The organism is Bradyrhizobium liaoningense, assembly GCF_018130825.1.
Taxonomy (GTDB): domain Bacteria; phylum Pseudomonadota; class Alphaproteobacteria; order Rhizobiales; family Xanthobacteraceae; genus Bradyrhizobium; species Bradyrhizobium liaoningense_B.
Map to the genome: position 1 here is coordinate 167,836 of NZ_JAFCJS010000006.1, position 56,299 is coordinate 224,134.

A 56,299-nucleotide genomic window follows, 5' to 3' on the forward strand; every position below is an offset into this window, starting at 1 on the left:
GACGGTCAGCGCAATCCCGTTCATGTAGCCGTACCGTATCGGCTTGGAGAGGAGCTCGGTCACGAACCCCAACCGCGCGATGCCCGCCACAATGAGCACAGCTCCTGAAACGAGCGCCATCATGGCGGCAAGCATTGCGGCACGGGCCGGATCACCGCCGGACAACGGAACAATGACGCCGAGGATGACGGCTGCCAGCGCCGAGTCTGGGCCGAGCACGATGATGCGGCTCGGACCGAACACCGCGTAGGCCAGGAGAGGGACGATGGTTGCGTAGAGGCCGTGGATGCCAGGCAGGCCCGACGCCACGGCATAGGCGATTCCGACCGGGACCAGCATGGTCGCCAGCACGAGACCCGCGAAAACATCGTGCCGAAGCCAATCAGCTTCGTAGTGGCGAAGTGTATCGATGCCGGGCACCCAACGCGTCCAACCGCTCACCGCGCTCACTCCAAAGGCCGGTCGTCATGCGGACCGTCACGGCGAAAGTCTAGAACGTCATCATCGACAGCCTTTGCAAATGACCGGCCCTTGACGCAAATCAACGTTGTCGATGCTTCCACTCTTCGGCGACGCAGCAATATTTCGGACGCGCATCAAGAACCTGCGCTCCTAGAACTGATACCGCCGCAAGCCGCCATCCACCGGGATCACCGTGCCCGTGATGTACCGCGCCACCGGTGAGGCCAGGAACACCGCGAGCGCGGCGAGGTCCTCCGGCTCGCCCCAATAGCCGACCGGGATCTCTTCCTCGGCGAAGCGCTCGCGATAGTCAGGCGGATAGTTGCGGCGGATCTGCTCGCTCATGATGCGGCCGGGCGGGATGCAGTTGATGGTGATGCCGTGCTCGCCGATCTCGCGCGACAGGCCCTTGGCCCAGGCGTGGACGGCGGCCTTGGCGGCGAAGGCGGCGTTGAGGCCTTCGGGCTCGGACTTGCCGGTGATGTTGACGATGCGGCCCCATTTGCGCTCGATCATCTGCGGCAGCAGCGCATGCGCGATGCGGCGGTAGCTGGTGAAGTTCAGCGCGATCGCCTCGTCCCATTTGCTGTCGGGGGCATCGACGGGCAGGGGACGGCTGCCGCCGGCATTGTTGACGAGGATGTCGACATGGCCGAGCTCCTTCACTGCGAAGGCGGCGATCCTCTCGGCTGCATCCTTGGCCATCACGTCCTGCTCGAGCGGTGTGATCAATCCGGAGCCGACTTCCTTCGCCAGCTCGGCCAGCAGGTCGGTGCGCCGCGCCACGCCGACGACGCGCACACCTTCGGCAGCCAAGCCTTTGGCGATGGCGCGGCCGATGCCGATGCTCGCGCCTGTCACGACAGCGGTTTTCGATGTGAGCCCGAGGTCCATGGTTACACGCTCTCTTATTTGCTTTTGCTCTTGCTTGTTGCTGCTCGTTTCCTGCCCGTCCCGCGGGCCATGCGAATTGCCTGAGCGGGACGAGCAGTGGTAACCAAGAGCCACGTTGAAGGAAACACGAAAAAGAAAAGGCTGGAACGATGGTCTGGGATCCGCAGCAATATCTGAAATTCTCCGGCCACCGGCTCCGGCCCGCCGTCGACCTCCTGATGCGGATTCCCGATTTTGCCCCGCGTGCGATCGCCGATCTCGGGGCCGGCGCCGGCAACGTCACCAAGCTGATCAAGGAGCGCTGGCCGGAGGCGGCAGTCACCGGCGTCGAGGGCTCGGCCGAGATGGTTGCCGCCGGCCGCAAGGCCGCGCCTCACGTGGAATGGTCGCATGAGGACCTCGGCCATTGGCGTCCGGCGCAGCAATATGACTTGATCTATTCCAATGCCGCACTGCACTGGCTGCCCAATCATGCGGCACTCTTCCCGTCGGTGATGGAGAAGGTGAAGCCCGGCGGCATGCTCGCGGTGCAGATGCCGCGCAATTTTCTCGCGCCCTCGCATGTGCTGATCGGCGAGACCGCGCTTGATGGTCCCTGGCGCTCCAAGGTCGAGCATCTCGTCACCCCGCCGCCGGTCGAGGGGCCGGCCTTCTATCACGATCTTCTCGCGCCGATGTCGGCCAATATCGACATCTGGGAGACCGAATATCTTCAGGTGCTGGAAGGCGAGAACCCCGTGAAGGAATGGACCAAGGGCACCTGGCTGACGCGCTATCTCGACATTCTCGAGGGCGAGGAGAAGGCCGCTTTCGAAGCGGCCTATGGGACGCGTGTCGCGAAGGCGTATCCGAAGAATGCTGCGGGGCAGACGCTGTTCCCGTTCCGGCGTCTGTTCATCGTTGCCCAGCGCAGAGGCTGATGGCATTGCCGCAATGCGACATAAGCGCTCGCTGCCGGGGACGGCAGCGGATGCCGGGTTGCGTCACGAGCAGTCGTCAAGATAGCTTGGCTGCGTCAAATTGGGCTTAGGTCTAGTTGTTCGGGTGGCGGATTGCTGCCACTACTGACAATGCCAAACCGGGCTGCAAAACAAAAAAGACCCGGTTTTAGAGGTTGTTGGGAGGTTCTTCATGCGCAAGCTGCTCCTTGCGGTTGCCGCCGCGGCCATTCTCGTGGCCCCCGCCACCGCACAGGCCCAGAGCCCTATCGTCATCAAGTTCAGCCACGTCGTCGCCAATGACACGCCGAAGGGCAAGGGCGCGCTGAAGTTCAAGGAACTCGCCGAGAAGTACACCGACGGCAAGGTCAAGGTCGAGGTCTACCCCAACTCCACGCTCTACAAGGACAAGGAGGAGATCGAGGCGCTCCAGCTCGGCTCGGTGCATATGCTCGCGCCATCGACCGCGAAATTCGCGCCGCTCGGGATCAAGGAATTCGAGGCGCTCGACCTGCCCTGGCTGTTCAAGGACGATGTGACCTATTCCAATGCGATGAAGGGCACGATCGGCAAGTGGCTGTTCCAGAAGCTCGAGGCCAAGGGCATCACCGGGCTCGCTTATTGGGACAACGGCTTCCACATGGTCTCTGCCAATCGTCCGCTGACGAAGCCGACGGATTTCCAGGGTCTCAAGTTCCGCATCTCGGGATCGAAGGTTGCGGATCAGTATTTCCGCCTGGTGGGCTCGATCCCGCAGATCATGGCGTTCTCCGAAGTCTACCAGGCGCTGCAGACCGGCGTGGTCGACGGCTGCGAGAACACGGCGTCGAACTATCTGACGCAGAAATTCTACGAGGTGCAGAAGGACATCACGGTGTCCTATCACGCCCATCTGCAATATGCCGTCATCGTCAACTCGAAATTCTGGTCGGGCCTGCCGCCTGATATCCGCACCCAGCTCGACAAGGCGATGAACGAGGCGACCGACTACACCAACTCGATCGCGCGCCAGGAGAACGAGGACGCGCTGGCCGAGATCAAGAAGATGGGCAAGACCAATCTGCATTACCTCACCGACGCCGATCGCAAAGCGTGGCAGGAGGCGATGCAGCCGACCTACAAATGGGCGAAGGGCCGGGTCGGGCAGGAAGTGCTCGACCTCGTCGCCAAGGAACTCGACGTCAAGATGAACTGACGGCCGCGCCCTGCTGAGAACAACACCAACGGTCGGGGGTGATCGCACTCCCGGCCGTTTCGCTCTTGAATGGACGAACCAATACCGGGGGGACCAAGTTGCTGCGTGTGCTGAATCGTTTTCTCGATCATCTCGAGGAATGGCTGATCGCGACGATGATCGCGGCTGCGACGTCGCTCATCTTCGTCGCGGTGCTGCACCGTTACGGCGCGGGACTGTCGATCGATATCGCCAAATGGGCGGAAGCCCGACAACTGGCCTTCCTCGCCGTGCCCGCGCGCGCCGCGTTCACCTGGCTTGCCTCGCTCGATCTGTCCTGGGCGCAGGAACTCTGCATCTACATGTTCATCTGGATGGCGAAGTTCGGCGCGGCCTATGGCGTGCGGACCGGCATCCATGTCGGCGTCGACGTGCTCGTCAACATCCTTCCCGGCGGATCGCGCCGGCGCGTCATCACCTTCGGCCTGCTGTGCGGCGCGCTGTTCACCGCCATCGTCGCTTATTTCGGCGCCGCCTTCGTCGGCCAGATGTGGCAGACCGGCCAGCAGTCCAACGACCTCGAAGCCCCGATGTGGATGGTGTATCTCACGATCCCGCTCGGCTCCGGCCTGATGTGCTTCCGCTTCCTGCAGGTCGCCTGGGCGTTCTACCGCACCGGCGAGCTGCCACATCACGACATGGCCGGTGTCGAAGGCGTCGAGGCTGATCCGGTTCATCCGGCGCCGGTCACGCGCAGCCAGGTCGTCCGCGACGAGCGCAGCCCGCTCGGCTGGATCCTGATGCTGCTGCCGGTCCTGATCGTCGCCGTTTGCTTCGCGCATGCGGGCCACGTGATCACGCTGCCGCAAGGCCTCCGCGTCGCCATCGTGTTCGCCCTCCTGCTCTCGTTGATGCTCACGGGCATGCCGATCTCGATCGCGCTCGGTCTCACCGTGCTCAGCTTCATGTTCACGCTGACCGACGTGCGCACGGAATCGGTGGCGCTGAAGCTGTTCACCGGCATCGAGAATTTCGAGATCATGGCGATCCCGTTCTTCATCCTCGCCGGAAACTTCCTGACCCATGGCGGCGTGGCGCGGCGGATGATCGCGTTCGCGACCGCGCTGGTCGGTCATTGGTACGGCGGTCTCGCCCTGTCGGGCGTGGTGGCCTGCGCGCTGTTCGCCGCGATATCCGGCTCGTCGCCGGCCACCGTGGTGGCGATCGGCTCGGTGATCCTGCCCGCCATGGTGGCGCAAGGGTTTCCGAAACGGTTCGGCGCCGGCGTGATCACGACGTCGGGCTCGCTCGGCATTCTCATTCCGCCGTCGATTCCGATGGTGCTCTACGCCGTCTCGACGAACAGCTCGGTCGGCAAGCTGTTCATCGCCGGCATCGTGCCGGGGCTTGCGCTGGCCACGCTGCTCGGCATGACGACGTTCTATCGCGCCTGGCGCAACGACTATCCGCGGATGCCCAAGGCGACCTTGATGGAGCGCCTCGACGCCTTCCGCAAGTCGATCTGGGGCATCCTGCTGATCGTGATCGTGATCGGCGGCATCTACAGCGGCCTGTTCACGCCGACCGAGGCCGCCGCCGTCAGCGCGGTCTACGCCTTCATCGTCGCGGTGTTCATCTACAAGGATCTGAAGCTGCGCGACGTGCCGCGGGTGCTGCTGTCGTCGGCGAACCTCTCGGCGATGCTGCTCTACATCATCACCAACGCCGTGCTGTTCTCGTTCCTGATGACCTACGAGAATGTGCCGCAGGCGCTGGCGCAATGGATGATCGACCAGGGCCTGGGCTGGATCGGCTTCCTGCTGGTCGTCAACCTCTTGCTGCTGCTGGCCGGCAACGTGATGGAGCCATCCTCGATCATCCTGATCATGGCGCCGATCCTGTTTCCGGTCGCAATCAAGCTCGGCATCGACCCCATTCATTTCGGGATCCTGATGACGGTCAACATGGAGGTCGGATTGTGCCATCCGCCCGTCGGCCTCAACCTCTATGTCGCCTCCGGCATCGCCAAGATGGGAATCACCGAGCTCACGGTCGCGGTGTGGCCGTGGCTGCTGACGATGCTGGGATTCCTCGTGGTGGTGACGTATTGGCCGGGCCTGTCGTTGTGGCTGCCGCGGCTGCTGGGGATGTAGCGGCGAACTCTGAAACCCTCTCCCCTTGCGGGAGAGGGTGGATCGCCGCATAGCGGCGAGACGGGTGAGGGGTTCTCTCCGCTCGCTCAACTCTCGTCTAGTTCGCGGAGACATACCCCTCATCCGGCGCTTCGCGCCACCTTCTCCCGCAAGGGGAGAAGGGAAGAGGGCGCCGTTGCTTCTGTCCTTCCGCCAGCGATAGCAATCGACCGCGAGATGCGGTTAGATGATCGCGCCAGGCCGGGAGGAAGCAGAAAATGACAGGCGCATCCAGCAACGAACCCAAGGACGCAACGCCGTCGGTCATTGCGCAGCATGATGCGATGCTGAACGCGCTGCCGTTTTCCGACACGCGGGATTTCGACGATGCCGCGCGCGGATTCCTCGGCACGATCGACAACGCGGAGATCTCCACGTCGCAAGGCCGGACGGTCTGGAGCCTGAAGCCTTACGGCTTCCTGTCCACTGAGCAGGCGCCGCCCACGGTCAACCCCAGCCTGTGGCGGCAGGCGCGGCTCAACATGCATCATGGGCTGTTCGAGGTGGTGCCCGGCGTCTACCAGGTGCGCGGGCTCGACATCGCCAACATGACGCTGATCGAGGGCGACAGTGGCGTCATCGTCGTGGACACGCTGACGTCGATCGAGGGCGCGCGCGCCGCGCTCAATCTCTACTTCAGGCATCGCGGCTTCAAGCCGGTCGCGGCCGTGATCTTCACGCATACCCACACCGATCATTGGGGCGGCGCGCGCGGCGTGCTGGAAGAGGATGCGCTCGCGACCGGACGCGTGCCGATCATCGCGCCGAACCTGTTCATGGAGCACGCGGTCTCCGAGAACATCATCGCAGGCCCGGCGATGCTGCGCCGGGCGCAGTATCAGTTCGGGCCGTTCCTCGCCAAGGGGGCGCGGGGGCAGGTCGACAACGGACTCGGCAAGTCGATGGCGGCAGGCGGCGTTGCGCTGCTGCGACCGACCGATCTGATCATGGCGACCGGCGACAAGCGCGTGATCGACGGCGTCGAATTCGAATTCCAGATGGCGCCGAACAGCGAAGCGCCGGCGGAGATGCACTTCTTCATCCCGCGCTACAGGGTCTTGAACTTAGCTGAGAACTGCACGCACAATTTCCACAATTTGCTGCCGTTCCGCGGCGCCGATGTGCGCGATGCGCTGGCGTGGTCCAAATATCTGGGCGAGGCGCTGCAATTGTGGGACGGCAAGGTGGAGGCGATGTGCGGCCAGCACCACTGGCCGGTGTGGGGAGCTGAGCGCATCGGCACGATGATCCGCCAGCAACGCGATCTCTACAAGTTCGCGCACGACCAGACCATTCGGCTGATGAACCATGGCCTCAACGCCGCCGAGATCGCCGAGACGATCCAGCTGCCGAAGAGCCTGGAGGGCGCCTGGCACGGCCGCGGCTATTACGGCCACATCCGCCACAATGTGAAGGCGATCTACCAGAAATATCTCGGCTGGTACGACGCCAATCCGGTCAATCTCGATCCGCTGCCGCCGGTGGCGTCGGGCAAGAAGTATGTCGAGTATATGGGCGGCGCGGACGCCATCCTCGCGCGGGCACGGGCGGATTTTGACAAGGGCGAATTCCGCTTCGTCGCGCAGGCGCTCGGCCATCTCGTCTTCGCCGAGCCGGACAATGCGGCGGCGCGTCACCTGCTGGCCGATACGCTGGAGCAGCTCGGCTATGCCGCCGAGAGCTCGACCTGGCGCAACGCCTATCTGTTCGGCGCGCAGGAATTGCGCCAGGGCATGCCGAAGACGCCGCCACGGCCGCCGATGCCGCGCGAGACGCTGGCGGCACTGCGTACCTCGCAGCTCTGGGACGTGCTCGGCATCCGCCTCAACGGCCCCAAGGCGGAAGGAAAGCACATCGTGCTGAACTGGAGCTTTTCCGACACCGGTGAGACCTTCGTGCTCAATCTGGAGAATTGCGCGCTGACCTATGCCGAGGGTGTGCAGGCGGAACGCGCGGATGCCAGCTTCACGCTGGCGCGCGCGACGCTCGATGAAGTCATCGCGAAGCTGACGAGCTTTCCGGAGGCGGTCGCTGCCGGCAAGGTCAAGCTGGCGGGCAATCCGATGAAGCTCGCCGAACTGATGGGATTGATGGACGAATTTCCGAGGATGTTCGAGATCGTCGAGCCGAAGCGGGCGGGGGTGGGGTAGGGACCACACATTCAGTGTCGTCCCGGCCTGCGCCGGGACGACGACTGAGATTGTAGCTGCCTTACTCCGCGCTGCTCACCAGCTTGATCCGCGGTGCTTGCTCCTCGGTCAGGCTGCGATAGGCGGCGAGGTAGTCCAGCGCCATCCGCCGCGCCGTGAAGCGCGTCTCGAACTGCTTGCGGATCGCGGCGCGGCTCAGTTGCGGAAGCCGCTTGACGACGCCGGCGGCGCTGATGACGTCCTCGACGACGAAACCGGTCAGGCCCTCGTCGATGATTTCAGGCACCGAGCCGCGATTGAAGGCGATCACCGGCGTTCCGCAGGCCATGGCCTCGATCATCACGAGGCCGAACGGCTCCGGCCAATCGATCGGCAGTAGAAGCGCAAGCGCGCCGCTCAGGAAGTCCGACTTTTCGTGATCGCTGATCTCGCCGATGAACTCCACCAGCGGATTGTTCTCGATCATCGGCTTGATCAGCTCGTCATAATAGTCCTGGTCGGCACGATCGACCTTGGCCGCGATCTTTAGCGGGATGCCGCAATGGGTCGCGATCTTGATGGCGCGGTCGACGCCCTTCTCCGGCGCGATGCGGCCGAGCACGGCGAGGTATTCCTGTTTCACCGGCTTCGGCGTCAGCAGGTTCTCCGGCAGGCCGTGGTGGATCGTCGTCACCCAGTTCGCCTGCGGCACCGGCCGCCGCTGCGCGTTCGAGATCGAGATGACAGGCATCTTGGAGAAGGTGTGGAAGACGGGCTGATGCTCCGGCAGGTCGAGCCGGCCGTGCAGCGTGGTCACGAACGGTGTCGGCTGGCGGTGAAACAGCGACCACGGATAGTAATCGAGATGGAAGTGGAGGAAGTCGAACTCCTCGTCGTCACATTTCTGCCGCACGCGCTCCAGGAGCACCATGTGCAGGGCGTTGGGGTCTCGTACGGAACCGTCGAGGCGAAGCGCCCGCGGCCATAATGCATCGAGCTTTGCAGATGTCTGCGAGTCGCCGCTGGCAAACAGCGTCACGTCATGTCCCAGGGCTACCAACTCTTCCGTCAACCAATGCACCACCCGCTCAGTGCCGCCATACAGCTTGGGTGGAACAGCCTCCGTCAACGGAGCTACCTGCGCGATGCGCATCTCACCTTCTCCTCTGCGATCATGGATGTTGAAACCCCCGCCTGTACGGCACCGGCAATGCCAGCGAAGGGAACGTTCCCGCACTTGCGAAGTTCCTTCTCCCGAACGTTACTTATTCGACACGTTGGGCGTTGGTCGCGATGATGCCATGACATCTTCGCAGATCGTCCGCATCCGCATGTCGTGATCACAAGCCCGGGAACCGGGACGAAGCGGTCGATGTTCAAGTCGATCAGTACAAATTGAAAAACCAAAAACGACGGGGCGATAGCCATATGGATCAGCTTTCTGGATACGCGCGCAGGCCATTTGCCTTTGTCTTGCGCTATCTCAGGCGTCGCCTCGCCTCACATCTCGTGATTCTGACCGCGGTCGTGGCGGCCGTTGCCTGCTCCGTGGGCACGCAGTACGGCGTCAAATCCCTGGTCGACAGTCTGTCGGCGGGAACTTCGCATGGCGGCAGTGTATGGCTGGCATTCCTTCTGCTCATGTCACTAATCGCGGCCGACAACTTCCTATGGCGGATCGCGAGCTGGACCGCGAGCTTTACCTTCGTTCGCGTCACCGGCGATCTCAGGCGCGACATCTTTCGCCATCTGACCGGGCACGCGCCCAGCTATTTCTCCGATCGCATGCCCGGCATGCTGACGAGCCGCATCACCGCGACCTCGAACGCGGTGTTCACGGTCGAGAACATGTTCGTCTGGAACGTCCTGCCGCCGTGCATTGCCACAATTGCGGCAATCATGCTGATCGGAACCGTCAGTCCCTACATGGCGCTCGGCCTGATCGTGATCGCCGGCGGCATGGTGATCGCGATGTTCCATCTGGCCGCCGCCGGCAAGCCGCTGCACGACGACTTCGCCGACAAGGCGGCTGTCGTCGACGGCGAGATGATCGACGTCATCAGCAACATGCCGCTGGTCCGCGCCTTCTGCGGCATCAGCCATGAGCATGAGCGGTTCGATGCCACCGTCAATCGCGAGCTCACCGCGCGCGGCCGCAGCCTGCGCTATCTCGAGAAGCTGCGGCTGACCCATGCCGGCGTGACCGTTGTCCTGACCGTGGCGCTGATGGCCTGGGCCATCACGCTCTGGCAGCAGGGCGAGGCGACCACCGGCGACGTCGTGCTGGTCTGCACGCTCGGCCTCTCCATCCTCAATGCGACGCGCGATCTGGCGGTGGCGTTGGTCGACGTCACCCAGCACGTCGCGCGGCTGACGGAGGCGATTGCGACGCTTCTGGTTCCGCACGAATTGCGCGACCATCCCGAGGCCGGACCCCTGGTCAAGAGCGGCGCCGCGATCGCGTTCAACAACGTCACCTTCGGCTATCCCGGCGGTGAGAAGATATTCGAGCGCTTCAGCCTGCGGCTGCAGCCCGGCCAGCGCGTCGGCCTGGTCGGCCACTCCGGCGGCGGCAAGTCGACGCTGTTCACGCTGCTTCAGCGCTTCTACGATGTCGACGAGGGTAGCGTCACCATCGACGGTCAGGACATTTCCAAGGTGACCCAGCTGAGCCTGCGCGAGGCGATCTCGGTGGTGCCGCAGGATATTTCCTTGTTTCATCGCTCGATCCGCGAGAATATCCGGTATGGGCGGCCGAACGCGACCGACGACGAGGTGCTGCGCGCGGCGATCGCGGCGCGCTGCGACTTCGTCGAGAGCCTGCCCGAGGGCCTCGACACCATGGTCGGCGACCGCGGTGTGAAGATGTCCGGCGGCCAGCGTCAGCGCATCGCAATCGCGCGCGCCTTCCTGAAGGACGCGCCGATCCTGCTGCTCGACGAGGCCACGGCCGCGCTCGACAGCGAGTCCGAGGAGGCGATCCGCGAGGCGTTGACACGCCTGATGCGCGGCCGCACCGTGGTTGCGATTGCGCATCGCCTCGCGACCCTGCGCAATTTCGATCGCGTGGTGGTGCTGAAGGCCGGCAGGATCATCGAGGACGGCGCGCCCGACCGCTTGATGCAGGGCCACGGTCCCTACCGTGAGCTGGTGACGCAGGAGATGAGCCGGCTCGCGAAAGTCGCCGCGTAAGCCCGACGGTCGCGTTCGCGTTGGTTGCGTCTCGAAACAAGCGCAGGGGAGCAGCTCATGGCATCCGAAGTCGTCACCAAGTTCGTCTCTGTGACGCGGACCGTGGAGCAGGTCGTAGAGCAGCCCTTCTATATCCCGATGACGGGGCCGTCGGCGCGACCGCGACGCTCGCTCAAGCACGATGACACCTTCATCGTGCTCGACAGTCATGGCGACATCGGCGCATCGGCCGGCGGGCCGGACGGGCTGTTTCACCACGACACCCGTTATCTCGCGCGGCTGGAGCTCGTGCTCGACGATCTCCAGCCGCTGCTGCTCGGCTCCAACCTGCGCGACGACAATTCGGCGCTGACGGTCGATCTCACCAACCCCGACATCTACCGCGAGGGCAGCCTCGTGCTGCAAAAGGACCTGCTGCACATCGTGCGCACGGTCTTCCTGTGGCGCGGCACGGCCTATCAGCGCATCGGCGTGCAGAACCACGGCGACCGGCCTGCCAGCTTCGAGCTGACGCTGCTGTTCGACAACGACTTCGCCGATCTGTTCGAGGTCCGCGGCGAGCGGCGCCCGCGCCGCGGGACCGGTACGAGCCGGTTGCTCGGGCCGACCGACGTGCTGTTCGAATATCGCGGTCTCGACGATTGCGAGCGCACCACGGGTTTGCATTTCGATCCGCGTCCGACGCGGCTTTCGGTCAATGCCGCCACCTGGCAGCTCGAGCTCGATCCGCACCAGTCGAAATCGCTGTTCGTGGCGGCGTCGTGCAACCGGCCGATCGCGGAGAAGCCGGCGCGCTTCTTCAGGGGCCTGCTCGCCCACCGCCGCGAGATGCGGCAGTCGACCATGGGCGCGGCGAGCATCGAGACCTCCAACAACATCTTCAACGAGGTGCTGTGCCAGGCCATGGCCGACCTCAACATGCTGATGACGGAGACGCCGCAGGGCCGCTATCCCTATGCCGGCATTCCCTGGTACTCGACGACCTTCGGGCGCGACGGACTGATCACCGCGCTGCAGATGCTGTGGATCGATCCGCGGATCGCCAAGGGCGTGCTCAGGCGGCTCGCGCATTTCCAGGCCAGGGCGATCGATCCGCTGGCCGATGCCGCGCCCGGAAAGATCCTGCACGAGATGCGCGGCGGCGAGATGGCGGCGCTGCGCGAGGTGCCGTTCGCGCAATATTACGGCAGCGTCGATTCCACCGCGCTGTTCGTGCTGCTCGCCGGCAGCTATTTCGAGCGCACCGGTGACGTGAAGACCCTGATCGAGCTGTGGCCCGCGATCGAGGCGGGGCTCGCCTGGATCGACGGTCCCGGCGATCCCGACCACGACGGCTTCGTCGAATACCAGCGCGCGACGGAGAAGGGGCTCGCCAACCAGGGCTGGAAAGACTCCTACGACGCGATCTTCCACGCCGACGGCCAGCTCGCGGAAGGCAATATCGCGCTCGCGGAGGTCCAGGGCTACGTCTATATGGCGAAGCAGCTGGCGGCGCGATGCGCGCTGCGCCTCGGCAAGCCGGACCTCGTGCGCAAGTTCGAGGCCGAAGCCAAGGCACTGGCCGAGCGCTTCGAGCAGGCGTTCTGGTGCGAGGAGCTCGGCACCTACGCCCTGGCCCTCGACGGCAAGAAGCGGCCCTGCAAGGTGCGGACCTCCAATGCCGGGCAGGTGCTGTTCAGCGGCATGATCCGGGAGGACCGCGCCCGTCTCGTCGCCGCAGACCTGATGCGGCCGCATTTCTTCTCGGGCTGGGGCATCCGCACGGTCGCTGTCGGCGAGGTGCGCTACAACCCGATGTCCTATCACGACGGCTCGATCTGGCCGCACGACAACGCGCTGATCGCGCTTGGCCTCGCGCGCTACGGCCTCAAGCATTCGGTGGCGCATGTCTTCAAGGGACTGTTCGACGCCGCCACCTATATGGATTTGCGCAGGCTGCCCGAATTGTTCTGCGGTTTCCGGCGCGAGAAGCGGCGCGGCCCGACGCTCTATCCGGTCGCCTGCGCGCCGCAGGCCTGGGCCAGCGCGACGCCGTTCACGCTGCTGGAGGCGGCGCTGGGCATCGAGTTCGACGTGGCGCGCGGCGAGATTCGCCTGCGCAATCCGCATCTGCCGGCGTTCCTGAACGAGGTCATCCTGCACGACCTGCGCCTCGGCGATTCCAGCGTGGATCTGCGCGTCAGCCGCCACGGCGACGACGTTGCGCTGGAGGTGCTGCGCACGCGCGGCCAGATCCAGGTCTCGATCGTGCTGGCGCGCTAGCGGCGCGCGGTGAGGAGGGTGTTATGCGTGCGGCCAGATGGTTAGTCCTGAGCGCGATCGTCGCAGGCCTGACGGTCGCGGTATCCCGCGCTGCGGAGGAGTTGCCTGCAGGGGCTCCGACTGCTCCGCCCAGTGAAGCGAATGCGCCGGCGACGGCTCAGCCGCCGGCTTCCACCGTGCCTGTGACGCCAAAAGATGCCGCGCCGCCGCCGTCGGTCACCATCATCGGCGCGAGCGATGCACATGGCGTGCTCGGCCGCGACGTGCGCAGCGCCGCGGACGAGGACATGGGCCGCATCGTCGATGTCATCGTCGACCGGGACGGGCACGTGCGCGCGGCGGTGATCGATTTCGGCGGCTTCCTCGGCGTCGGCAGCCGCAAGATCGTGGTGGACTGGAACGCGATGCGGTTCGGCAAGATCGCCAACAAGAAGGACAGCATCACGCTGGAACTGACCAAGGCGCAGGTCGCGGCCGCGCCGGAATACAAGGAAGACACGCCGATGGTCGTGCTCGGCGCGTCCGGCAGCCTTCAACCGCTGCAATCGATCCAGTGAGGTGCCGGGAGGGCTGACCGCCTGTGCTGTTGTCCAGGAAGCCGAACCATGCAGATCGCGATGGCCACGTTGAACCGGACAACGTCGCCGCGCTGCCGCCTATGGGCATTCCGGCGCCGTCGCGTCAGAGCCTGCGCGGCCTCGACTGGTTCATCTTCTTCCTCGCCGACGTGCAGACCGGCTTCGGTCCCTTCATCGCGGTCTACCTGACGACGCAGAAATGGACCCAGGTCGAGATCGGCCTCGTGCTGTCGATCGGCGGCATCGTCGCCCTGATCGGACAGATGCCGGGCGGCGCGATCATCGATGCGGCGAAATCCGAGCGGCTGGTCGCAGCGCTCGCGATCGCGACCATCGGCGCCTGCGCGCTCGCCTATGCCGCGATGCCGGTCTTCGCCGTGGTGGTGACGGCTGCCACCCTGCATGCGATGGCGAGCTGCGTGCTGGGGCCGGCGATCGCGGCGATCAGCCTCGGCCTGGTCGGTCCGCTCGCGATCGGAGAGCGGCTCGGCCGCAACGCGCGGTTTGCCTCGCTCGGCAACGGCGTCGCCGCTGCCGTGATGGGCACCGCCGGATATCTGCTGTCGAGCCGCTCGGTGTTCCTCGTCACCTTCCTGCTCGCGATCCCGACCCTGATCGCGCTGTCGCGCATCCGCGAGGAGGAGGTCGACATCAGGCGCTGTCACGGCGAGATGCCGCCGGAAGCCGCCGACCGCGGCGACACCAATGTCTGGCATCTGATCCGGCAGCGGCCGCTGATCGTCTTCGCTCTCAGCGTGCTGCTGCTGCAACTTGCGAACGCGGCGATGATGCCGCTGATGGCGAGCGCGGTGACGGCGCGGTCGAGCCAGTGGGCGACGGTGCTGGTCGCGGCCTGCATCATCGTGCCGCAGGCGATCGTGGCGCTGCTGTCACCGACCGTCGGGCGCAAGGCGCAAGCCTGGGGCCGCCGGCCGCTGCTGTTGATCGGATTCGGCGCGCTGACGATTCGCGGTCTGCTGTTCGCGACCGTGCGCGATCCCTATCTGCTGGTCGCGGTGCAGGTGTTCGACGGCATCACCGCGGCGGTGTTCGCGGTGATGATTCCGCTGATCGTCGCCGACGTCGCCTTCGGCAGCGGCCATTTCAACCTGGCGCAGGGCATCGTCGGCACTGCGACCGGCATCGGCGCGTCGCTGAGCACGGCGCTCGGCGGCTATGTCAGCGACAAGTTCGGAAACGCCACGGCCTTCATCGGGCTGTCCGGCGTCGCCGCGACGGGGCTGCTGCTGATCCTGCTCGTGATGCCGGAGACGAGGCGCACCGGCATGACCGCGACCAAAGAAATGGCCGGCTGAAGGACTTCGGCCGGCCAAGTAGGCAGGGAGGAAGAAAGTCAGGCGTCGAGATTGTGCAGGCGCTGGCGGTTGCGCAGCACGATCTGGCGGGCGCCGGAGAAGCCGAGAATGCCCTGGGTATGAAGCTGGGACAGCGCACGCGACACGGTCTCGAGCGTGAGGCCGAGATAGTCGCCGATGTCGCGGCGGCACATCGGCAGCGCCATCATGCCGGCAACCGCGAGGCGGCGGTCCATTTCGAGCAGGAAGGTCGCAACGCGCTCCATCGCTGTCTTGCGGCCGAGCAGCAGCATGTGGTCTTCGGCGTGACGCAGCTCGGACGCCGTCATGGCCCAGAGCTTGCGGGCGACCTGCACGTCGGTGCCGGCGGCCTTCTCGAGGCTGGCGCGCTTCACGAGGCGCACATTGGTGTCGATGATGGCCTCGGCGGCGAGGCGGTGGGTGGCGCCGGATTCGAGGCCGAACACGTCGCCGGGAAGATGGAAGGCGCCGATCTGGCGGCGACCGTCGGAGAGAAGCTTGTAGCTGCGCACCGCGCCCGAGACGACCTGGTAGACATATTCGGCAGGCTCGTCCTCGCCATAGATCTCCTCGTCCTTGCGGTAGGAGAACTCGGTGGCGACGAGGCCGACATGGCCGGTGATCGCGCCGAACTGGTCGGAAACGGTGTGGGCAGGGGCAATCTTGCCACCGATCTGGGTGTTGATCGCCGGGGTTTTGAGTGTCTGGGTCAGCATCTGCGCCATCTCCGTTGTGATGGAACATCGCTACCCGCGTTTGCGCAATCCGGAAATTTCGCGCGTTATCTTAAGGACGTTTACCTACGTAGAATCCCGTAGGTCATTTGCCGCCGCGGTCCTGGATGGCCCCGCGGATGCGCTTGACCAGGTTTTCATCGAGAAGCGGCTTCAAAACCACGTCTTTGACGCCCGCGGCTGCCGCCCGGGTCGAGATGTTCTCGTCCGGATAGCCGGTGATCAGGATCACGGGCGTTTCGCTGTCGGACTTGCGCAGGCGGTCGGCGAGGTCGATCCCGTTGATATCTGGCATCTTGTAGTCGATCACATAGCAGTCCGCGCCCGGCGCTCCGGCGGCGTTGAGCAGCGCCGTCGCATTCCTGAAGGTCCGCACCGCGAAGCCGTCGGTTTCCAGCAGGAATCGCAGGGAGCCCAGCACGGCGGCATCGTCGTCGACCACGTAGACAGTGGGCTTTGCCGATGACGCCATCGCGAGTCGCTGAGGGTGCGAGCCAATCTCGATCATTCTGACTGGCTAGCACAGGCGGGCGCAACCGCCTTGACTTGCCTCAAGCCGATTTGCCTCAATCTGCTTCGGCTCAATCGTTGAGCATGCCGGCGCGCATGGCGAGGCGAACCAGCTCCGAGAGAGAGTTGGCCTGCATCTTGGTCATGACGTTGGCCCGGTACACTTCGATCGTGCGCGGGCTGATGTCGTATTCGCGGGCGATCAGCTTGTTGGAAAGACCTGCGATCAGTCCTTCCATCACCTGGCGCTCCCGGGGACTCAAGGACGCGACGCGGGCGGCGATGTCCTGCGCGACGGCCTCGTTCTTGGCCGCCGGCTCGGCCTGGCGGATCGCCGTCTCGATCATCGCGGTGAGACGATCGTCCTCGAACGGCTTCTCCAGGAAGTCGACTGCCCCGAGCTTCATCGCCTCGACCGCGAGCGGCACGTCGCCGTGCCCGGTCATGATCAGGATGGGGAACGGGCTCTGCTGCGCCTTCATGCGCTTCAACAGCTCGATGCCGTCGAGGCCCGGCATGCGCACGTCGGAGACGACGCAGCCGAAGGCAAGGCCGGGAAGGGCGTCGATGAAGCTCTGCGCGTTGTCGAACAGCGTGACGCCGAAGCCCGCGGAATCCAGCAGGAAATTCAGCGAGTCCCGCATCGCATCGTCGTCATCGATGACGTAGACATGTCCCTTGGTCGTCATGCATCAATTCTCGTCGGCTGCCGGAAGGGTGAAACGGAATGTCGCCCCGCCCGATGTGTTGCTCTCGGCCCACATGCGTCCGCCGTGAGCCTCGATGATCGAGCGGCTGATCGACAGTCCCACGCCCATGCCGGTGTCCTTGGTGGTGAAGAAAGTCTGAAACAGGTTCGGAATGACGTCGTCCTGGAAGCCGGAGCCGGTGTCGGACACCTCGATCTCGATCATGTCGTCGGCGACGCGGGTATTGGTGACGACGAGCTCGCGCCGCGGCGACTGCGCCATCGCCTCCAGCGCGTTGCGGAACAGGTTGACCAAAACCTGCTGGATCTGCACCCGGTCGGCGAGAACGAGATCGGCGTCCGGATCGAGGCTGAAGCGGAGCTGCACGTTCTGCTCGCGCGCGCCTGCGAGGCCGAGCGCGCCCGCCTCCTCGATCAGCTTGGACAGGCTCTCGACCCGCTTCTCCGATTCGCCGCGGGAGACGAAGTCGCGCAGGCGCCGGATGATCTGGCCCGCGCGCAGCGCCTGCTCGGCGGCACGGTCGAGCGCGCTTTCCACCTTCGGCGTGTTCGGATCGACGCTGCCGGCCAGCAGCCGCCGCGAGCCCTTCATATAGTTGCTGATCGCCGCCAGCGGCTGGTTGAGCTCGTGCGCGAGCGCGGACGCCATCTCGCCCATGGCGCTCAGCCTGGAGACGTGGACGAGCTCGGATTGCAGCTCCTGGAGCCGCGCCTGGGTCTGCTGGTGCTCGGTGAGATCGCGGACGAAGCCGGTGAAATAGGGCTCGCCGCCGGACTGCATCTCGCCGATTGAGAGGTGCATCGGGAAGGTGGTGCCGTCGCGGCGCTTGCCGGTCACGATGCGGCCGATGCCGATGATGTGGGGATCGCTGGTGGTGCGATAGCGCGCAATGTAGCTGTCATGCCGGGAGCGATCGGGCTCCGGCATCAGGATGCTGACGTTCTGGCCGATCGCCTCATGCTCGGACCAGCCGAACAGGCGCTCGGCGGCGGTGCTGAACAGCTGGATGATGCCGTGGCCGTCGATGACGATCATGGCGTCGGGGATGGTGTGGAGGATCGAGCGGAGGTGGGTCTCGCGGGTCCGGAGCGCACTCTCGACCTGCTTCTCCTCGTCGATATCGAGGAAGATGCCGCTGAGATGGCGGGCCGTGCCGGCTTCGTCCCGAATGAGGCCGGCGCGGGCGCGAATCCACTGTCCTCCGTTGGCGGCGCCCGCCACCTTGAAGGAGACGTCGAAGCCGCCGCCGCGTTCGCTGACGTGCTTGATCGCGCTTTCGACGCGGTCGCGATCCCGGGGCTCGAGCCGCGACAGGAAGAGCTCGTAGCTCGCCGGCTGGTCCTGCGCGATGCCAAGCAGGTTCCTGGCGGTGTCCGACCAGTCCAGTTCCCGCGTTGCGAGGTCGAGATCCCAGGTGCCGACGCCGAATCCCTCGATCCGGACCCGGAAATGCTCGCCGCGACTATCGTCCGGCGGATGCGTTACGCGGGTCGGCGACAATCGACGGCTCCCATTTTGGTGCGGCGGGCAAGCGAGACATGAGGGCAATTTCGCCCATGGCCGGGCCGGAGGCAAGTTCGGATGTCTGATTCCATTGCCGGATTTCCCGCAACCCGGCACCCGGCAATTTGATCTACCTCATCCTGCCTTGCCGCGGCGAGGCTAGATTTCGCGCCAGTTCATTGCCGTGCGGAGAATCCCGATGACATACGCGACCGTGATGGTCAGCCTGGCGCTCGATCAATCCAACGAGGCGCGTCTTCAGGTCGCGGGCGAGCTCGCCGAGCGATTCGAAGCCGCCATCGTCGGTGTTGCCGCGGCGCAGTTCACCCCGCCGCTCTATTTCACCGACGGCGCCGAGGCCCAGCGGCTGATCGAGGAGGGCGAAGCTTCCGTCAAGCGGCGCCTGGCGGGTCTCGAGGCGCAATTCCGCGCCGCGACGAAGAATCGCGGCGGGCACGTGGAGTGGCGCAGTGCCCTGGATTTTCCGGCGCGCTTTGCGCTGGCGCAGGCGCGCTGCGCCGACATCGTCGTCAGTGGCGGACAGAGCCCGGCCTTCTCCGACGCGTTCGCGCTGGCAAGCCCCAGGGATCTTGTGATGCAGGTCGGCCGTCCGCTTCTCGTCGTGCCCGACCGGGTCAACTGGCTCGATCTGCGCAGCGTGCTGGTGGCGTGGAAGGATACGGCGGAGGCGCGGCGGGCGGTGGCGGATTCGCTGCCGATGCTGCGCAAGGCGAGGGACGTCACCATCGTCGAGATTCCGGAGCAGGGCGACGACCGTTCGAGCGTGATGGCCGGCGTCGCCGACGTCGCCGCCTGGCTCGCCCGTCACGGCATCACCGCGACCGCGCGCGTCTCGGAGGCCGCGCGGAACGAACCCGCCGCCGTGCAATTGGAGAAGGTCGCCGGCGACGTCGGCGCCGGTCTGATAGTGGCGGGCGCCTACGGGCATTCGAGGTTCCGTGAGCTGATCCTGGGCGGCGTCACCCAGTATCTGGTCACGCAATCCACGCGTTGTGTGCTGCTGTCGCACTGACGGCCGGTCGGCCATAGCGAGTTGAGGAGGACGCGCCGTGTACAGATTTCTCGAGCAGACCGCCAGTAGCTACATGACGCGCAACGTCAAGACGGTGCAGCGCGACCGCAACATGCTCGAGCTCAGCGAGATGTTCGAGCGCGACGATTTCAACTCCTATCCGGTCGAGGACGACGGACAGATCGTCGGCATCGTCACCAAGTTCGACATCCTGAAGTGCTTCGCCTTCACCCCGAACCAGATGCTGCCGCGCTATCACGACCTGATGAGCCGCAAGATCGGCGATGTCATGACGCCGGAGTTCATCTATGTCAGTCCCGACACGCGCCTGACGCGCGTGCTTCAGATCATGGTCGAGCACCGCATCCGGAGCATCATCGTGCTCGACGGCGCGCAGAAGCTGGTCGGAATCATCGCCCGCGAGGACGTCATCAAGGCGCTCAAGGCGACGGCAGGGGACTGACGTCGAGCCGGCGGCTCCGCAGTCGTAGGGTGGGCAAAGCGAAGCGTGCCCACCCTGTCTGTCGCGGTGTCGGATAGATGGTGGGCACGGCGCAAGTGCGCCTTTGCCCACCCTACGATTCTGGACTCGCGCAGCCAACCCCTCACCCAAGTGAGTTTGCCGCGCCAAGGGGAGAGGGCGCATCGACTGGCAGCCGTCTCACATTAACAGAAATCCATTTGTCTTGATTTCAATCAATTCCCCGCGAGGGTGAATGTGGTTTCTGGCCCCGTGTTCTTTCAGAGAGAATCCGCATGAGCCAGCCCTCCATCTCCAAATCCATGACCATCGGTGAAAGCGGCCTGGCTGTCGTGTTCGCAGCCACCGCCTTCCTCTGCGTGGTTGCCTCGGCCAAGGCGCTCGACGCGCCGTTCGCCTTCCATGCCGCGCTCAGCGCGGCGGCGAGCCTGGCAGCGGTGTTCTGCATCATCAACCGCTACTTCGAGCGCCCGGCGGCGCTGCCGCCGGCGGAGATCAATGGCCGTCCCAACTACAACATGGGGCCGATCAAGTTCTCCTCCTTCATGGCGATGTTCTGGGGCATCGCGGGCTTCCTCGTCGGTCTCATCATCGCCTCGCAACTGGCCTGGCCCGCGCTCAACTTCGATCTGCCCTGGATCCAGTTCGGCCGATTGCGGCCGCTGCACACCTCGGCCGTGATCTTCGCCTTCGGCGGCAACGTGCTGATCGCGAGCTCCTTCTACGTCGTGCAGAAGTCCTGCCGCGTTCGCCTCGCCGGCGACCTCGCGCCCTGGTTCGTCGTGCTCGGCTACAACTTCTTCATCCTGGTCGCGGGCACGGGCTATCTGCTCGGCGTCACCCAGTCGAAGGAATATGCCGAGCCGGAATGGTACGCGGACCTGTGGCTGACCATCGTCTGGGTGGTCTATCTGCTCGTCTTCCTCGTCACGATCATCAAGCGCAAGGAACCGCACATCTTCGTCGCGAACTGGTTCTATCTCGCCTTCATCGTGACGATCGCGGTGCTGCATCTCGGCAACAACCCGGCGCTTCCCGTCTCGGTGTTCGGCTCCAAGTCCTACGTCGCCTGGGGCGGCATCCAGGATGCGATGTTCCAGTGGTGGTACGGCCATAACGCGGTCGGCTTCTTCCTGACCGCCGGCTTCCTCGCCATCATGTACTACTTCATTCCGAAGCGCGCCGACCGGCCGATCTATTCCTACCGGCTCTCGATCATTCACTTCTGGTCGCTGATCTTCCTCTACATCTGGGCCGGCCCGCACCATCTGCACTACACGGCGCTGCCCGACTGGACCCAGACGCTCGGCATGACCTTCTCGATCATGCTGTGGATGCCCTCCTGGGGCGGCATGATCAACGGCCTGATGACGCTGTCGGGCGCCTGGGACAAGTTGCGCACCGATCCCGTGCTGCGCATGCTGGTGGTCTCCGTCGCCTTCTACGGCATGTCGACCTTCGAAGGCCCGATGATGTCGATCAAGGTGGTCAACTCGCTCAGCCACTACACCGACTGGACCATCGGCCACGTCCACTCCGGCGCGCTCGGCTGGGTCGGCTTCGTCTCCTTCGGCGCGCTGTACTGCCTGGTGCCGTGGGCCTGGAATCGCAAGGGGCTCTACAGCCTGAAGCTCGTCAACTGGCACTTCTGGGTCGCCACGCTCGGCATCGTTCTCTACATCTCGGCGATGTGGGTGTCCGGCATCCTCCAGGGCCTGATGTGGCGCGCCTACACTTCGCTCGGCTTCCTCGAATATTCCTTCATCGAGACCGTCGAGGCGATGCATCCCTTCTACATCATCCGCGCCGCAGGCGGTGGCCTATTCCTGATCGGCTCGCTGATCATGGCCTACAATCTCTGGATGACCGTTCGCACGGGCGAAGCGGAAGTCCAGATGCCCGTCGCTCTCCAGCCGGCGGAATGAGGAGTTTTCCATGTCGTTCTGGACACGCCACCAAATCTTCGAAAAGAACTCGATCGTCCTGATCGTCGGCATCCTCCTGGTGATCGCGATCGGCGGTCTCGTCGAGATCACGCCGCTGTTCTATCTCAAGAGCACGATCGAGGCGGTCGACGGGGTCAGGCCGTACACGCCGCTGGAGCTCGCCGGGCGCAACGTCTATGTCCGCGAAGGCTGCTATCTCTGCCATTCGCAGATGATCCGGCCGCTGCGTGACGAGGTCGAGCGCTACGGCCACTTCTCGCTCGCCGCCGAGAGCATGTACGACCACCCGTTCCAGTGGGGCTCCAAGCGCACCGGTCCCGACCTTGCCCGCGTCGGCGCCAAATATTCCGACGACTGGCACGTCACCCATATGACCAATCCGCGCGCGATCGTGCCGCAGTCGGTGATGCCAGGCTATCCGTTCCTCAGCCAGACCGAGGTCGATCCGGACACGATTGCCGATCACATGCGCACGCTGAAGGCCGTCGGCACGCCCTACACCGACGACCAGATCGCCAATGCGGGCGCCGATCTAAGAGCCCAGGCCGATCCGGATAACGCTGGCAGCGACGCCTTCAGCAAACGATACGCCAAGGCCGTCGTGCGCAATTTCGACGGCAAGACCGGAACGCCGACCGAGATGGATGCGCTGATCGCGTATTTGCAGATGCTCGGCACGCTGGTCGACTTCAAGATCTACAACGAGAAAGCCAATCTTCGCTGAGAAGGCATCAACGATGAAAGCCATCCTGACCCTCGACAATCTCGCGTCCAGTCTCGTGACCACGATCTGGACGCCGGTGTTCGTCGCGATCTTTCTCGCGATCATCGCCTACGCTTTTTGGCCCCGTAACAAGGCTGCCTTCGACGAGGCCGCACACCTGCCGTTGCGGGAGGAGTAAGAGATCATGACCGATCATCATAGCGAATTCGATTCCGTTTCGGGCAGGTCCACGACCGGACATGAGTGGGACGGCATCAAGGAGCTCAACACGCCGTTGCCGCGCTGGTGGTTGATCACCTTCTACCTCACCATCGTCTGGGCGATCGGCTACTGGATCGTCTATCCGGCCTGGCCGCTGATCACCACCAACACCGCCGGGCTGCTGGGCTATTCAACGCGCGCGAGCCTCGCGGTGGAGCTCGCCAATCTCGAGACGCTGCGCGGCGAGAAGATGGCGGCATTGGCGGCGGCGTCGCTCGCCGACATCGAGAAGGACCCGGCCTTGCTGGCGCTCGCCCGCGCCAAGGGCAGGACCGTCTTCGGCGACAATTGCGCGCCGTGCCACGGCTCCGGCGGTGCCGGCGCCAAGGGCTACCCGAACCTGAACGACGACGACTGGCTGTGGGGCGGCACGCTCGACCAGATCATGCAGACCATCCAGTTCGGCGCGCGTTCCGGCCATGCCAAGACGCATGAGGGCCAGATGCTCGCCTTCGGCAAGGACGGCGTGCTGAAGGCCGACGAGATCGTCACGGTCGCCAATTACGTGCGCTCGCTGGCGGGCCTTCCAACCCGCAAGGGCTTTGATGCGGCCAAGGGCGAGAAGATCTTCGCCGAGAACTGCGTCGCCTGCCACGGCGACGGCGGCAAGGGCAACCATGAGCTCGGCGCGCCGAACCTGACCGACAAGATCTGGCTCTATGGCTCGGACGAAGCCGCGCTGATCGAGACCATCAGCCAGGGTCGCGCCGGCGTGATGCCGGCCTGGGAGGGGCGGCTCGATCCCGCCACCATCAAGGCCATGGCGGTCTACGTCCACTCGCTGGGCGGCGGAAAATAGCGGATTTGCGGCAGGCGGGGGCGAACAAAAGCGCCCCCGTTTGAGCTGGATCAACTGATGCGGCGGTGTCGAGTCTAGGTTTAATCGCACCTTTTCGAGACAAACTTCGCGATGAACAAGACCGTGAACCCGAACGAGCTCACATCGGACGACAATTACGGGCCGCTCTACGCCGCCCGCAAAAAGGTCTATCCCCAGAGCGTCTCCGGCACGTTCCGCCGGATCAAATGGGGGCTGATGGCGTTCTGCCTCGGCGTCTACTACTTCCTGCCCTTCGTGCGCTGGAATCGCGGCCTCGGCGCGCCGAGCCAGGCGGTGCTGATCGATCTTCCCAACAGCCGCTTCTATTTCTTCTTCATCGAGCTGTGGCCGCAGGAGGTCTACTACTTCACCGGTCTGTTGATCGTCGCCGCCGTGGCGCTGTTCCTGATGAACTCCATCGGCGGCCGCATCTGGTGCGGCTATCTCTGTCCGCAGACCGTCTGGACCGACCTGTTCTACGCCGTCGAGCGTCTGATCGAGGGCGACCGGCGCGAGCGGATGAAGAAGGACGCGTCGAGCGATCCGATGAAGCTCGAGCGCATCTCCGAGATCGTGCTCAAGCATTCGATCTGGTTGCTGATCGCCTGGTGGACGGGCGGCGCCTGGGTGCTCTACTTCAACGACGCGCCGACTTTGGTGAAGGAGCTCGTCACCTTCCAGGGGCCGATGATCGCCTATATCTGGATCGGCATCCTCACCGCGACGACCTATCTGCTCGCCGGCTTCATGCGCGAGCAGGTCTGTACCTATATGTGCCCGTGGCCGCGCATCCAGGCCGCACTCACCGACGAATGGGCGCTCAACGTCACCTACCGCTACGACCGCGGCGAGAAGCGCACCTCGGTGAAGAAGGCGGCCGAGCTGCGCGCGCTCGGCCAGCAGGTCGGCGACTGCGTCGATTGCTACCAGTGCGTCGCGGTCTGCCCGACCGGCATCGACATCCGCAACGGGCCGCAGATGGAATGCATCCAGTGCGGGCTCTGCATCGACGCCTGCGACAACGTGATGGCCAAGATCGGCCGGCCGAAGCGGCTGATCGGCTACGACAACGACATCAACATCCATCGCCGCCAGGAAGGCAAGGCGCCGATCTACCGCATCGTGCGGCCCCGCACCATCGTCTACAGCGCGATCATCGCCGCGGTCGGCGGCATCATGATCTACACGCTGGCGACGCGCAGCCTGCTCGACGTCAACGTGCTGCACGACCGCAATCCGGTCGCGGTCAAGCTCAGCGACGGCTCGATCCGTAATGCCTACACGGTGCGGCTGCTGAACAAGAGCGGCTACGACCGCGTCGTCGCGATCGACGCGGACGGCCCGGCCAATTTGACGGTCCACGTCGTCGGCGTGGATTCCGTGACGCCGGACCGACCGATGGTCGTGATTCCCCGCGATTCCACCAGCGAGCTGCGGCTGCTCGTCACGGCGCCGGCGGACAGCAATCCGGAGAAGTCGGTCCCGGTCCGCTTCCACGTCACCGATATCGGCCTCGGCGAGGTCGCCTCCGCCACCGACAATTTCGTCGCGCCGTAGGACCAGGAGACTGCCATGGCATCCAAGCCGCTGACCGGAACCAAGGTGCTTCTGATGCTGGTCGCCTTCTTCGGCCTCGTGATCGGCGTCAACGTGACCATGATGAAGCTCGCGATCGCGACGCTGCCCGGAACCGACGTCGACAGTCCCTATGCCGCGGGCCTCTCCTATGACCGCGAGATCTCGGCGGCACAGGACCAGGCCGCGCGCAAATGGCAGGTCAGTGCGCATATCGAGCGCCGCACCGACGGTGGCGCCGCGATCCAGGTCGAGGCACGCGACGCCAGCGGTCAGCCGATCCCCGGATTGAAATTCGGCGGCCGCCTGGAGCGGCCGACCGATAAGCGCGCCGATCTCCAGATCGAGCTCGCGGAAGCCGGCATCGGCGTCTATCGCGGCAATGCCGCGTCCGTCGCGCCGGGGCAGTGGGATCTGGTGATCGAGGGTGAGACGCGAGGGGCGCGTGTGTTCGTCTCGCGCAACCGCGTGATCCTGAACTGAAGGATCCCGTCATGCAGGTCACGCGCGATTTCTCTCACTATGTTCGCGACGCGGGCGCGGGCCTCCGGCATATCGACCTCGCGGTCGAAGGCGTTCACTGCGCCGGCTGCATGGCCAAGATCGAGCGCGGCCTGTCCGCCATTCCTGACGTCACGCTGGCGCGCGTGAACCTGACCGACCGCCGCGTCGCGCTGGAATGGAAGGCGGGCACGCTCGACCCCGGCCGCTTCATCGACCGGCTCGAGGAGCTCGGCTACAAGGCCTATCCGTTCGAGACCGAGAGCGCGGAAGTGGCGGAGGTCGCCGAATCCCGCTTCCTGCTGCGCTGCCTCGGGGTCGCGGCATTCGCCACCATGAACGTGATGATGCTGTCGATTCCGGTGTGGTCCGGCAACGTCTCGGACATGCTGCCGGAGCAGCGCGATTTCTTCCACTGGCTGTCGGCGCTGATCGCGCTGCCGGCGGCGGCCTATGCCGGCCAGCCGTTCTTCCGGTCGGCCTGGCGCGCGCTGTCGGCGAAGACCACCAACATGGACGTGCCGATCTCGATCGGCGTGATCCTGGCGCTCGGCATGTCTGTGGTCGAGACCATCCACCACGCCGAGCACGCCTATTTCGACGCGGCGATCATGCTGCTGACCTTCCTGCTGGTTGGTCGCTTCCTCGACCAGAACATGCGGCGGCGGACCCGCGCGGTCGCCGGCAATCTCGCCGCGCTCAAGGCGGAGACCGCGGCCAAGTTCGTCGGACCCGACGAGATCTCGCAGGTGCCGGTGGCGGCGATCCATCCCGGCGACATCGTGCTGCTGCGGCCCGGCGAGCGCTGTGCGGTCGACGGCACCGTGATCGAGGGCCGTTCCGAGATCGACCAGAGCCTGATCACCGGCGAGACGCTCTATGTCACGGCCGGGCAGGGCACGCCGGTCTATGCGGGATCGATGAACATCTCCGGCACGCTGCGGGTGCGGGTTTCGGCGGCCTCCGAGGCGACGCTGCTCGCCGAGATCACGCGGCTATTGGATAACGCGCTGCAGGCGCGCTCACGCTACATGCGGCTCGCCGACCGTGCCTCGCGCCTGTACGCGCCGGTGGTGCATGCCACAGCACTGCTGACCATTCTCGGCTGGGTCATCGCGGGGGCAAGCTGGCATGATGCGATCGTGACCGGCGTTGCCGTCCTGATCATCACCTGTCCCTGCGCGCTCGGGCTCGCGATCCCGACGGTGCAGACGGTGGCTTCGGGCGCGATGTTCAGGGCGGGTGTGCTGCTCAATGCGGGCGATGCGATCGAGCGGCTGGCGGAAGCCGATCATGTCATCTTCGACAAGACCGGCACGTTGACGCTGCCCGATCTCGAAGTGATGAACGCGGCCGATATCCCCGCCGACATCTTCGAGCTCGCCGGGCGCCTTGCGCTGTCGAGCCATCATCCGGTGGCCGCCGCGGTGGCGCAGGCTGCCGGTGCCAGATCGCCCATCGTCGGTGCGGTCGAGGAAGCCGGGCAGGGCGTGCGTGCCGTGGTCGACGGAGTCGAGATCCGCTTGGGGCGTCCGTCCTTTTGCGGCGCCGAGGCGCAGGCCGGAAGCGTTACTCTCGACCCTGAAGCCTCCATCGTGGCCTTCAGCAAGGGGACTGAAAAATTTATCCTTACGGTGCGCCAGGGCCTGCGCCCGGACGCACAGGCCGTGATCGCGGCGCTGAAGGCCCGCAACATCGGCATCGAGATCCTCTCCGGCGATCGCGAGCCGGCGGTGACGGCGGCGGCGCACGCGCTCTCCATTCACGAGTGGCGCGCCGGCGTCACGCCGGCCGACAAGATCGCGCGGATCGAGGAGCTGAAGCGGCGCGGCATGAAGGTGCTGATGGTCGGCGACGGCATGAACGATGCGCCTTCGCTGGCCGCAGCCCATATCTCGATGTCGCCGATCTCGGCCGCGCATCTCAGCCAGGCGACCGCCGACCTCGTCTTCCTCGGCCGGCCGCTCGCCCCCGTGGTCGCCGCCATCGACGCGTCGCGCAAGGCGCTGCATCTGATGCGGCAGAACCTCTGGCTCGCGATCGGCTATAATGTGCTCGCGGTGCCGGTTGCGATCAGCGGCGTGGTGACGCCCCTGATTGCAGCGGCGGCCATGAGCGGATCGTCGATCCTGGTCATGCTGAATTCGCTGCGTGCACGCAGCGCCTCGCGGGAGATCGTGTGATGGAGATCCTGGTCATCCTGGTGCCGCTCGCCTTGATGCTCGGTGGCGCCGGTCTCGTCGCCTTCCTCTGGTCGCTCCGAAGCGGCCAGTACGACGATCTCGAGGGCGCCGCCTGGCGCGCCATCGCCGACGACGAGCCGCCGCAGGAAGCGCCAGTGAAGCGCTAGCGCTTCAGGCTGAACGTGAGAAGGGCCGCTGCGGCAAGTGCGACGCCGACACCCGCGACGCAGGCGTGCCAGCCGAAATTGTCGAACAATCGCCCGAGCACGGCCGTGCCGACCAGCCCGCCGCAGAAGTAGCAGGCAAGATAGGTCCCGCTGGCGATGCCGCGGTTGTCGCTTGCCGCCTGTCCGACGAAGCCAGTTGCGGCGGCCTGTGCGAAGAATGTGCCGACGCCGACCAGGACCATGCCGGCGAGCACTTCGCCCAGGTGCGGCGCCAGCATCAAGGGCAGGCCCAGCCCGGCGAGCGCGAGCGATGACCAGATCGTGGAGCGCGTTCCGAACCGCGCGGCGACCTTGCCGGCCAGAAGCGTCGTGGCGATCGACGGCAGGAAGACGAAATAGACGAGGCCGAGATCCATCATGCCCAGCGACAGCGGCGGCCGCACCAGCACGAAATTGACGAACGTAAAGGTGCCGATGAAGGCGAACAGGATGCAGAAGCCGATGCCGAAAGCCGCACGCAGGCGCGGATTGCGCCAATGCGCGATGGTGGCGTCGAGCGGCGAAGACGCCGGCACCATCGCCTGCATCGGCTGCACGCGTCGAATCGTGAAATAGACCAGCACTGCGCCGGTCAGATTGAGCGCTGCGAACAGATAGAAATTCCAGGCGAGGCCGAGGCCATCGGCGACCGCCGCCGAGATCAGCCGGCCGATGAGGTTGCTGGCGACATTGCCGGTAATGTAGGCGGCAAACGCGCTGCCGGCGTCCGTGGCGCTGCATTGCTCGCCGAGATAAGCGAGGGTGAGCGCGAAGGCGGAGGCCATGCAAAGGCCCTGCGCGACCCGCAAGGCAGTGAAGACGGCAAGATTAGGCGCGGAGGCCAGCAGGCTGGTGGGGATCGCCAGTAGCGCCAGGCTGAGCAGGATGCCGGTCCGCCGGTCGATGTGCGGGCTGAAGAAGCCGACGACGAGGCTGGCTGTCGCCATGCCGAAGGTGCTGGCGTTGACGGCAAAGCCCATCGCGGCGGGGGTGACGCCGTAATGCCGTGTCAGCGAAGGCAGGATCGCCTGCGTCGCGAAGAGGTCGACCACGGTCAGGAAGGCGGTGAGGCCGATCACGAGAGAGCGCAACGCGAGACCCGGCGAGTGCGCGTCCATCGTCATCGCGGCCGGTTTGATGGGAGCGGAAAGATCGGTCATGGCGTGACTGTCCTGTGAGGAATGCGGCGCCCGGCATGCGGATGGCATGGGGGATCCCGGGCACCACATCCGGTAACGAGTGCGCTGGGGCTGGGTGCGTTCGTTACATGTGATGGTCGTTGGGATCCTTGCGGACGTCGCCGACATAGAGAATGACGGTCTCCTTGCCGAGGTTCTTCCACCAATGCGAGGTGCCGTAGACTTCGGGGCGGATGTCGCCGGCCTTGTGCACGATCGGATCGACGCAGTTGGAGGCGTATTCGACGATTTTGCCCTGCTGCACGAAGATCAGTGCAGGGCGGTCGTCATGGCTGTGCCAGGGCACGATGCCGCCGGGTTCGATGGTCAGCTTGCGGAAGCGCAGCTCGCGGCCCTCGATATGGGCGGGCTGCTTGCCGAGGTCGATCGCGCCGAGCGTGACGTCGGTGACGCCGACCGGCTTGTGGTCGACCATCTGCTGCGCGTTCGGCTTGATCTTGCCGGCCGGACATTCGCCCGCGAGCGCCGGCTGCGCCGCAACTGTCAGTGCACCGAGAACGGCTGCGCCAGACCAGATCAGGCGCGACAACATGTGCTGCTTGAACATGGGAAGTCTCCTCTGTTGGCCGCAACCTCGCTGGTCGCCGGCTATGGCAGGAGCTTCGTCGAGACCGTGCCGATGTTGAAATGCCGGCTTGCTTTCGATGCGATAGCCCTGCGCTATCTTGATGCGCGGCGGCTATCGAACCGATTGGGCAACGGCATTTCCGCTTCCGGGGGATTTGGCGTCCGATGACCGGGCGCCCGATTGGCGGGCGTTTCACGTCAATCCGGAGGAGCATCTCATGACGAAAGTGTCAAAAACCCTGATCTTTTCCGCCGCCTTCGCGGTGATCGCCACGTCGGCCTTCTCGGAGGCGGCCTGGGATTTGAAGGCCGGCATGGCCTACGTCTATGGCGGGCCCGGCAAGATGTCGGCGATGGCCATGGCCCCGGCCGAGAAGAACCACGAGGCCATGATGAAGAACGCCAAGAAGGTGCCCGCCGACACCGTCTTCTTCATGGACAACGGCACGCTGTACTCCACGTCGGGGCGGCTCGATCCCACCGGCAATTTCTACGTGAATTGAAGCGCCACTCGCGCAACGGCCGCCCCTTGCGGGCGGCCGGATCGGGAAACTAGTATTCGTCCCTCAAACGCCGGAGCGGAAGATGTCCTCTCTCTCAGCAGCCGACGCCGAGCAGCTCAGGCTTGCCTTCCAGCGCTGCCGCGACATGGAGGGAACGCTGAACGAGCAGCTCCGGGCCTATGCCGATGCCAGCCGTAAGGTGTTTCCGGCCTATGGCGAGGCGGTTGATCGCCTGGTGGTGCGATTGAACGGCAACGGCGGTGGCGAGACCGCGCCGCGTCCGGGCGATGCGATGCCGCCGTTCATGTTGCCGGATGAAAGTGGAGCGCTCGTCGCGCTGCCTGCGCTGCTGCAGCGAGGCCCGGTCGCGGTGATGTTCTTCCGCGGCCACTGGTGTCCCTATTGCCGGCTCAATGTCCGCGCCGTGGTGCAGGCGCTGGATCGCATCGAGGCGATGGGCGCGCGGATCGTCGCGATCATGCCGGAGACGCAGGAATACACTCGGCAGGTCAAGGCCGACTCCGGCGCGCCGTTTCCGATCCTGACCGATCTCGACAACGGCTATGCGCTGTCGCTCAACCTCGCGATCTGGCTCGGCACCGAGATCCAGGGCCTGCTGTCCTATCAGGACATGGCGAAGTTTCATGGCAATGACGGCTGGATGTTGCCGATCCCCGCGGTGTTCGTCGTCGGCCGTGACGGACTGGTGAAGGCTCGCTTCGTCGATCCGGATTTCCGCAAGCGCATGGAGATCGATGACCTGATCGCGGCGCTGGAGCGCGCGAGCCGGGAGAATTGAGCTTCGCTATGCGCTCTCTTCCATTCTCTCCTTGCGAGAGAAGGAAGAGCAGCGGCAATCGATCTCGCAGCTACCCCGCAATCTCCCGCCAGTCCGCGCCGCGCAGCATCCGCATCACTGTATTGGCGACGGCCGTGCGCTGCCGGCCGGCGACGCCGTAGAGGCTGACGGTGCGGCGGGCGTCGAGGCCGGTGACGGCGGCGCGCTTCAGGCTGTCCGGCACCGGCGAGGTGTGGGGCATCATGGCGATGCCGATATCGGCCTCGACCAGCTCGATCAAATCGCGTTCGCTCGAGATCTCGTGGCCGTGATCGACGTCGATGCCGTGCTCGCGCAGGCTCGCGGAGATACGCCTGGAATGCTCGCAGTAATTCCGGCCGAGCAATTGCTCTGCGCGCAAATCATCCGGCTCGATCGTATCGCGCCCGGCGAGCCGGTGCTCCCTGCTGACGACGAGATCGAAGCCTTCCGTGAACAGCGGCCACACGTCGAGCCGCTCCCAGGCCTCGTCGATCTCGGCGGCGATGCCGAGCTCGGCCTCGCCCTTCTTCAGGAATTCGCCGACTTCGCGGCTGGTCCCGCGCAGGAAGCGGAATTCAAGCCGGTTGAACTGGCGTCTGATCGCGTTCAGGTGTGGGATGAGCAATGCCAGGTCGATCGAATGCGTCAGCGCAATGCGCAGCGCGCCGATCTCGCCGCTCTTGAACGAGGAGGCGAGCGAGCGCGCGCCGCTGGCGGCGTCGTAACACTGCTTCAGCAGTGGATGCATACGCTGGCCGAGCTCGGTCAGTTGCGCCGCGGGCCGTTCGCGGCGGAACAGGTCGCCGCCGAGCTCGGCCTCGAGCTGCTTGATCGCGCGCGTCAGCGAGGGCTGCGTCACGTTGCATTCCTCGGCGGCGCGCGTAAAATTCAACAGCTGCGCCACCGCGAGGAAATAGCGGACCTGATGCATTTCCATGGATCGGCTCCCAGCAGGATCGAGTGGAATCTAGCCGATCCGGACGGAGAATGACATCCCGGGCCCGATAGCGCATGCGTATGGTTATGGAAGCCAGCCGGCATTTCCAAAAGGCCCGACAATCGCCGAGAACGGCAGGACGTAACAATAGCCTTACGCCTGACGAATGATAAGCATAGGCTCGACAGGAGCGAGACATGAACGGCATGCAGGACAATTTGCAGCGTAAAGGTCTGGACCTGCCGGGGCAGGTCGTTCTCGTGCTGCAGGGCGGCGGCGCGCTCGGCTCGTACCAGGCGGGCGTCTACCAGGCGCTCCACGAGGCCGGCATCGAGCCGGACTGGATCATCGGCACGTCGATCGGCGCCATCAATGCGAGCCTGATTGCGGGCAACGCAAGGGAGCACCGGCTGGCGCGCCTGAGGGAGTTCTGGAAGCGGATGGAGCAGCAGCCGGTCTGGGACTGGCGCGCCGCGTTTCCCGGCTTCAACGAGAAGCTGGCCTATTGGTCGACGGTCACCCACGGTATTCCAGGATTCTTCCGGCCCAATCCGCTGGCGCATGCCGGCGATTCATATCCGCTGGGTGCCGATCACGCCGGCTTCTATTCGACGGCGCCGCTGGAGAAGACGCTGCGCGAGCTGGTCGATTTCGATCTGGCCAATCGCCGCGCGCCGCGCCTGACGGTCGGTGCGGCTCATGTCGGCACCAGCGAGATGCGCTATTTCGACAGCCGCGACGGCGAGCTGACGGTCAAGCACATCATGGCCTCGGGCGCGCTGCCACCGGCTTTCCCAGCGGTGCGCATCGACGGCGAGCTCTATTGGGACGGCGGCATCCTGTCGAACACGCCGACCGAAGCGGTGTTCGACGACAATCCACGCAGGGATTCGCTGATCTTTTCCGTTCATCTGTGGAATCCCGTCGGGCCGGAGCCGGCCACCATGGCGGAGGTGATGAACCGGCACAAGGACGTGCAATATTCCAGCCGGATCGCCAGCCAGATCGTGCGACAGCAGCAGGCCCATCGCCTGCGCCATGTCATCAACCAGCTCGCGGCGCGGCTGCCCGAGGGCGAGCTGAATGATCCCGCGGTGAGGGAGCTGATGAGCTACGGCTGCTCGACCCGCATGCATGTGGTGCGGCTGCTGGCGCCGCAGCTCGAGCACGAGACCCATACCAAGGATATCGACTTCAGTCCGTCGGGGATCACGCGGCGCTGGCACGCCGGCTACGCTCACACGCGATCGGTGCTGGCGCGCAGGCCCTGGATCGGCGAGTTCGATCCGCTCGCCGGCGTGGTGCTGCATGAGCATACGGACGAGATGCCGATTGCGGCGGAGTGAGGGCCTCGTCCGTTGTTTGTTTCGGGCGGTGACCATGTCAAGGGCGCCCGGTCTGGGCTATTATCGCGGCGTCTTCGTCGCGAGACTCGCAAGTGGTCGTTGAGAAAGATCTGGAAGCGGCACTCGACAAGGTCCGCGCTGACGCGGCGGGCCCGGTTGCCGGCGTGTTCGGTCCTGACACGGTGACCTGGCAGATCGACCGGGAGGCCGTGAACTTCCTCGGCGCCGGTCGCGCGCTGCTGCTGCAACTCGCCCATCCCTGGGTCGCCGCCGCCATCGCCGAGCATTCGAAAACATTCGCAGATCCGATCGGCCGCTTCCATCGCACCTTCGACATCGTCTTCGCCATGGTGTTCGGCTCGCTCGATCGTGCCATGCTGTCGTCGCGGCAGCTGCACCGGCGCCACAGCATGATCGTCGGCGAGATGCCCGAGGCGGTCGGTCCGTTCGCGGCCGGCTCGCGCTATTGCGCCAACGACATTCCATCGCTGCGCTGGGTTCACGCCACGCTGGTCGACACCGCGCTGATGGCGCACGACCTCGTTCTGCCACCGCTCTCGGCGGAGGAGCGCGAGCGTTACTGGGCCGAGAGCCGGACGTTCGGTGCGCTGTTCGGACTGACGGCGGACGACCTGCCTGCGGACTGGGCCGGCTTCGCCGCATACACCGCGGCGATGACGCAATCGGACACGCTGACGGTCAGCGCCGCGGCACGCGAGATCGCAACGCAGATTTTTACGGGCGCGCGTCCGTGGCTGCGGCCGCCGCGCTGGTATCGCGCGCTCACGGCCAGGATGTTGCCGGAGCACTTGCGTGCCGGTTTTGGTTTTGAGCTCGACGAGCGCGAGATCCGATCTGCCGACAATGCACTGCGCTGGATCAGGCGCGTCTATCCGAAGCTGCCTGACAGGCTGCGCTATGTCGGCCCCTATCAGGAAGCACAGGCACGGCTGCGGGGCGAGTTGCAGCCCGACTGGATGACCCGCTGTCTCAACCGCGCCTGGATCGGCCGGCCGCAGATGGATGTGCGCAGCGGGAGGTCGGGTGGTCCATCATCCGCCCCGTCATCCTGAGGTGCGAGTGGCGCGATGCAGACGCATCGCGCCGGGAGCCTCGAAGGATGCACGACCCCGCTGCTGCAGCCGGGCCGTCGCCCTTCGAGGGCCGCTGAAGAAGCGGCCACCTCAGGGTGACGGTGATGGATGGGCGCGCGCTGCTCTCCTCATCGTCATTGCGAGCGCAGCGAAGCAATCCAGAATCCCTCCGCGGAAAGACTCTGGATTGCTTCGCTGCGCTCGCAATGACGGAGTACGCAGCCTCACACCGACGCCAGCTTCCGGTACAGCGCGCTGTAGCTGCCGGCCGAGATGCTCCAGGAGAACGACCGGCCCATGGCGCTGCGGCGCATGGTGTCGAGCTGGTCCTGCGCCATGAACGCCGAGAAGGCGCGGCGGACGCCGCCGAGGAAGGATTCGTGCGAGGGCTTCGAGAACAGGAAGCCGGTCTCGCCGTCGCTGATGGTCTCGGCGAGCCCGCCGGTCTGGTGGCCGATCGGCAATGAACCGAAGCGCTGGGCGTACATCTGGCTGAGGCCGCAGGGCTCGAACCGCGATGGCATCAGGGTGAAGTCGCTGCCGGCAAAGATGCGCCGCGCCTGGGCGTCGTTGAAGCCGATCGCGACCCCGATGGCGTCGGGACGGCGGCGATGCGCGTTGATCAACGCCTGCTCGAGCGCCGGCTCACCGGAGCCGGTGACCACGATCTGCCCGCCGGCATCGATGATCTCGTCGGCCGCCGCCAGCACGAGGTCGATGCCCTTCTGGTGCACGAGGCGGGCGACGATGCCGAACATCGGTCCGCGCGACACCGCAAGCCCGAACTGCTTGCGCACGTAATCCGCATTGGCCTTCTTGCCGACCCAGTCGCCGGCGCCGAACTGCTGGGCGAGCTGCGCGCAGTAACGCGGGTCCCAGCTCTCGTCGATTCCGTTGAGGATGCCGGTGAGCTCGGCCGCATCCGAGCGCAGGCGGAGCAGGCCCTCGAGCCCGCAGCCGAATTCGGCCGTGGTGATCTCTCGCGCGTAAGTGCCGCTGACCGTGGTGAGGTGCGAGGCGTAGACGAGGCCCGCCTTGAGGAAGGAGACCTGGTCGTAGAACTCGACGCCGTCGATGTGGAAGGAGCTCTCCGGTGCGCCGATCCGCCGCAGTGCCTCCTTCGGGAAGAGGCCCTGATAGGCGAGGTTGTGGATGGTCAGGATCGACGGCAACCTGGCGCCGCGCCAGGCGAGATAGGCCGGCACCAGCGAGGCCTGCCAATCATTTGCATGGACCAGGTCTGCTGCCCAATTCTTGTCCAGCTTGCCCATGGCAAGCTCAGCGGCTGCCGAGGCGAAACGCGCGAAGCGGATGTCGTTGTCGGGCCAGTCGCGCCCGGACTCGTCGCCATAGGGATTGCCGGGCCGATCGTAGAGCTGCGAGCACAACAGCACATAGACCGGCAGGCCGTCTCTGGTCGCGGCACGACCGAGCGAGCAGGCCGGCATGTCCGCGAATTGCGGGCAGCGGCCGACGATCTGGATATGCGTGAGTTGCTCGATGATGTCGCGATAGCCGGGCAGCATGATCCGGATATCGGCGAAGGGGCGTAGCGCTCGGGGGAGGGCGGCGGAAACGGCTCCGAGTCCGCCGACGCGGACGAAGTCGTCCATCTCTGTCGTAACGAACAAGACCCTCAAGAACTGCTGCCCTCATCCGATCCCGTTTGCTGCTATGCAAGAACGGGTCCAGTTGCCCCGGAAATTCTCAAGTCCCCCGCAAGACGCATCTGTTCGGTAAAGACTTTCCTACTCAGCCGCCGCCCTCTAGGGTCGCCGCAGCAACAAGAGAGAACATCCATGGTTCCTAACGGGAGCCTCAGGGAGACGCGGCACGCATGCAGCTAACAGACAGGCACGAGGGGACGACGACAAAGGCTTTCGCGGGCCTGCGGGTCCTGGATTTTTCGACCACGATCGCCGGTCCCCACTGCGCGCGCATGCTAGCCGACATGGGCGCCGAGGTCATCAAGATCGAGACCGACGGCGGGGAGACGATGCGGACCCGGCCGCCCCTGCGCAAGGGCTGCAGCACCGCGTTCGGCCAGCTCAATGTCGGCAAGAAGAGCATCGTGCTCGACCTCAAGTCCGAGGACGGCAGGGAGGCGGTCCGCCGGCTGGCCGCGACCGCCGACATCCTGGTCGAGAACTTCCGCCCCGGCGTGATGCACCGGCTGCGGCTCGACTACGACCGGCTGCGCCAAGTCAACCCGAGGCTGATCTACTGCTCGATCTCCGGCTACGGCCAGACCGGCCCCTCGGCCGAGCTGCCGGCCTATGCGCCGGTGATCCATGCCGCCTCCGGCTACGACATGGCGCATCTCGCCTACCAGCCCGGCCGTCACAGGCCCGACTATTGCGGCATCTATCACGCCGACGTCGTCACCGGCACCTACGGTTTTGGCGCGATTGCGTCCGCGCTCTATCAGCGCACCGTGACCGGGCTCGGCCAGCACATCGATGTCTCCATGCTGGAATCGATGCTGAGCTTGACCCTGACCGAGTTGCAGAGCTCGCAATTCGCGGTGGCGCCGCCGCCGCGTCCGATGTTCGGGCCGACCGAGACAGCCAGCGGCTATGTCATGATCACCGTCGCCAGTGAGAAGACCTTCCAGGCCCTGATGGGGGTGATCGGCCGCCCCGAATGGGTCTCCGATCCACGCTTTGCCACCTACGCCCCGCGCCGCGAGAACTGGGCGGCGTTGATGGACGGCGTCGAGGTCTGGTCGCGGCAGCTTTCAACCGATGCATGCCTCCTCGCGCTTGGCGCTGCCGGCGTCCCGGCCTCGGCCTATCGCACCGTGTCCGAGGCATTGGCCGATCCGCAGCTTGCGCATCGCCAGGCGCTCTCCGAGGTGCGGGACGAGGGCGGCTCGTTTAGGGTGCTCAACCTGCCGTTCCGGATGTCGGGGGCCGACACGACGCCGGCTAGGACGGTGTCCGCGCTCGGCGCGCATACGGATGCGTTGCGCGAGGAGATCGGCCTTGCGAGCGATGCTCCAATTCCGTCAGGCAAAACAGCCGCGACATCCTGAGCAACATGACGCCGCGCATGCGGCGTTTGATCTCTCGTGTGTTCCTCTTGCCGTGGCGAGCATTTGTCGCCAAGCTCGCTTTCCGAGTCATTCAACGATCCGAAACATCGGACGAGGATCCCGGGAGGAACCATGACGAAGATTGCTGCCGCGGCGCGCAAGCATGCGCCGATTTTCCTTGTTGCGGCATTTGCGCTTGTCTCGCCTGCGCAGGCACAAAAATCGGGCGGCAGCATCACCGTCGGCCAGGAGCTCGACATTCCCGGCTTCGATCCGCTCAAGGTCGGCGTCTACGACACCTCGACCTTCACCGCGGCCGCCGCGATCTTCGACACGCTGACCACGCTCGACGACAAGGGCGAGGCCGCGCCAAAGCTCGCGGTGTCGTGGACGCATTCCGACGACTACATGACCTGGACCTTCAAGCTGCGCGAGGGCGTGAAATTCCACGACGGCACGCCGTTCAACGCGCAAGCCTTCAAGGAGAACTTCGACCGGCAGAAGGATCCCGCCAACAAGTGTCGCTGCGCCTTCTACATCACCAACGTGAAGGAGGTGCTGGCGCCGGACGAATACACCGTCGTCTACAAGCTCACCGACCCTTCCGTGAACCTGCCGGCGGTGATCACCATCCAGAGCCAGAACAATGCGGTGCATTCGCCGACGGCCTGGAAGACCAAGGGTGACGACTACAATCGCAATCCCGTCGGCACCGGTCCCTACGTCCTGAAATCATGGACCGCCGGCGACCGCATGGTGCTGGAGAAGAATCCCAACTACTGGGACAAGGGCCGTCCCTATCTCGATCGCATCATCCTGAAGCCGCTGCCCGACGCGCAGTCGCGCTTCGCCTCGCTGCAATCGGGCGAGGCCGACATCATCTGGGACGACGAGAACGACGCCGACAACATCATGAAGGCGCAGAAGGACCCCAAGCTCACCGTGCACACCTACAAGGGCTCGGGCGCGCAGGTCTACGCCTTCAACACCAAGGTGGCGCCGTTCGACGACGTCCGCGTCCGCCAGGCGCTGGTGATGGCGATCGACCGTCCGAAGATGTCGCAGGCGATCAGCAACGGCCTGAGCCGGCCCGCGACCAACCCTTACGGCGACGGCTCCTGGGTCAAGTGCAAGGACGACGGCGCGCTGCCGTTCGACGTCGAGAAGGCCAAGGCGCTGCTCAAGGATTATGGCAAGCCGGTCGAGTTCAAGATGATGGTGACCGCGACGCCGCGCGGCCGCATGATCGGCCAGGTGCTGCAGCAGTTCTGGAAGCGCGTCGGCGCCAACATGGAGCTCGAGCAGGTCGACCAGGCGACCATTCCGTCGCGCGCCTTCACCCGCCAATTCCAGCTGACGCCGTGGCGCATCGTCGACCTCGCCGATCCCGATCCGCAGATGTACGCGAATTTCCGCAGCGGCAGCCCGCTCGCGCTCTCCGGCTTGTCAAATCCCGAACTCGACAAGCTGCTGGACCACGCGCGCGTTACCGCCGACCTCGGCCAGCGCACGGAGGATTATTGCGCCATCAGCCGCCTGATCAACAAGGAGGCGATCTGGTTCTGGACCTTCCAGAACACCTATTACGCGCTGTCGAGCGCCAGGCTGAAGGGCTTTCCAAAGATCTACAACGGCGTGATCGACGTCTCGACCACCTGGCTGGAATGAAAGCGCGATGCTGAACTTCGTCGTTCGGCGGCTGCTTGCCATTCTGCCGGTTCTGCTTGCCGTCTCGCTGCTCACCTTCCTGATTGCCTCGCTATTGCCGGGCGATCTCGCCTTCGTCATCCTCGGCGATCAGGCGACGCCGGAGAATGTCGCGGCGCTGCGCCGTGACATGGGGCTCGACCAGCCGCTGTGGTGGCGTTACCTGAGCTGGCTCGGCCACGTGCTGCAGGGCGATCTCGGCCGCTCGTTCCGCACCGGTCAGACCGTGCTGCAGGCGGTCGCCGAGCGCATTCCGGTCTCGCTCCAGCTGATGCTGATGGCCGAGTTCATCGGGCTGCTGATCGGCGTTCCCGTCGCGATCGCCTGCGCCGCGCGCGCCGGCGGCGCCTTCGACCGCTTCATGACCGGCAGCGCGTTCGCGATGCTGTCGATGCCGTCCTTCCTGATGGCGATCCTCTTGATCTATCTGTTCGCGGTCGAGCTGCACTGGCTGCCGGCGACCGGCTATGTGCCGTTCACCGAGGAGCCGCTGGCCAATTTGCGCTTCTTCGTGCTGCCGGCGCTGACGCTGGCGCTGGCGGAATGGCCTGGAATCATGCGGGTGCTGCGCTCCGACATGATCGCGACCTTGCAGGAGGACTATATCGCGCTGGCAAAGGCCAAGGGCCTCAAGCCGGCGCGCATCCTGTTCGTGCATGCGCTCAAGCCTTCGTCGCTGACACTGGTGACGGTGACGGGCATCAATATCGGTCGCCTGCTCGGCGGCACGCTGATCGTGGAATCGATCTTCGCGCTGCCCGGCATCGGCCGTCTCTTGGTCGGCGCGATCTACACCCGCGACCTCGTCATCCTGCAGGGTGTGGTGCTGCTGGTCGCCTGCGGCTTCGTCATCGTCAATTTCATCGTCGACATGCTCTACGCCGTGCTCGATCCGAGGATCCGCCATGGCCACGCTTGAGCTGTCGATGCAGGACGAGGCCGTATCTGCGCCGGTGCGACGCGGGCGCAAGCTCGGCATCCTGTTCTGGGTTGCGAGCAGCTGGCTCGCGATCATCCTGACACTGGCGATCCTGGCGCCGGTACTGCCGCTGCAGAACCCTGTCGACATGGACATGCTGGAGCGCCGCGCCGCGTTCTCCAATGAGCACTGGCTCGGCACCGACGGGCTCGGCCGCGACGAGCTTGCCCGCCTGATCTTTGGCGCGCGCGTTTCGCTGACCGTCGGGCTGATCGCGCCGATGATCGGCCTCGTGTTCGGTGGCGCGCTCGGCCTGCTCGCCGGCTATTTCCGCGGCCGCTTCGAGACGCTGGTGGTCGGCAGCATGGACGTGCTGCTGGCCTTTCCGCCGCTGATCTTCGCGCTCGCGGTGACGGCCTATCTCGGCCAGTCCATTCCCAATCTCACCGTGATCCTCGGCGTGCTCGGCATTCCCGCCTTCATGCGGGTGGCACGCGCGGCGACGCTGACGCTGGCGCGGCGCGAGTTCGTGATCGCGGCCGAGGCGCTGGGCGCAAGCCATGCGCGCATCCTCCTGCGCGAATTGCTGCCGAACGTGATCCTGCCCCTGCTGGCCTTCTTCCTGCTCGGCGTCGCCGTCACCATCGTGGTCGAGGGCGCGCTGTCCTTCCTCGGCCTCGGGGTGCCGCCGCCGATGGCGAGCTGGGGCAGCATGATCGGCGAGGGGCGCGACAGTCTCGACGTCGCGCCGCGGCTCGCCTTCCTGCCGGCGGCGGGGCTGTTCCTGACCGTGCTAGCCTTCAACCTCGTGGGCGACACCTTGAGGGCGCTGACCGACCCGCGTCAGGGGGCGTTATGAGCACGCCGCTCTTGACCATCGAGGATGTCGCGGTCGAGCTGCCGACCCCGCGCGGAAACTTGCGCGCCGTGGATCACGTCGACCTGTCGCTGGAGGCGGGGCGCACGCTCGGCATCGTCGGCGAATCCGGCTGCGGCAAGACCATGTTGTCGCGCGCGGTGCTGCAGCTGTTGCCGAAGAAGGCGAAGCTGACGGGCCGCGTCATGTTCGACGGCGAGGATCTGGTGCGGCTTGATTCCGAGCGCCTGCGCCAGCTGCGCGGGCGCGATCTTGCGGTCGTGTTCCAGGATCCCATGACCTCGCTCAATCCGGTGCTGACCATCGGCACCCAGTTGATGGAGACGATCCAGGAACATCTCGAGCTCGATGCGCCCGCCGCGAAGGCGCGCAGCATCGAGCTGCTGGCGGCCGTCGGCATTCCCGCGCCGGAGCAGCGGCTCGCGCAATATCCGCATCAATGCTCCGGCGGCATGCGCCAGCGCATCGCGATCGCGATCGCGCTGTCCTGCGAGCCGAAGCTGTTGATCGCGGACGAGCCGACCACGGCGCTCGACGTCACCATCCAGGCGCAGATCCTCGATCTGCTCGCGCGCGAGCAGCGCCGCCGCCACATGGCGATGATCATCATCACCCACGATCTCGGCGTCGTCGCCGGCCGCGCCGACGAGGTCGCGGTGATGTATGCGGGCAGGGTGGTGGAGCGCGCTCCGACCCAGGCGCTGTTCAAGCGCATGCACATGCCCTACACCGAGGCGCTGCTGGCGGCGATCCCGAAGCTGGAGACCGCGCCGCATACGCCGTTGCCCGCGATCTCCGGTCGTCCGCCCGATCCGACCCGGCCGCTTCGCGGCTGCTCCTTTGCGCCGCGCTGCCGATATGCCGCCGGGCGCTGTCACGAAACCAAGCCCGAGCTGAAGGGCGCGGAGATGCCTGGGCATCTCTATGCGTGCTTCCACCCGATCCAGATGACTGAAGGGGTCGGCGCATGATGCAACTGGCCGTGCGGGACAAGCCGCTTCTCAACGTCGACAATCTCGTCGTCGAGTATGGCCTCGGCAACAAGACGGTGCATGCCGTCTCCGGCGTCAGCCTTCAGGTCGCGCGCGGCGAGACGCTGGGGCTGGTCGGCGAATCCGGCTGCGGCAAGTCGACGCTGGGGCGCGCGGTGCTGCAATTGCGCCGAGCCAAATCCGGGCGGGTGATGTTCGACGGCGAGGACCTCACCGCAATGGAGGGCGAGGCGCTACGAAAAATGCGCCGGCGGGTGCAGCTGATCTTCCAGGATCCGATCGCCTCGCTCAATCCGCGCCGGCGCATCGGTGATATCGTGGCGGAGCCGCTGATCATTGCCGGCGTCAAGGATGCCGCCGAGCGCAAGCGGCGCGTGCATGACGTGCTCGCTGCGGTCGGGCTCGATCCTGATCTCGTCGTGCACCGCCTGCCGCACGAATTCTCCGGCGGCCAGTGCCAGCGCATCTGCATCGCGCGGTCGCTGGTGCTCAACCCCGAATTCATCGTCTGCGACGAGCCGGTCTCGGCGCTCGACGTCTCCATCCGCGCGCAGATCCTCAACCTGCTGGAGGAGATGAAGGCGCGATTCGGCCTGACGCTGCTGTTCATCGCGCATGACCTCGCGGTGGTCAAAGCGGTCAGCGACCGCGTCGCAGTGATGTATCTCGGCCGGCTCTGCGAGGTCGGGCCTTCGGAGCAATTGTTCGCGCGGCCCGCGCATCCCTACACCGGCTTGTTGCTGCAGGCGATCCCGGTGCCCGATCCGGATGTGCGTCCCGCGGAGAGTGTGGCGACGGGCGAGCCGCCATCGCCGATTGCACCGCCGTCCGGCTGCCGCTTCCGCACCCGCTGCCCGCGCGCCGATCAGCGATGCAGCGCGGAGATACCGGAGTTGCGCGAAGTCGCACCCGGCCAGTTCGCCGCTTGCCACCATCCGCTGGCCTGAACTAAGACCGGTTTGTCTGACCTCGCCGGCCATGGCATGGTGAGGCCGAGAACGACAAGCATGCCGGGAGGATTCCGATGAAGAGTTTCAAGGTTGCCGATTTCAAGGCGCCGCTGCAGGAGTTCGACGAGGCGACGCCGCAGCCCTCGGGCACGCAGGTGCTGATCAAGGTCAAGGCCGCCGGCGTATGCCACAGCGACCTCCACATCTGGGAAGGCGGCTATGATCTCGGCCACGGCCGCAAGCCGCTGTCGCTGAAGGATCGCGGCATCAACCTGCCGCTGACGATGGGGCACGAGACGGTCGGCGAAGTCCTCGCCTTCGGGCCGGACGTGAAGCCGACCGATCAGGGCGATCTCAAGCTCGGCGATGTCGGCTTGGTCTATCCCTGGATCGGCTGCGGCAAATGCGCGACGTGTCTCGGCGGTGATGAGAACATGTGCCTGACGCCGCGCTCGCTCGGCGTCTATTGCGACGGCGGCTATTCCGACCACATGCTGGTGCCGCATCCGCGTTATCTGCTCAATCTGAAGGGCCTCGATCCCGCGACGACCGCGCCCTATGCCTGCTCGGGCGTCACCACCTACAGCGCGCTGAAGAAGGTCGAGCAGCATTTCGACACGCCGATCGTGATGTTCGGCGCCGGGGGCCTCGGCCTGATGGCGCTGTCGCTGCTGAAAGCGATGGGCGGCAAGGGCGCGATCATGATCGACATCGACGCCAGGAAGCGCGAGGCGGCCGAGAAGGCCGGTGCACTCGCGACCATCGATCCCAAGGCGCCGGATGCGCTGGAGCAGCTTGCGAAGAAGGCGGGCGGGCCGATCCGCGCCGTGATCGACCTCGTCGGCAACTCCGCCACGACCCAGCTCGGCTTCGACTGCCTGACCAAGGGCGGCAAGCTCGTCATCGTCGGCCTGTTCGGCGGCGGCGCGACCTGGGCGCTGCCGCTGATTCCGATCAAGGCGGTGACGATCCAGGGGAGCTATGTCGGAAACCTGCGCGAAACGCAGGAGCTGCTCGATCTCGTTCGCACCAAGAAGGTGCCGCCGATCCCGGTGACGACGGCGCCGCTCGCCAAGGCCAACGACGCGCTGGTGCAATTGCAGCAGGGCGCGGTGGTCGGCCGCACCGTGCTGACGCCGTAACGAATGTTCTCTCCGCCGTCATTGCGAGCGCAGCGAAGCAATCCAGAAATCCCTCCGCGGAGACAGTCTGGATTGCTTCGTCGCAAGAGCTCCTCGCAATGACGAGGCTACACCTTCCTTCAAGCAGGAACCCCCATGTCCGCAAACAACGCCTTCCACATTGCCGTGCTCGCCGGTGACGGCATCGGTCCCGAAGTCATGGCGCCGGCGCTCGAGGTGCTGCGCAAGGTCGGCGAAAAGTCCGGCCTCGGCTTCCGCTTCACCGAGGCGCCGGCCGGCGCCAACAACTATCTCGCCACCGGCAAGTCGATGCCTGATACCACGATCAAGCTGTGCGAGGAGGCGGATGCGATCCTGCTGGGCGCCTGCGGCCTGCCGTCGGTGCGCTATCCCGACAATACCGAGATCGCGCCGCAGATCGAGCTGCGCTTCATCTTCGATCTCTATGCCGGCGTGCGGCCGGCGCGGCTCATTCCGGGCGTGCCCAGCCCGATCGTCGGCGCGGACAAGCGCGGCATCGATCTCGTCGTCATCCGCGAGTCCACCGAGGGCCTGTTCGCCTCGATGGGCAAGGGCGTCGTCACCCACGACGATGCGCGCGAGACCATGGTGATCACGCGCCGGACGTCCGAGCGTCTGTTCGAGTTCTCGTTCCGCCTCGCCGAGCGGCGCAAGGCGCGCGGCAAGCCGGGCGCATTGACCTGCGTCGACAAGGCGAACGTGTTCAAGGCCTTTGCGTTCTTCCGCGGCATCTTCGACGAGATCGAGAAGAAGCATCCTGGTGTGAAGACCGACCGGCTCTATGTCGATGCCTGCTCGGCGATGCTGGTCAAGCGTCCCTGGGATTTCGACGTGATGGTGATGGAGAACATGTTCGGCGACATCGTCTCCGACATCACCGCGAGCCTGATCGGCGGCCTCGGCATGGCGCCGTCCGCCGACATCGGCGACAAATATGCCGTGTTCCAGCCCTGCCACGGCACCGCGCCCGACATCATGGGACAGGGCAAGGCCAACCCCACCGGCATGATCCTGTCGGCCGCGATGATGCTGGACTGGCTCGCCGAGAAGCATGGCGTGGAGAGTGCGGCGGAAGCGGGCGAGCAAATCGAGCGCGCGGTGGATCAGGTCTATGCCGGCGGCATCAAGCCGATGGAGTTCGGCGGCAGCAATGGCACAGCCGACATTACGAAGGCGGTGCTGGGGGCGCTGTAGTCAACGTGCGCGCGTGAAAAAGGGGCCCTCGGGGCCCCTTCGTCGATTACCAGCGACGCCAGTGGCGGTGGCCGTAATAGCCATATGGCCGTGGCCCGTAGAAGCGGCGCGCGCCGTAATAGCCATAGGCACCGTAATAGTTCGGTCGCCACCAGCAGCGGCCCCAGGCATTGCAGACCATGCGGACCTGATCGACGTCCGCAGCCGGACCGCTCGCGATCCGGTCGGCTTGCGGAATGCCGTTCGGCATCGCCGCGAGCGCTTGCCCTGACGCCAGCGCCGCGCCGCCCAGGGCAGCCAGACCAAGAACAGCAAATTTGAGTTTCATCGCGCTCTCCCTCATTGGTGGCGGAAGAACCTGCGACGGATCAATTGGTTGCTACCGCGGTGCGAGCGGACGAGGAATTTAATCTTCCTGAATGAAGGTTCAGCTTTACTTCCCCTGGAACCGCGGCTTGCGCTTCTCCATGAAGGCCTGCCGGCCCTCGCGGAAATCCGCGCTGTCCATGCATGCGGTGCCGATCGCCTTGATCGCGTCCATGTCGCGCGCGCTCTCGTCCTTCAAGACCTGCACGATGGTGATCTTGGCGGCCTTGATCGCGAGCGGGGCGTTCTGCGAGATCGTCTCGGCAATCGCCATGGTCTCGCCCCAGAGCTGGTCGTCCGGAAACACGCGCTCGACGAGGCCGATGCGCAGCGCCTCGGTGGAATCGATGCGCATGCCCGTGTACATCAGAAGCCGCGCCCAGGACGGGCCGACCAGCGACACCAGGTGCTTCAGGCCGTCATAGCCATAGGCGATGCCGAGCCTGGCCGCGGGGATGCCGAACTGGCTGCCATGTGCAGCGAGGCGGATGTCGGCGAGCATCGCGACCTGCATGCCGCCGCCGAGGCAAAAACCCTGGATGCAGGCGATGGTCGGCTTGGGATAGTCGGCGAGCAGCGCGCGCTGGGCGACGCTGCGCCTGGCATATTCCTCGGACGCGGCGGCGTTGTGGCGCGTCTTCTCGAACTGGCTGATGTCGGCGCCCGAGACGAACGCCTTGCCGCCGGCGCCGCGCAGGATCACGACGCGCACGGCCTCGTCGTCGCGCAGGGCCGTGAGCGCCTCGCCAAAGCCCTCCCACATCTCCAGTGACATCGCATTGCGCTTGTCGGGATTGTTGAAGGTGATCACGCCGACGCCATCGGTGGCGTGCTGGAGGATATTGCCGTCGGCGTAGGATTTTTCGTTGGAAATCTCGGGCATCGCGCGCTCGCGTGTTGTTGGCGAGGCGCAATGTGCGGCCGGGCTGAGGCCGGGGTCAACCGCGGCAGGGCGAGGGGCTTTGCACGAGCCTGTGCCGCGATTGCATGGCGCCAAGCGCCTATTGCGTCACATGCATGTGCGCGGTCAGCGGATGGCCGGCGGCCCTGCCGAAGAACGCCGCCTCCTCGGCGGTCGCCTCCAGCAGCTGCTCGTCCTGGTTATAGACGTCGTTGCGGAACTGGATGGTCTGGTCCTTGGTCATCCATGCCGTGAGATAGATCCAGGCCACCGGCACCTTCTTCGCCATGGCGACCTCGAGGTGCTGGCCGCTGGCGATCTCCGCGTCGATCGCGGCGCGGCCCCATTTCGGCTGGTCCTTGAGCAACCAGGCGGCGAGGTCGCGCACATTGTCGACGCGCGAGCAGCCGTGGGAATCGAAGCGGTAGTCGTCGCTGAACAAATTGCGCTGGTTGGTGTCGTGCATGTAGACCGAATAGGAATTCGGCATGTCGATCTTGACGGCGCCGAGCGCGTTGAAGGTGCCGTTGTGCTGACGCACCGTGAAGTTCGGCGTGCGCGTGCCGGACCAGTCGACCGAATGCGGATCGATCGGATTGTCGTGGGCGTCGAGCACCTCCATGTGCATGCGCGACAGATAGGTCGGATCTTTCCGCATATGCGCCGAGATCTCGGTCTTCGCGATCGAGGCCGGCACCGTCCAGGTCGGATTGAGGACGACGCTGGTGATCTGGGCCGTCAGCGTCGGCGAGGGCTTTTCGGTCTTGCCGACGATGACGCGATAGCGCCGCACCACGACGTCGTTCTCGACCGCCTCGGCAAAGGCGGCGGGGATGTTGACCACGACATAACGCTGGCCGAAGCCGAAGTTCATGTTCTCGAGCCGCTCGAGCGAGGCCTCCAACTGGCGGATGCGCTTCTGCACGGAGACGTTCATCGCCGCCAGCGTGCGCGGCGTCACCGTGCCGGTCGGCGCGAGGCCATGGCGTGCCTGGAAGCGCTTCACCGCGTCGGCGAGATCCTGGTCGAACGCGCCGCTGGTCTTGTCGGCGGAAAGATCGCCGGAGAGGATCAGCCGCTTGCGCAGGAGATCGTCGCTCGTGCCCTGGACGCCGAGCGCGAATTTGGCATCCGCGGGGATCGTCGGCCAGCCGCCGCGCACGGCGAGCGCGGAATAGCTGAACGCGGCCTCCTTGATGCGCTGGGCAGAGCCTTCGTCATAGGTCGGCTCGTGCGTCAGCGCGAGCGCTGCGGCCGAACGGCTTTCCGGCGTCGAGGCGGGCGTCGTGGCGGTTTTCGGCGCGGCCGCGTGGGCCGGATTGGCCGCGGCCGGCATTGTCCCGGCCGTCGCCGCCTTGGGCGTGGCCTGTCCAACGGTCTCGGTTTGCGCGAGCGCCGAGGCGCTGGCGAGCACGCCGACGGCAATGATCATCGCATGGCGTTTCGACATGTGTCCCATTTTCCCCATGAGAGCGAGGCCCGGACGGGCGCTCGCATTGGCAATTTTCGGTCGTCGTGCCGCGTGCGCCGATTGGTGAAATCGGCGGAAAATTAGGCCACCGGTGTTGAGGTCCCATTAAGCACGGCCGTCGAAAGCTCCGCGCGTCCGCTGCGGAGGCTCTCGATTGGGTCGCGGCAGGGCCGGGATGGGTTCGCGAAAACCGCGATGGGGAAGGGGAAAGGGCAAGAAAAAGGCACAAGAAAAAGGGGCGGTCAGGCCGCCCCGAAAAACGAAGGCCGCGCGCGGATGGCGCACGCCAAATCTGGTTCAGAAGATCTGATCCAGCCGATCTCGTCCAATCCGGCCGCGCCCCCGCGACGCGGCGGATTGAACGTTGGCCGTCAAGGCCAGGCCGCCGATCGCTCAGCTTTCGTTGGCCGCGATCGATTCCATCAGCGAGACGAGCTGACGCTGCACCGTCTGGTCCTTGATCTTGCTGTAGGCGCGCAGCAGGCGGAGGCTGAAAGCCGAATCGAGGAAGAGCAGGCTTTCGACTTCGCGCGCCTTGTTGTCGCCGTCATAGAAGAAGGTCACGGGCACGTCGAGGGCGGAGGCGATCTGCTGCAGGCGGGCTGCGCCGACGCGATTGACGCCCTTCTCGTATTTCTGGACCTGCTGGAAGCTCACGCCGAGCTTTTCGCCGAGCTCGGCCTGCGAGATCTTCATCTCGACGCGCCGCAGACGGATCCGCTTGCCAAGCTCGATGTCCGGCTTGCCGGCACTGCGCTGCTTCATTCTTTTCGCCGCTGTTTTCATCGTCGTTTCTCACCGTTCTTCGGTTGAAAATCCCCCGAAGAGCTGGGTCAGGGGTTCGCCCATATACGAGTCCTTGAATTCATGCGGGTGCACGAACTCTTCCTTAAACCACGGGAAGCGAGCCGGATTGAAAGCCTCGATCAGCCAGTCAATCATGTGCCGTACGCGCGGGATGCGGCCGCTACCGGGATGGTAGGACAACCAGATATCCAGCGGTCGGTTCAATTCGACCTCCAGTGGAATCAACTTCCCGCCAAGCGCAATGGCGTAACTCGGGAATACGCCGATTCCGGCGCCATTCGCGACCGCCCAGTAATTGGCGCTTGAGACGTTGGTCTTCATGACCAGAAGGTCACGTTCCTGAACGCCCGGGAAGAAGCTCTCAAAAGTCTCCTTGGCGGCGAGCTGGTCGGCGAATTGCAGCACCAGGCGGTGCTTGATCAATTCATGGGCCGAGCGCGGCGTGCCGTATTTCTCGAGGTATTTCTCCGAAGCCCAGAACATCAGATGCATGCGGCCGAGCCGCACCAGCTTGACGTCGAGCGCAGAAGGCCGGGACAGATGGATGGCGACGTCGGCCTCGTGGCGCGAGACGTCGGCCGAGCGCATCGCGCAATGCAGGTCGACCAGGATCTTCGGATAGGCCTGCTGAAATTCGACCAGGCGCGGGGCGAGCCAGAACGTGCCGAGACCCTCGGTGACGGCGACGCGGACCTCGCCGGACAGCGCATTGCCGGTCGAATCGCTGGTGCGCAACACGTCGAACGCGGCTGCTTCCATCCGCTCGACCGCGGAGACGACGAGCGCGCCCTCGTCGGTCAGATGAGTGCCGTGGACGTCGCGGGTGAACAGAGTCGTGCCGGTCTGGCGCTCGAAATCATCAATGCGGCGGCGGACAGCGTTGATCGACAGCGACAGCCGTTCGGCTGCCGAGCGGAAACTTCCGCAGCGAACGACCTCCAGGAAGATGCGCGCCGCATCCCAATCGGAGAGGCCGCTGAGATTTGCTTTTAAGCGTTCCTCTGGAGGAACGCCCCTTTCCGCCAAGGAGTGCATACAAGTCCCTTCAGGTGGCTAAACTGGCAGAATCTGGCGCAAACCACAACCACGGCGGGTTGCGGGGTGACGAGTTTTGAACGTCATCCTTACTGCCTCGCGAGTGGTATTCAGGTGCGGCCACGGGCTGGGAATCGGGCAGACGATCGCCTGAACTGAGGGGTGTCGCGTGAGTTCCGTTGCGAGCCTTGAGATGGCTGCGGGATTGTCGGCGCTGTCCGCAATGGACGTCCTTGCGCAGGTGGCGCTTCCAACTCCCGGAATGGATCAATTACAGCGCAGCGGGCGTTCTGTCCCTGGCTGCTTCGACGATAGCCAACGGTGCGGCGGGCCGATGTTCGCCGGAACCGCAGATTCAGCGCAGAAACACATTGAAATCATGTTCAGAGGCGTAGCGGCCTCGTGTTATCCTTGGTCTCCCATGGGGGCCAAAGGGGTCGTCGCTACTACGTCTCGCAGGCCGAATTAACGGAAAGAACGACCGGTGTCGCATTCAGACGAACAGTTGCAGTCCGTGCTGGAAACGCTTGAGGAGTGCCGCAGGGCGCTCAACGAGATGAACAGTCGTGAGTCGGCCGAGCTGCTGTCGATTGTCATCCTCGACGTGCGGATGAAACTCAAAGGAATTGATAGCGCCGATCTCAAGGCGCTGTGCGACGAAATGCTGCGGAACGCCGGAAGCGAACCGCAGCCCCCTTCCAAGCAGACGCAGGACCAGCCCCGGCGTCCGCTGCTCCGCGTGGTGAAGTAGCCACGCCGCCGAGTCTCGCTTTTTGGCGAGGTTTGTGCGCGTCCCGATGCCGCATCTGTGATCACGGACGGCATCGGGAGGAGCCCTGGTTTTGTGCGCCTCTGTTGCGCATTCTCCGGCATCGGCTACACCAGAGCCGGTGCTCCGGGCCGCGCGCATTCACCGCGCGCCGCGCTGGGGCCTGAGATGGCTCCGACTGCATCATGCAAAATGTTTCGATCCCGGCGGCGCTGATTGCCGGCCTCGTCAGCTTCCTCTCCCCTTGCGTCCTGCCGCTGGTTCCGCCCTACCTGATCTATCTCACGGGCGCGACGATCGAGCATGTCGAGAGCGAGGAGCCGGCCTCGGCTTCCAAGCGCGCGATCATGATGTCGGCGCTGCTGTTCGTGCTCGGCTTCTCCACGGTGTTCGTGGCGCTCGGCGCCAGCGCCTCGCTGATCGGCGGGCTGATCCGGGCCTGGTCGGCCGAGCTGTCGATCCTCGCCGGCATCGTCATCATCATCATGGGCCTGCACTTCCTCGGCCTGACGCGCATCGGCCTGTTGATGCGCGAGGGTCGGCTGCCGATCCCAAAACCCGTCGGGCTCTGGGGCGCCTACATCATGGGGCTCGCCTTTGCGTTCGGCTGGACGCCCTGCATCGGTCCGATCCTGGCTGCGATCCTCTCGATCGCCGCGGCCGAGGCCACGGTGACGAAGGGCGCAGGTCTGCTCGCAGTCTATTCGGCCGGCCTCGGCATTCCCTTCCTGATCGCCGCGCTGATGATCGAACAGTTCTCGACGCTGTTCGCGCGCATGAAGGGCCAGCTCGTCAATGTCGAGCGCGCCATGGGCGTGTTGATGGTGATCACCGGCATCGGCTTTCTCACCGGCGCGGTTTCGAATGTGAGCATTTGGCTGCTCGAGACGTTTCCGGCGCTGCAGACGATCGGGTAGGGCGCAACCATCCGGCAGGCGAAGACCGGGTTTTCACGGATGGAACCCGAACGGATCGCCGGTCATGCTCACGCTGCGGAGCGTGCTGGATAACAACCTTTTTAGTCCCGGGACGTTGGAGTTAGGGACAACCACATGGTGGAGATCACGTGACCAAGACACTGCGCTTAGAGCCCCTGTCGAACAACGCGGCTTTGGTCGCCTGGCAATTCGTCGGTCAGCCGTTGCAGGAATGGCCGAGCTGGGTGCAGTCGATCTGTTCGCTTCAGAAGGATGCCGAGGGAAAGTTCGAGCTTCGGCACGAGCGACGCAGCGGCACGCAGATCGTCTATCTCGGCGAGTGGCTCGTGCGGGATCTGGACGGCGGCGTCGACTTTTATACGGACTCCGAGATCTGGGCGCGGTTCGCCGCGAAGCGCTAGCATTCAATCAACAGCGCGTGTTCGGGTGGGGCAAAACGCCTCGCTGATGAAGCTCTCTGCGAAATACAATCTGTGGTAATATTTCGTGTTACTGCACCCAGAGGGGCAATTTTCGAAAACCTATACTGACACGAGTATTTTGGAACAATCGACAGACTTCCTCGCCCCTCTCCCTTTTCAGCATTTCAAGGAGCAAGCGATGGGAACCGACGTGAACGTTCAGCCCGGTCACGGCAAAGCCGGACGTCAGCCGACGCGACAATTTCTGGATACGCTTTCCGGACACGACGATCCGGGCATGTTTGGTCGGATGTTTCCGACCCTCGAGCCGCTCGCGGTCGATGACGGTCCGCTTCATGAACTCGCCGATGCGATGAAGGACCCGGTCCCCGGTGACCCCGCGGGAAACAATGCCAACGTACCCGCAGGCTTTACCTATCTCGGGCAATTCGTCGATCACGACATCACTCTGGATCTGACCTCCTTTGGCGACAAGGAGGCCGACCCGATGGCTGTTGAGAATTTTCGTACACCGGCGCTCGATCTCGACAGCGTGTACGGTCTTGGTCCGGACGGAAGCCGTCACCTCTACGCGCGCAACTCGGCGAGCGACAACGGCAAGACCCCGGGTCCGAAACTCCTGATCGGCAAGACCGTCAACGTCGACAGCATCACGGGAGATCATCGCAACGATCTGCCGCGCAGTCCCGAGGGCTTTGCCCTGATCGGCGATCATCGCAACGACGAGAACCTGCTCGTCGCGCAAACCCATCTTGCGATGCTCAAATTTCACAACAAGGTCTGCGATCAGCTTGCGGCGTCAGGCAAGCCGCCCGGAGAGATATTCGAGGAGGCGCGCCGGATCGTGACCTGGCACTATCAATGGATCGTCCTGCACGATTTTGTCGAGCGGATCACCGAGAAGGGGCTGGTTGCGAAGATTCTGGAGCAGGGGCGGCGCTTCTACCGCTTCAAGAAGACGCCCTATATGCCGGTCGAGTTCTCCGCGGCCGTCTATCGTCTCGGCCACAGCATGGTTCGCCAGGTCTACAGCCACAACAGAATCTTCACGCCCGGGCCGGGCGGCCTTACCCCCGCGACGCTCGACCTGCTGTTCAGGTTTACCGGGCTCTCTGGCGGAATCATCGGAGATCTCGCCCCCAATCCGATCCAGCCGCCGCTTCCTCTTCCGGTGCTTTCGAGCAACTGGATCATCGACTGGCGGCGCTTCTATGCGGTCCTGCCGTCCAATCCGCCGGGTGTGGCGCTGAATTCATCCCGCAAGATCGACCCGTTCGTCGTGCCGCAACTCCACACCTTGCCGGGTGACGGCGGCAGCCTGCCGTTCCGCAACCTCAAGCGCGGCGTGCTGCTGGGATTGCCGTCCGGCCAGGATGTGGCCAAGGCGATGAAGATCAAGAATCCGCTGACGCCGGCCGAAATCTCGAAGGGAAGCGACGGTGCGGTGGCGAAGAAGCATGGCCTGCACGAGCACACCCCGCTCTGGTACTACATCCTCAAGGAGGCGGAGCAGCGCGGCAGCGGTGAAAGGCTGGGGCCGGTCGGCGCGACGTTGCTCGCCGAGGTCTTTGTCGGCCTCGTCCATGGCGATCACCAGTCGTACCTTTGGGTCAAGGGCAAGAACTGGAAGCCGACACTTCCGTCGCAGGTGCCGGGTGAATTCACCATGGCCGACCTGTTGCGCTTCGTCGGGGATATCAGCCCGATCGACGGCATCTCGACCGTCTAGGTGCTTGGCGACACGAGCGAGGCTGGGCCGCGAAGCGGCCCAGTTCGCACAAGCGTAGCTACTCAGTAGTCCCAGAACACCGGCACCCAACGATAGGCGTCGCCATCAACCGCCACCCGGCCCACGGACGGGAACGGCAGGTGGGTGGCGACCAGCATCTCGCCGGTCTCGGCAAGCTCTCGCAGCAGACGGATACGAACGCGCGCCGCTTCTTCGGGGTCGTGTTCGAAACCGTTGTGCCAGTCGGGCTGCTCGAAGCCGACGGCAAACACGGCATCGCCGGCGAATGTCAGCGCGTCACCGCCGGAGGCGATGCGAACCACGCTGTGTCCGGGGGTGTGGCCGCCGGTGCGACGGGCGACGACGCCGGGCGCAATCTCCTGCGTCTCATCGAATGTCCGCAGCTGACTGCCGTACTTCTTCACGAACCGCTTGGCGGTGGCGCGAAGCGCGTCCGGGAATCCCTGCGGCATGTTGGTGTGCGAGAAATCGGGCGCCTCCCAGAACTTGACCTCTGCGGCCGCGACGTGGATACGCAGGTCCTTGCGCAGCCGTTCCTTCACGCCGTCGACGAGCAGGCCGCCGATGTGGTCCATGTGCAGATGGGTCAGCACCAGGTCGGTCACGGACGCAAGATCGATCCCGGCAGCTTCCAGCCGCTTGATCAACTGCCCGGCCCGCGGCAGGTGCAAGTTCGGGTCGGAGCCGAGGCCGGCGTCGATCAGGATGGTCTTGCCACCGCTGCGCACCATGACCGCATTCAGCGCCCAGTCGAACGCGTCCTGCGGCAGGAACATGTCGTGCAGCCAGGCCGCACGCTCGGCCGGGGCGGCGTTGTGCGCCAGCATCGTGGTCGGCAGCGGCAGCACGCCGTCGCTGACCACCAGCACGTCGATGTCGCCGATCTTGAGCGCGTAGCGTGACGGCACGAGCTCTTCGGGGCCCGATGACTGGGGATATGAGGTGTTGTGCAGGTTCATGTTCGTCTCCTGTTTCATGGAAGGCTTCTGGCTGGTCCTGGTTGAACGGTCCGCGCAGCCAGGACGCGCGGCCGCCATCGCTTCGCGCGTCTAGAGATCGGTCACACGTTCCGGATCGGCCGACGCGAGCGCAGCTGCGCGCTCGGCCTTCGGCGGATAGATCCAGACGGTGTTGATCTCCCGCTTCGTCTTCTTGGCGACATCGCCGACCATCTCGACCTTGCGCTCCCAGCCGCGCGTGAACAGCGCGCCGGCTTCGCCGAGGTCGAGGCAGGTGACATAGGGCTTCTGGTGGTAGGGCCTGGTCGGAACGCCGAGCAGCTCGGCGGCGGCATTGTTGCCGGCAAAGGCGCCCATGCGCGTGGCGTGCTGGCACGACATCAGCGCGTAATTGCCCTCGTCGTCGCAGGCGGCCCGCGCGGCATCGCCGGTGGCGAAGACGCCGGCGACACCGGGTACGCGCAGATCGCGATCCACCAGCAGCCGGCCGAAATTGTCGCGCTCGGCAGGAATCTGCGCGGTCAGCGGCGCCGCACGGATGCCGGCGGCCCAGACCACCGTCTCGGTTTCGATGTGCTCGCCGGTCGACAGCGTCACACCGGATCTGTCGAGCGAGGCGACGCAGGCCCCGAGGCGGCTCTCGACGCCGAGCTTGCGCAGCGCATCCTCGATGAGCGGACGGGGGCCTTCACCCATATCGGGAGCGATCGCGCCGTTGCGCTCGACGATGATCACGCGTGCCGTCGAATCCTTGCCGAAGATCTCGCGCAGGCGCGCGGGCAGCTCGGTTGCGGCCTCGATGCCCGTGAAGCCGCCGCCGGCGACGACGACCGTATCGCGTCCGTTGACGGCCGGCCGGTCGGCGAGACCGTGCAGATGCTTGTCAAGCGCGACGGCGTCATCGAGCGAGTCGACGCTGAAACCGTGCTCGGCAAGGCCGGGAATGTCGGGGCGGAACAGGCGGCTGCCGGTTGCGATCACCAGACGGTCGTAGGACAGCGTCTTGCGCGTGTCCCGGGACGTCGTGACCTGCACCGTCCGCGCCTCGGTGTTGACGGTCTCGGCGTTGCCCTGGATGTAGTTGACGTCGATCGCCTTGAGGACGTCGAGCAGCGGCGCCGTCAGCGTTTCCGGCTTCGGCTCGTAGAGCCGCGGGCGAACCACCAGCGTCGGCTCAGGCGCGATCAGCGCGATCTCGAGATCGTCAGGGGAAGCGCCCTGGATGTCGCGCAGG

General features: G+C 65.1%; 53 protein-coding genes and 1 pseudogene (2 of these 54 running past the window's edge). 36 read left to right on the forward strand and 18 right to left on the reverse strand.

Going from position 1 to position 56,299, the window contains the following annotated elements:
• A protein-coding gene (locus tag JQ603_RS25625) for a SulP family inorganic anion transporter (protein WP_212343458.1) crosses the window boundary here: on the reverse strand, positions 1-441 show its 5' portion. The gene continues 1,278 nt to the left of window position 1, outside the view; 441 of the gene's 1,719 nt are visible here — the first part of the coding sequence; the start codon lies at positions 439-441; the stop codon falls past the left edge of the window.
• A 171-nt stretch (positions 442-612) separates the two neighbouring features.
• Complete coding sequence (locus JQ603_RS25630) at positions 613-1,356, reverse strand: SDR family NAD(P)-dependent oxidoreductase (protein WP_212343459.1); 744 nt, start codon at positions 1,354-1,356, stop codon at positions 613-615.
• A gap of 149 nt (positions 1,357-1,505) precedes the next feature.
• On the opposite strand from JQ603_RS25630, the gene JQ603_RS25635 reads away from it, so the two are divergent.
• The 5 genes and pseudogenes from JQ603_RS25635 (at position 1,506) to JQ603_RS25650 (ending at position 7,810) form a co-directional block, all read left to right on the forward strand.
• Positions 1,506-2,276, forward strand: a complete 771-nt coding sequence (locus tag JQ603_RS25635) for a methyltransferase domain-containing protein (protein WP_212343460.1) — start codon at positions 1,506-1,508, stop codon at positions 2,274-2,276.
• A gap of 211 nt (positions 2,277-2,487) precedes the next feature.
• Positions 2,488-3,489, forward strand: a complete 1,002-nt coding sequence (locus tag JQ603_RS25640) for a DctP family TRAP transporter solute-binding subunit (protein WP_212343461.1) — start codon at positions 2,488-2,490, stop codon at positions 3,487-3,489.
• A 155-nt stretch (positions 3,490-3,644) separates the two neighbouring features.
• Positions 3,645-4,118: pseudogene (locus JQ603_RS38450) on the forward strand (TRAP transporter small permease); the annotation flags it as partial.
• Positions 4,119-4,328: 210 nt separating this feature from the next.
• The gene (locus tag JQ603_RS38455) at positions 4,329-5,621 is read left to right on the forward strand and encodes a TRAP transporter large permease (protein ID WP_333938913.1); all 1,293 of its coding nucleotides are present in this window, start codon (positions 4,329-4,331) and stop codon (positions 5,619-5,621) included.
• A gap of 257 nt (positions 5,622-5,878) precedes the next feature.
• Positions 5,879-7,810 carry an alkyl/aryl-sulfatase gene (locus JQ603_RS25650; RefSeq protein WP_212343463.1) on the forward strand — a complete coding sequence of 644 codons (1,932 nt, stop codon included), beginning with the start codon at positions 5,879-5,881 and terminating at the stop codon, positions 7,808-7,810.
• Positions 7,811-7,871: 61 nt separating this feature from the next.
• On the opposite strand, the gene JQ603_RS25655 is transcribed toward JQ603_RS25650, so the two are convergent.
• Positions 7,872-8,942 carry a glycosyltransferase family 4 protein gene (locus JQ603_RS25655; protein ID WP_212343464.1) on the reverse strand — a complete coding sequence of 357 codons (1,071 nt, stop codon included), beginning with the start codon at positions 8,940-8,942 and terminating at the stop codon, positions 7,872-7,874.
• A 275-nt stretch (positions 8,943-9,217) separates the two neighbouring features.
• Between JQ603_RS25655 and JQ603_RS25660 the strand changes: the two genes are divergently transcribed.
• From JQ603_RS25660 to JQ603_RS25675, 4 genes are read left to right on the forward strand one after another with little or no spacing between them, the layout of a single operon-like run.
• Positions 9,218-10,981, forward strand: a complete 1,764-nt coding sequence (locus JQ603_RS25660; protein ID WP_212343465.1) for an ABC transporter ATP-binding protein — start codon at positions 9,218-9,220, stop codon at positions 10,979-10,981.
• A gap of 57 nt (positions 10,982-11,038) precedes the next feature.
• A complete protein-coding gene (locus JQ603_RS25665) occupies positions 11,039-13,243 on the forward strand; it encodes an amylo-alpha-1,6-glucosidase (RefSeq protein ID WP_212343466.1) in 2,205 nt (734 codons plus the stop codon).
• A 23-nt stretch (positions 13,244-13,266) separates the two neighbouring features.
• Positions 13,267-13,800 carry a PRC-barrel domain-containing protein gene (locus JQ603_RS25670; RefSeq protein WP_212343467.1) on the forward strand — a complete coding sequence of 178 codons (534 nt, stop codon included), beginning with the start codon at positions 13,267-13,269 and terminating at the stop codon, positions 13,798-13,800.
• Positions 13,801-13,823: 23 nt separating this feature from the next.
• Positions 13,824-15,137, forward strand: coding sequence for an MFS transporter (locus tag JQ603_RS25675; protein ID WP_212343468.1), 1,314 nt, complete (start codon positions 13,824-13,826; stop codon positions 15,135-15,137).
• Positions 15,138-15,175: 38 nt separating this feature from the next.
• Here JQ603_RS25675 and JQ603_RS25680 read toward each other — a convergent pair whose 3' ends face one another.
• The 4 genes from JQ603_RS25680 to fixL form a co-directional block, all read right to left on the reverse strand.
• Positions 15,176-15,874: a helix-turn-helix domain-containing protein gene (locus JQ603_RS25680; RefSeq protein ID WP_212343469.1), complete on the reverse strand. Its 699-nt coding sequence runs from the start codon at positions 15,872-15,874 to the stop codon at positions 15,176-15,178.
• A 103-nt stretch (positions 15,875-15,977) separates the two neighbouring features.
• Positions 15,978-16,400, reverse strand: a complete 423-nt coding sequence (locus tag JQ603_RS25685; RefSeq protein WP_212343470.1) for a response regulator transcription factor — start codon at positions 16,398-16,400, stop codon at positions 15,978-15,980.
• 73 nt (positions 16,401-16,473) lie between these two features.
• Positions 16,474-17,091 carry a response regulator FixJ gene (gene fixJ, locus JQ603_RS25690; protein WP_211413611.1) on the reverse strand — a complete coding sequence of 206 codons (618 nt, stop codon included), beginning with the start codon at positions 17,089-17,091 and terminating at the stop codon, positions 16,474-16,476.
• A gap of 3 nt (positions 17,092-17,094) precedes the next feature.
• A complete protein-coding gene (fixL, locus tag JQ603_RS25695) occupies positions 17,095-18,612 on the reverse strand; it encodes a sensor protein FixL (protein ID WP_212343471.1) in 1,518 nt (505 codons plus the stop codon).
• Between the two features lie 202 nt (positions 18,613-18,814).
• On the opposite strand from fixL, the gene JQ603_RS25700 reads away from it, so the two are divergent.
• From JQ603_RS25700 to ccoS, 10 genes are all read left to right on the forward strand, one after another.
• Positions 18,815-19,648 carry a universal stress protein gene (locus JQ603_RS25700; RefSeq protein ID WP_212343472.1) on the forward strand — a complete coding sequence of 278 codons (834 nt, stop codon included), beginning with the start codon at positions 18,815-18,817 and terminating at the stop codon, positions 19,646-19,648.
• A 37-nt stretch (positions 19,649-19,685) separates the two neighbouring features.
• Positions 19,686-20,111: a CBS domain-containing protein gene (locus tag JQ603_RS25705; RefSeq protein ID WP_212343473.1), complete on the forward strand. Its 426-nt coding sequence runs from the start codon at positions 19,686-19,688 to the stop codon at positions 20,109-20,111.
• A gap of 293 nt (positions 20,112-20,404) precedes the next feature.
• Complete coding sequence (gene ccoN, locus JQ603_RS25710; RefSeq protein WP_212343474.1) at positions 20,405-22,054, forward strand: cytochrome-c oxidase, cbb3-type subunit I; 1,650 nt, start codon at positions 20,405-20,407, stop codon at positions 22,052-22,054.
• Between the two features lie 10 nt (positions 22,055-22,064).
• On the forward strand, positions 22,065-22,799 hold the full coding sequence (gene ccoO, locus JQ603_RS25715) for a cytochrome-c oxidase, cbb3-type subunit II (RefSeq protein WP_212343475.1): 735 nt from the start codon (positions 22,065-22,067) through the stop codon (positions 22,797-22,799).
• 13 nt (positions 22,800-22,812) lie between these two features.
• The gene (locus JQ603_RS25720; RefSeq protein WP_212343476.1) at positions 22,813-22,977 is read left to right on the forward strand and encodes a cbb3-type cytochrome c oxidase subunit 3; all 165 of its coding nucleotides are present in this window, start codon (positions 22,813-22,815) and stop codon (positions 22,975-22,977) included.
• 6 nt (positions 22,978-22,983) lie between these two features.
• Positions 22,984-23,859, forward strand: coding sequence for a cytochrome-c oxidase, cbb3-type subunit III (gene ccoP / locus JQ603_RS25725; RefSeq protein WP_212343477.1), 876 nt, complete (start codon positions 22,984-22,986; stop codon positions 23,857-23,859).
• Positions 23,860-23,970: 111 nt separating this feature from the next.
• Entirely contained in the window at positions 23,971-25,437 is a 1,467-nt protein-coding gene (gene ccoG, locus JQ603_RS25730) for a cytochrome c oxidase accessory protein CcoG (RefSeq protein WP_212343478.1), read from the forward strand.
• Positions 25,438-25,452: 15 nt separating this feature from the next.
• The gene (locus tag JQ603_RS25735; RefSeq protein ID WP_212343479.1) at positions 25,453-25,938 is read left to right on the forward strand and encodes a FixH family protein; all 486 of its coding nucleotides are present in this window, start codon (positions 25,453-25,455) and stop codon (positions 25,936-25,938) included.
• An 11-nt stretch (positions 25,939-25,949) separates the two neighbouring features.
• Positions 25,950-28,139: a cation-translocating P-type ATPase gene (locus tag JQ603_RS25740; RefSeq protein WP_212343480.1), complete on the forward strand. Its 2,190-nt coding sequence runs from the start codon at positions 25,950-25,952 to the stop codon at positions 28,137-28,139.
• Positions 28,139-28,306, forward strand: a complete 168-nt coding sequence (ccoS, locus tag JQ603_RS25745) for a cbb3-type cytochrome oxidase assembly protein CcoS (RefSeq protein WP_092024590.1) — start codon at positions 28,139-28,141, stop codon at positions 28,304-28,306. The genes JQ603_RS25740 and ccoS overlap by 1 nt, the downstream gene beginning before the upstream one ends.
• On the opposite strand, the gene JQ603_RS25750 is transcribed toward ccoS, so the two are convergent.
• Positions 28,303-29,505, reverse strand: coding sequence for an MFS transporter (locus JQ603_RS25750; protein ID WP_212343481.1), 1,203 nt, complete (start codon positions 29,503-29,505; stop codon positions 28,303-28,305). The genes ccoS and JQ603_RS25750 overlap by 4 nt on opposite strands.
• A 103-nt stretch (positions 29,506-29,608) precedes the next feature.
• The gene (locus JQ603_RS25755) at positions 29,609-30,091 is read right to left on the reverse strand and encodes a cupin domain-containing protein (protein ID WP_212343482.1); all 483 of its coding nucleotides are present in this window, start codon (positions 30,089-30,091) and stop codon (positions 29,609-29,611) included.
• A 15-nt stretch (positions 30,092-30,106) separates the two neighbouring features.
• Here JQ603_RS25755 and JQ603_RS25760 point away from each other — a divergent pair, with 15 nt between their 5' ends.
• The 3 genes from JQ603_RS25760 (at position 30,107) to JQ603_RS25770 (ending at position 31,413) form a co-directional block, all read left to right on the forward strand.
• Positions 30,107-30,280, forward strand: coding sequence for a hypothetical protein (locus JQ603_RS25760; RefSeq protein ID WP_212343483.1), 174 nt, complete (start codon positions 30,107-30,109; stop codon positions 30,278-30,280).
• A 49-nt stretch (positions 30,281-30,329) separates the two neighbouring features.
• Complete coding sequence (locus JQ603_RS25765) at positions 30,330-30,614, forward strand: hypothetical protein (RefSeq protein ID WP_212343484.1); 285 nt, start codon at positions 30,330-30,332, stop codon at positions 30,612-30,614.
• Positions 30,615-30,696: 82 nt separating this feature from the next.
• Positions 30,697-31,413 (forward strand): peroxiredoxin-like family protein, encoded by a 717-nt coding sequence (locus tag JQ603_RS25770; protein ID WP_212343485.1) that lies wholly within the window; start codon positions 30,697-30,699, stop codon positions 31,411-31,413.
• A gap of 70 nt (positions 31,414-31,483) precedes the next feature.
• Here the strand turns inward: JQ603_RS25770 and JQ603_RS25775 are convergent, their stop codons facing one another.
• Positions 31,484-32,371 (reverse strand): LysR family transcriptional regulator, encoded by an 888-nt coding sequence (locus tag JQ603_RS25775; RefSeq protein WP_212343486.1) that lies wholly within the window; start codon positions 32,369-32,371, stop codon positions 31,484-31,486.
• A 197-nt stretch (positions 32,372-32,568) separates the two neighbouring features.
• Here JQ603_RS25775 and JQ603_RS25780 point away from each other — a divergent pair, with 197 nt between their 5' ends.
• Both JQ603_RS25780 and JQ603_RS25785 read left to right on the forward strand, forming a co-directional pair.
• A complete protein-coding gene (locus JQ603_RS25780) occupies positions 32,569-33,717 on the forward strand; it encodes a patatin-like phospholipase family protein (protein ID WP_212343487.1) in 1,149 nt (382 codons plus the stop codon).
• A gap of 92 nt (positions 33,718-33,809) precedes the next feature.
• Positions 33,810-34,790: an oxygenase MpaB family protein gene (locus tag JQ603_RS25785; protein ID WP_212343488.1), complete on the forward strand. Its 981-nt coding sequence runs from the start codon at positions 33,810-33,812 to the stop codon at positions 34,788-34,790.
• Positions 34,791-35,035: 245 nt separating this feature from the next.
• Here JQ603_RS25785 and glgA read toward each other — a convergent pair whose 3' ends face one another.
• The gene (glgA, locus tag JQ603_RS25790; RefSeq protein ID WP_212343489.1) at positions 35,036-36,451 is read right to left on the reverse strand and encodes a glycogen synthase GlgA; all 1,416 of its coding nucleotides are present in this window, start codon (positions 36,449-36,451) and stop codon (positions 35,036-35,038) included.
• Positions 36,452-36,648: 197 nt separating this feature from the next.
• On the opposite strand from glgA, the gene JQ603_RS25795 reads away from it, so the two are divergent.
• The 8 genes from JQ603_RS25795 to JQ603_RS25830 all read left to right on the forward strand — a co-directional run bounded on the left by JQ603_RS25795 (position 36,649) and on the right by JQ603_RS25830 (position 45,647).
• Entirely contained in the window at positions 36,649-37,845 is a 1,197-nt protein-coding gene (locus JQ603_RS25795) for a CaiB/BaiF CoA transferase family protein (protein WP_212343490.1), read from the forward strand.
• Between the two features lie 132 nt (positions 37,846-37,977).
• A complete protein-coding gene (locus JQ603_RS25800; RefSeq protein WP_212343491.1) occupies positions 37,978-39,513 on the forward strand; it encodes an ABC transporter substrate-binding protein in 1,536 nt (511 codons plus the stop codon).
• Between the two features lie 7 nt (positions 39,514-39,520).
• Positions 39,521-40,471 (forward strand): ABC transporter permease, encoded by a 951-nt coding sequence (locus JQ603_RS25805; protein ID WP_212343492.1) that lies wholly within the window; start codon positions 39,521-39,523, stop codon positions 40,469-40,471.
• A complete protein-coding gene (locus tag JQ603_RS25810; protein ID WP_212343493.1) occupies positions 40,458-41,330 on the forward strand; it encodes an ABC transporter permease in 873 nt (290 codons plus the stop codon). The genes JQ603_RS25805 and JQ603_RS25810 overlap by 14 nt, the downstream gene beginning before the upstream one ends.
• Positions 41,327-42,319, forward strand: a complete 993-nt coding sequence (locus JQ603_RS25815) for an ABC transporter ATP-binding protein (protein WP_212343494.1) — start codon at positions 41,327-41,329, stop codon at positions 42,317-42,319. The genes JQ603_RS25810 and JQ603_RS25815 overlap by 4 nt, the downstream gene beginning before the upstream one ends.
• On the forward strand, positions 42,316-43,287 hold the full coding sequence (locus JQ603_RS25820) for an ABC transporter ATP-binding protein (RefSeq protein ID WP_212343495.1): 972 nt from the start codon (positions 42,316-42,318) through the stop codon (positions 43,285-43,287). The genes JQ603_RS25815 and JQ603_RS25820 overlap by 4 nt, the downstream gene beginning before the upstream one ends.
• Before the next feature lie 77 nt (positions 43,288-43,364).
• On the forward strand, positions 43,365-44,432 hold the full coding sequence (locus tag JQ603_RS25825) for an alcohol dehydrogenase (RefSeq protein ID WP_212343496.1): 1,068 nt from the start codon (positions 43,365-43,367) through the stop codon (positions 44,430-44,432).
• Positions 44,433-44,567: 135 nt separating this feature from the next.
• Entirely contained in the window at positions 44,568-45,647 is a 1,080-nt protein-coding gene (locus JQ603_RS25830; protein WP_212343497.1) for an isocitrate/isopropylmalate dehydrogenase family protein, read from the forward strand.
• 46 nt (positions 45,648-45,693) lie between these two features.
• Here the strand turns inward: JQ603_RS25830 and JQ603_RS25835 are convergent, their stop codons facing one another.
• From JQ603_RS25835 to JQ603_RS25855, 5 genes are all read right to left on the reverse strand, one after another.
• Positions 45,694-45,975, reverse strand: a complete 282-nt coding sequence (locus tag JQ603_RS25835; RefSeq protein WP_212343498.1) for a hypothetical protein — start codon at positions 45,973-45,975, stop codon at positions 45,694-45,696.
• 105 nt (positions 45,976-46,080) lie between these two features.
• A complete protein-coding gene (locus JQ603_RS25840; protein ID WP_212343499.1) occupies positions 46,081-46,896 on the reverse strand; it encodes an enoyl-CoA hydratase in 816 nt (271 codons plus the stop codon).
• Positions 46,897-47,014: 118 nt separating this feature from the next.
• Positions 47,015-48,364 (reverse strand): L,D-transpeptidase family protein, encoded by a 1,350-nt coding sequence (locus JQ603_RS25845; protein ID WP_212343500.1) that lies wholly within the window; start codon positions 48,362-48,364, stop codon positions 47,015-47,017.
• A 414-nt stretch (positions 48,365-48,778) separates the two neighbouring features.
• Entirely contained in the window at positions 48,779-49,150 is a 372-nt protein-coding gene (locus tag JQ603_RS25850; protein WP_020608151.1) for a helix-turn-helix domain-containing protein, read from the reverse strand.
• 30 nt (positions 49,151-49,180) lie between these two features.
• A complete protein-coding gene (locus JQ603_RS25855) occupies positions 49,181-50,227 on the reverse strand; it encodes a LysR family transcriptional regulator (RefSeq protein WP_212343501.1) in 1,047 nt (348 codons plus the stop codon).
• Between the two features lie 484 nt (positions 50,228-50,711).
• On the opposite strand from JQ603_RS25855, the gene JQ603_RS25860 reads away from it, so the two are divergent.
• The 4 genes from JQ603_RS25860 to JQ603_RS25875 all read left to right on the forward strand — a co-directional run bounded on the left by JQ603_RS25860 (position 50,712) and on the right by JQ603_RS25875 (position 54,085).
• The gene (locus JQ603_RS25860; RefSeq protein WP_211401495.1) at positions 50,712-50,978 is read left to right on the forward strand and encodes a hypothetical protein; all 267 of its coding nucleotides are present in this window, start codon (positions 50,712-50,714) and stop codon (positions 50,976-50,978) included.
• 203 nt (positions 50,979-51,181) lie between these two features.
• A complete protein-coding gene (locus tag JQ603_RS25865; RefSeq protein ID WP_212343502.1) occupies positions 51,182-51,913 on the forward strand; it encodes a cytochrome c biogenesis CcdA family protein in 732 nt (243 codons plus the stop codon).
• Between the two features lie 149 nt (positions 51,914-52,062).
• Positions 52,063-52,335, forward strand: coding sequence for a hypothetical protein (locus JQ603_RS25870; protein WP_212343503.1), 273 nt, complete (start codon positions 52,063-52,065; stop codon positions 52,333-52,335).
• Positions 52,336-52,534: 199 nt separating this feature from the next.
• Positions 52,535-54,085, forward strand: coding sequence for a peroxidase family protein (locus tag JQ603_RS25875; RefSeq protein WP_212343504.1), 1,551 nt, complete (start codon positions 52,535-52,537; stop codon positions 54,083-54,085).
• 62 nt (positions 54,086-54,147) lie between these two features.
• Here the strand turns inward: JQ603_RS25875 and JQ603_RS25880 are convergent, their stop codons facing one another.
• Both JQ603_RS25880 and JQ603_RS25885 read right to left on the reverse strand, forming a co-directional pair.
• Positions 54,148-55,065 (reverse strand): MBL fold metallo-hydrolase, encoded by a 918-nt coding sequence (locus JQ603_RS25880; RefSeq protein ID WP_212343869.1) that lies wholly within the window; start codon positions 55,063-55,065, stop codon positions 54,148-54,150.
• A gap of 90 nt (positions 55,066-55,155) precedes the next feature.
• Positions 55,156-56,299, reverse strand: partial view of an NAD(P)/FAD-dependent oxidoreductase gene (locus JQ603_RS25885; protein ID WP_212343505.1) — the 3' portion only. The gene runs 62 nt beyond the window's last position; the window shows 1,144 of its 1,206 coding nt (coding positions 63-1,206); its start codon lies off the right edge, out of view; its stop codon occupies positions 55,156-55,158.

Excerpts from the sequence above, each read along its gene's own strand:
- JQ603_RS25630 (WP_212343459.1), bottom strand. The coding sequence starts at position 1,356 with ATGGACCTCGGGCTCACATCGAAAACCGCTGTCGTGACAGGCGCGAGC.
- JQ603_RS25635 (WP_212343460.1), top strand. The coding sequence starts at position 1,506 with ATGGTCTGGGATCCGCAGCAATATCTGAAATTCTCCGGCCACCGGCTC.
- JQ603_RS25640 (WP_212343461.1), top strand. The coding sequence starts at position 2,488 with ATGCGCAAGCTGCTCCTTGCGGTTGCCGCCGCGGCCATTCTCGTGGCC.
- JQ603_RS25650 (WP_212343463.1), top strand. The coding sequence starts at position 5,879 with ATGACAGGCGCATCCAGCAACGAACCCAAGGACGCAACGCCGTCGGTC.
- JQ603_RS25655 (WP_212343464.1), bottom strand. The coding sequence starts at position 8,942 with ATGCGCATCGCGCAGGTAGCTCCGTTGACGGAGGCTGTTCCACCCAAG.
- JQ603_RS25660 (WP_212343465.1), top strand. The coding sequence starts at position 9,218 with ATGGATCAGCTTTCTGGATACGCGCGCAGGCCATTTGCCTTTGTCTTG.
- JQ603_RS25665 (WP_212343466.1), top strand. The coding sequence starts at position 11,039 with ATGGCATCCGAAGTCGTCACCAAGTTCGTCTCTGTGACGCGGACCGTG.
- JQ603_RS25670 (WP_212343467.1), top strand. The coding sequence starts at position 13,267 with ATGCGTGCGGCCAGATGGTTAGTCCTGAGCGCGATCGTCGCAGGCCTG.
- JQ603_RS25680 (WP_212343469.1), bottom strand. The coding sequence starts at position 15,874 with ATGCTGACCCAGACACTCAAAACCCCGGCGATCAACACCCAGATCGGT.
- JQ603_RS25685 (WP_212343470.1), bottom strand. The coding sequence starts at position 16,400 with ATGATCGAGATTGGCTCGCACCCTCAGCGACTCGCGATGGCGTCATCG.
- fixJ (WP_211413611.1), bottom strand. The coding sequence starts at position 17,091 with ATGACGACCAAGGGACATGTCTACGTCATCGATGACGACGATGCGATG.
- JQ603_RS25700 (WP_212343472.1), top strand. The coding sequence starts at position 18,815 with ATGACATACGCGACCGTGATGGTCAGCCTGGCGCTCGATCAATCCAAC.
- ccoN (WP_212343474.1), top strand. The coding sequence starts at position 20,405 with ATGAGCCAGCCCTCCATCTCCAAATCCATGACCATCGGTGAAAGCGGC.
- ccoO (WP_212343475.1), top strand. The coding sequence starts at position 22,065 with ATGTCGTTCTGGACACGCCACCAAATCTTCGAAAAGAACTCGATCGTC.
- JQ603_RS25720 (WP_212343476.1), top strand. The coding sequence starts at position 22,813 with ATGAAAGCCATCCTGACCCTCGACAATCTCGCGTCCAGTCTCGTGACC.
- ccoP (WP_212343477.1), top strand. The coding sequence starts at position 22,984 with ATGACCGATCATCATAGCGAATTCGATTCCGTTTCGGGCAGGTCCACG.
- ccoG (WP_212343478.1), top strand. The coding sequence starts at position 23,971 with ATGAACAAGACCGTGAACCCGAACGAGCTCACATCGGACGACAATTAC.
- JQ603_RS25735 (WP_212343479.1), top strand. The coding sequence starts at position 25,453 with ATGGCATCCAAGCCGCTGACCGGAACCAAGGTGCTTCTGATGCTGGTC.
- JQ603_RS25740 (WP_212343480.1), top strand. The coding sequence starts at position 25,950 with ATGCAGGTCACGCGCGATTTCTCTCACTATGTTCGCGACGCGGGCGCG.
- ccoS (WP_092024590.1), top strand. The coding sequence starts at position 28,139 with ATGGAGATCCTGGTCATCCTGGTGCCGCTCGCCTTGATGCTCGGTGGC.
- JQ603_RS25750 (WP_212343481.1), bottom strand. The coding sequence starts at position 29,505 with ATGACCGATCTTTCCGCTCCCATCAAACCGGCCGCGATGACGATGGAC.
- JQ603_RS25755 (WP_212343482.1), bottom strand. The coding sequence starts at position 30,091 with ATGTTCAAGCAGCACATGTTGTCGCGCCTGATCTGGTCTGGCGCAGCC.
- JQ603_RS25765 (WP_212343484.1), top strand. The coding sequence starts at position 30,330 with ATGACGAAAGTGTCAAAAACCCTGATCTTTTCCGCCGCCTTCGCGGTG.
- JQ603_RS25770 (WP_212343485.1), top strand. The coding sequence starts at position 30,697 with ATGTCCTCTCTCTCAGCAGCCGACGCCGAGCAGCTCAGGCTTGCCTTC.
- JQ603_RS25775 (WP_212343486.1), bottom strand. The coding sequence starts at position 32,371 with ATGGAAATGCATCAGGTCCGCTATTTCCTCGCGGTGGCGCAGCTGTTG.
- JQ603_RS25780 (WP_212343487.1), top strand. The coding sequence starts at position 32,569 with ATGAACGGCATGCAGGACAATTTGCAGCGTAAAGGTCTGGACCTGCCG.
- JQ603_RS25795 (WP_212343490.1), top strand. The coding sequence starts at position 36,649 with ATGCAGCTAACAGACAGGCACGAGGGGACGACGACAAAGGCTTTCGCG.
- JQ603_RS25800 (WP_212343491.1), top strand. The coding sequence starts at position 37,978 with ATGACGAAGATTGCTGCCGCGGCGCGCAAGCATGCGCCGATTTTCCTT.
- JQ603_RS25805 (WP_212343492.1), top strand. The coding sequence starts at position 39,521 with ATGCTGAACTTCGTCGTTCGGCGGCTGCTTGCCATTCTGCCGGTTCTG.
- JQ603_RS25810 (WP_212343493.1), top strand. The coding sequence starts at position 40,458 with ATGGCCACGCTTGAGCTGTCGATGCAGGACGAGGCCGTATCTGCGCCG.
- JQ603_RS25815 (WP_212343494.1), top strand. The coding sequence starts at position 41,327 with ATGAGCACGCCGCTCTTGACCATCGAGGATGTCGCGGTCGAGCTGCCG.
- JQ603_RS25820 (WP_212343495.1), top strand. The coding sequence starts at position 42,316 with ATGATGCAACTGGCCGTGCGGGACAAGCCGCTTCTCAACGTCGACAAT.
- JQ603_RS25825 (WP_212343496.1), top strand. The coding sequence starts at position 43,365 with ATGAAGAGTTTCAAGGTTGCCGATTTCAAGGCGCCGCTGCAGGAGTTC.
- JQ603_RS25830 (WP_212343497.1), top strand. The coding sequence starts at position 44,568 with ATGTCCGCAAACAACGCCTTCCACATTGCCGTGCTCGCCGGTGACGGC.
- JQ603_RS25835 (WP_212343498.1), bottom strand. The coding sequence starts at position 45,975 with ATGAAACTCAAATTTGCTGTTCTTGGTCTGGCTGCCCTGGGCGGCGCG.
- JQ603_RS25840 (WP_212343499.1), bottom strand. The coding sequence starts at position 46,896 with ATGCCCGAGATTTCCAACGAAAAATCCTACGCCGACGGCAATATCCTC.
- JQ603_RS25845 (WP_212343500.1), bottom strand. The coding sequence starts at position 48,364 with ATGTCGAAACGCCATGCGATGATCATTGCCGTCGGCGTGCTCGCCAGC.
- JQ603_RS25850 (WP_020608151.1), bottom strand. The coding sequence starts at position 49,150 with ATGAAGCAGCGCAGTGCCGGCAAGCCGGACATCGAGCTTGGCAAGCGG.
- JQ603_RS25855 (WP_212343501.1), bottom strand. The coding sequence starts at position 50,227 with ATGCACTCCTTGGCGGAAAGGGGCGTTCCTCCAGAGGAACGCTTAAAA.
- JQ603_RS25865 (WP_212343502.1), top strand. The coding sequence starts at position 51,182 with ATGCAAAATGTTTCGATCCCGGCGGCGCTGATTGCCGGCCTCGTCAGC.
- JQ603_RS25875 (WP_212343504.1), top strand. The coding sequence starts at position 52,535 with ATGGGAACCGACGTGAACGTTCAGCCCGGTCACGGCAAAGCCGGACGT.
- JQ603_RS25880 (WP_212343869.1), bottom strand. The coding sequence starts at position 55,065 with ATGAACCTGCACAACACCTCATATCCCCAGTCATCGGGCCCCGAAGAG.